This window comes from Pseudomonas sp. LBUM1648, assembly GCF_059716145.1.
Genome location: NZ_CP166808.1, coordinates 6,389,598 through 6,447,268, shown reverse-complemented (window position 1 = coordinate 6,447,268; position 57,671 = coordinate 6,389,598). Strand labels below are relative to the sequence as shown.

General features: G+C 60.4%; 45 protein-coding genes and 2 pseudogenes (2 of these 47 cut by a window edge). 26 read left to right on the top strand and 21 right to left on the bottom strand.

What is annotated here, in order from left to right:
- On the top strand, positions 1-355 hold the 3' end of the coding sequence (locus ACA043_RS29355) for a CobW family GTP-binding protein (RefSeq protein ID WP_497658358.1). 617 nt of this gene lie to the left of the window's left edge; only the last 355 of its 972 coding nucleotides appear in the window; its start codon lies off the left edge, out of view; it ends in the stop codon at positions 353-355.
- 1 nt (position 356) lies between these two features.
- Here ACA043_RS29355 and ACA043_RS29350 read toward each other — a convergent pair whose 3' ends face one another.
- The gene (locus ACA043_RS29350) at positions 357-770 is read right to left on the bottom strand and encodes a DUF3301 domain-containing protein (protein ID WP_497658357.1); all 414 of its coding nucleotides are present in this window, start codon (positions 768-770) and stop codon (positions 357-359) included.
- A gap of 116 nt (positions 771-886) precedes the next feature.
- Here ACA043_RS29350 and pdxY point away from each other — a divergent pair, with 116 nt between their 5' ends.
- Positions 887-1,759, top strand: a complete 873-nt coding sequence (gene pdxY, locus ACA043_RS29345) for a pyridoxal kinase PdxY (protein ID WP_401266685.1) — start codon at positions 887-889, stop codon at positions 1,757-1,759.
- Positions 1,760-1,860: 101 nt separating this feature from the next.
- Here pdxY and ACA043_RS29340 read toward each other — a convergent pair whose 3' ends face one another.
- Positions 1,861-2,343, bottom strand: coding sequence for an acyl-CoA thioesterase (locus ACA043_RS29340; protein ID WP_083349923.1), 483 nt, complete (start codon positions 2,341-2,343; stop codon positions 1,861-1,863).
- Positions 2,344-2,623: 280 nt separating this feature from the next.
- Here ACA043_RS29340 and ACA043_RS29335 point away from each other — a divergent pair, with 280 nt between their 5' ends.
- On the top strand, positions 2,624-4,387 hold the full coding sequence (locus ACA043_RS29335) for a cation:proton antiporter (protein WP_497658356.1): 1,764 nt from the start codon (positions 2,624-2,626) through the stop codon (positions 4,385-4,387).
- A 21-nt stretch (positions 4,388-4,408) separates the two neighbouring features.
- On the opposite strand, the gene ACA043_RS29330 is transcribed toward ACA043_RS29335, so the two are convergent.
- From ACA043_RS29330 to uvrD, 3 genes are all read right to left on the bottom strand, one after another.
- The gene (locus tag ACA043_RS29330) at positions 4,409-4,816 is read right to left on the bottom strand and encodes an SMI1/KNR4 family protein (protein ID WP_003187120.1); all 408 of its coding nucleotides are present in this window, start codon (positions 4,814-4,816) and stop codon (positions 4,409-4,411) included.
- Positions 4,817-4,954: 138 nt separating this feature from the next.
- Positions 4,955-5,830 carry a Tim44 domain-containing protein gene (locus tag ACA043_RS29325; RefSeq protein WP_187677184.1) on the bottom strand — a complete coding sequence of 292 codons (876 nt, stop codon included), beginning with the start codon at positions 5,828-5,830 and terminating at the stop codon, positions 4,955-4,957.
- Positions 5,831-6,056: 226 nt separating this feature from the next.
- On the bottom strand, positions 6,057-8,240 hold the full coding sequence (uvrD, locus tag ACA043_RS29320; protein WP_187677183.1) for a DNA helicase II: 2,184 nt from the start codon (positions 8,238-8,240) through the stop codon (positions 6,057-6,059).
- Between the two features lie 256 nt (positions 8,241-8,496).
- On the opposite strand from uvrD, the gene ACA043_RS29315 reads away from it, so the two are divergent.
- From ACA043_RS29315 to ACA043_RS29305, 3 genes are all read left to right on the top strand, one after another.
- Positions 8,497-11,370, top strand: a complete 2,874-nt coding sequence (locus tag ACA043_RS29315; protein ID WP_497658355.1) for a putative bifunctional diguanylate cyclase/phosphodiesterase — start codon at positions 8,497-8,499, stop codon at positions 11,368-11,370.
- 127 nt (positions 11,371-11,497) lie between these two features.
- On the top strand, positions 11,498-12,364 hold the full coding sequence (gene hexR, locus ACA043_RS29310) for a transcriptional regulator HexR (protein WP_007962240.1): 867 nt from the start codon (positions 11,498-11,500) through the stop codon (positions 12,362-12,364).
- 175 nt (positions 12,365-12,539) lie between these two features.
- Complete coding sequence (locus tag ACA043_RS29305; RefSeq protein WP_187677181.1) at positions 12,540-12,743, top strand: PA3496 family putative envelope integrity protein; 204 nt, start codon at positions 12,540-12,542, stop codon at positions 12,741-12,743.
- Here the strand turns inward: ACA043_RS29305 and ACA043_RS29300 are convergent.
- Entirely contained in the window at positions 12,685-13,647 is a 963-nt protein-coding gene (locus ACA043_RS29300; protein WP_187677180.1) for a LysR family transcriptional regulator, read from the bottom strand. The two genes, ACA043_RS29305 and ACA043_RS29300, sit on opposite strands and share 59 nt — an antisense overlap.
- 190 nt (positions 13,648-13,837) lie before the next feature.
- On the opposite strand from ACA043_RS29300, the gene ACA043_RS29295 reads away from it, so the two are divergent.
- Positions 13,838-15,253 (top strand): acetyl-CoA carboxylase biotin carboxylase subunit, encoded by a 1,416-nt coding sequence (locus ACA043_RS29295; RefSeq protein WP_187677179.1) that lies wholly within the window; start codon positions 13,838-13,840, stop codon positions 15,251-15,253.
- An 11-nt stretch (positions 15,254-15,264) separates the two neighbouring features.
- A complete protein-coding gene (gene oadA / locus ACA043_RS29290) occupies positions 15,265-17,073 on the top strand; it encodes a sodium-extruding oxaloacetate decarboxylase subunit alpha (protein ID WP_187677178.1) in 1,809 nt (602 codons plus the stop codon).
- Positions 17,074-17,270: 197 nt separating this feature from the next.
- Here the strand turns inward: oadA and ACA043_RS29285 are convergent.
- The 4 genes and pseudogenes from ACA043_RS29285 to ACA043_RS29270 all read right to left on the bottom strand — a co-directional run.
- Positions 17,271-18,446: pseudogene (locus ACA043_RS29285) on the bottom strand (autotransporter outer membrane beta-barrel domain-containing protein); the annotation flags it as partial.
- A gap of 524 nt (positions 18,447-18,970) precedes the next feature.
- Positions 18,971-21,928, bottom strand: a complete 2,958-nt coding sequence (locus ACA043_RS29280; RefSeq protein WP_497658354.1) for an autotransporter outer membrane beta-barrel domain-containing protein — start codon at positions 21,926-21,928, stop codon at positions 18,971-18,973.
- Between the two features lie 85 nt (positions 21,929-22,013).
- Positions 22,014-22,850 (bottom strand): amino acid ABC transporter permease, encoded by an 837-nt coding sequence (locus ACA043_RS29275; protein ID WP_497658353.1) that lies wholly within the window; start codon positions 22,848-22,850, stop codon positions 22,014-22,016.
- A complete protein-coding gene (locus tag ACA043_RS29270; protein ID WP_497615667.1) occupies positions 22,847-23,668 on the bottom strand; it encodes an ABC transporter substrate-binding protein in 822 nt (273 codons plus the stop codon). The genes ACA043_RS29275 and ACA043_RS29270 overlap by 4 nt, the downstream gene beginning before the upstream one ends.
- A gap of 113 nt (positions 23,669-23,781) precedes the next feature.
- Between ACA043_RS29270 and ACA043_RS29265 the strand changes: the two genes are divergently transcribed.
- The 4 genes and pseudogenes from ACA043_RS29265 (at position 23,782) to ACA043_RS29250 (ending at position 26,319) form a co-directional block, all read left to right on the top strand.
- Positions 23,782-24,681: a homocysteine S-methyltransferase family protein gene (locus ACA043_RS29265; protein ID WP_497658352.1), complete on the top strand. Its 900-nt coding sequence runs from the start codon at positions 23,782-23,784 to the stop codon at positions 24,679-24,681.
- A 403-nt stretch (positions 24,682-25,084) separates the two neighbouring features.
- On the top strand, positions 25,085-25,450 hold the full coding sequence (locus tag ACA043_RS29260) for a DUF6124 family protein (protein WP_497658351.1): 366 nt from the start codon (positions 25,085-25,087) through the stop codon (positions 25,448-25,450).
- A 199-nt stretch (positions 25,451-25,649) separates the two neighbouring features.
- Positions 25,650-25,861 (top strand): annotated as a pseudogene (locus ACA043_RS29255) (type II toxin-antitoxin system HipA family toxin); the annotation flags it as partial.
- A 179-nt stretch (positions 25,862-26,040) separates the two neighbouring features.
- On the top strand, positions 26,041-26,319 hold the full coding sequence (locus ACA043_RS29250; RefSeq protein WP_489880199.1) for a helix-turn-helix domain-containing protein: 279 nt from the start codon (positions 26,041-26,043) through the stop codon (positions 26,317-26,319).
- A gap of 100 nt (positions 26,320-26,419) precedes the next feature.
- Here ACA043_RS29250 and ACA043_RS29245 read toward each other — a convergent pair whose 3' ends face one another.
- The 3 genes from ACA043_RS29245 to ACA043_RS29235 are packed head-to-tail and all read right to left on the bottom strand — an operon-like array spanning position 26,420 to position 28,183.
- Positions 26,420-27,091, bottom strand: a complete 672-nt coding sequence (locus ACA043_RS29245; protein WP_187677169.1) for a GNAT family N-acetyltransferase — start codon at positions 27,089-27,091, stop codon at positions 26,420-26,422.
- Positions 27,092-27,103: 12 nt separating this feature from the next.
- On the bottom strand, positions 27,104-27,550 hold the full coding sequence (locus ACA043_RS29240) for a GNAT family N-acetyltransferase (RefSeq protein WP_401266659.1): 447 nt from the start codon (positions 27,548-27,550) through the stop codon (positions 27,104-27,106).
- A gap of 9 nt (positions 27,551-27,559) precedes the next feature.
- Positions 27,560-28,183, bottom strand: a complete 624-nt coding sequence (locus ACA043_RS29235; RefSeq protein WP_187677167.1) for an FMN-binding negative transcriptional regulator — start codon at positions 28,181-28,183, stop codon at positions 27,560-27,562.
- Between the two features lie 92 nt (positions 28,184-28,275).
- Between ACA043_RS29235 and pdxR the strand changes: the two genes are divergently transcribed.
- Positions 28,276-29,829, top strand: coding sequence for a MocR-like pyridoxine biosynthesis transcription factor PdxR (gene pdxR, locus ACA043_RS29230; RefSeq protein ID WP_497658350.1), 1,554 nt, complete (start codon positions 28,276-28,278; stop codon positions 29,827-29,829).
- Here pdxR and ACA043_RS29225 read toward each other — a convergent pair.
- From ACA043_RS29225 to aspA, 6 genes are all read right to left on the bottom strand, one after another.
- Positions 29,786-34,378 carry a dermonecrotic toxin domain-containing protein gene (locus ACA043_RS29225; protein ID WP_497658349.1) on the bottom strand — a complete coding sequence of 1,531 codons (4,593 nt, stop codon included), beginning with the start codon at positions 34,376-34,378 and terminating at the stop codon, positions 29,786-29,788. The two genes, pdxR and ACA043_RS29225, sit on opposite strands and share 44 nt — an antisense overlap.
- A 148-nt stretch (positions 34,379-34,526) precedes the next feature.
- Positions 34,527-35,555, bottom strand: a complete 1,029-nt coding sequence (locus tag ACA043_RS29220; protein ID WP_489880202.1) for a histone deacetylase family protein — start codon at positions 35,553-35,555, stop codon at positions 34,527-34,529.
- Positions 35,556-35,710: 155 nt separating this feature from the next.
- Positions 35,711-36,706 (bottom strand): AraC family transcriptional regulator, encoded by a 996-nt coding sequence (locus tag ACA043_RS29215; RefSeq protein ID WP_187677164.1) that lies wholly within the window; start codon positions 36,704-36,706, stop codon positions 35,711-35,713.
- A gap of 153 nt (positions 36,707-36,859) precedes the next feature.
- Entirely contained in the window at positions 36,860-37,864 is a 1,005-nt protein-coding gene (locus ACA043_RS29210) for an asparaginase (protein WP_497658348.1), read from the bottom strand.
- 106 nt (positions 37,865-37,970) lie between these two features.
- A complete protein-coding gene (locus tag ACA043_RS29205) occupies positions 37,971-39,422 on the bottom strand; it encodes an alanine/glycine:cation symporter family protein (protein WP_187677161.1) in 1,452 nt (483 codons plus the stop codon).
- A gap of 608 nt (positions 39,423-40,030) precedes the next feature.
- The gene (gene aspA, locus ACA043_RS29200; protein ID WP_187677160.1) at positions 40,031-41,455 is read right to left on the bottom strand and encodes an aspartate ammonia-lyase; all 1,425 of its coding nucleotides are present in this window, start codon (positions 41,453-41,455) and stop codon (positions 40,031-40,033) included.
- 180 nt (positions 41,456-41,635) lie between these two features.
- Between aspA and ACA043_RS29195 the strand changes: the two genes are divergently transcribed.
- From ACA043_RS29195 to ACA043_RS29175, 5 genes are all read left to right on the top strand, one after another.
- Positions 41,636-42,544, top strand: coding sequence for a LysR substrate-binding domain-containing protein (locus ACA043_RS29195; protein WP_007912103.1), 909 nt, complete (start codon positions 41,636-41,638; stop codon positions 42,542-42,544).
- A gap of 307 nt (positions 42,545-42,851) precedes the next feature.
- Positions 42,852-43,343, top strand: a complete 492-nt coding sequence (gene purE / locus ACA043_RS29190) for a 5-(carboxyamino)imidazole ribonucleotide mutase (protein ID WP_095081226.1) — start codon at positions 42,852-42,854, stop codon at positions 43,341-43,343.
- A 10-nt stretch (positions 43,344-43,353) separates the two neighbouring features.
- Complete coding sequence (locus ACA043_RS29185; protein WP_489880205.1) at positions 43,354-44,436, top strand: 5-(carboxyamino)imidazole ribonucleotide synthase; 1,083 nt, start codon at positions 43,354-43,356, stop codon at positions 44,434-44,436.
- A 112-nt stretch (positions 44,437-44,548) separates the two neighbouring features.
- On the top strand, positions 44,549-44,794 hold the full coding sequence (locus ACA043_RS29180) for a GlsB/YeaQ/YmgE family stress response membrane protein (RefSeq protein WP_187677158.1): 246 nt from the start codon (positions 44,549-44,551) through the stop codon (positions 44,792-44,794).
- Positions 44,795-44,884: 90 nt separating this feature from the next.
- Entirely contained in the window at positions 44,885-45,421 is a 537-nt protein-coding gene (locus ACA043_RS29175; RefSeq protein WP_187677157.1) for a DUF3299 domain-containing protein, read from the top strand.
- Positions 45,422-45,593: 172 nt separating this feature from the next.
- On the opposite strand, the gene ACA043_RS29170 is transcribed toward ACA043_RS29175, so the two are convergent.
- Both ACA043_RS29170 and ACA043_RS29165 read right to left on the bottom strand, forming a co-directional pair.
- Complete coding sequence (locus ACA043_RS29170) at positions 45,594-46,493, bottom strand: D-hexose-6-phosphate mutarotase (RefSeq protein WP_497658347.1); 900 nt, start codon at positions 46,491-46,493, stop codon at positions 45,594-45,596.
- A gap of 58 nt (positions 46,494-46,551) precedes the next feature.
- The gene (locus ACA043_RS29165) at positions 46,552-46,956 is read right to left on the bottom strand and encodes an acyl-CoA thioesterase (protein WP_003229628.1); all 405 of its coding nucleotides are present in this window, start codon (positions 46,954-46,956) and stop codon (positions 46,552-46,554) included.
- Positions 46,957-47,331: 375 nt separating this feature from the next.
- On the opposite strand from ACA043_RS29165, the gene ACA043_RS29160 reads away from it, so the two are divergent.
- The 8 genes from ACA043_RS29160 to ACA043_RS29125 all read left to right on the top strand — a co-directional run.
- Positions 47,332-48,630: an MFS transporter gene (locus tag ACA043_RS29160; RefSeq protein ID WP_187677155.1), complete on the top strand. Its 1,299-nt coding sequence runs from the start codon at positions 47,332-47,334 to the stop codon at positions 48,628-48,630.
- A 233-nt stretch (positions 48,631-48,863) separates the two neighbouring features.
- Complete coding sequence (locus tag ACA043_RS29155) at positions 48,864-49,862, top strand: phosphate ABC transporter substrate-binding protein PstS (protein WP_095137738.1); 999 nt, start codon at positions 48,864-48,866, stop codon at positions 49,860-49,862.
- Between the two features lie 422 nt (positions 49,863-50,284).
- A complete protein-coding gene (locus ACA043_RS29150) occupies positions 50,285-52,318 on the top strand; it encodes an ABC transporter permease subunit (protein WP_401271903.1) in 2,034 nt (677 codons plus the stop codon).
- 16 nt (positions 52,319-52,334) lie between these two features.
- Positions 52,335-54,005 carry a phosphate ABC transporter permease PstA gene (gene pstA, locus ACA043_RS29145; protein ID WP_497658346.1) on the top strand — a complete coding sequence of 557 codons (1,671 nt, stop codon included), beginning with the start codon at positions 52,335-52,337 and terminating at the stop codon, positions 54,003-54,005.
- 132 nt (positions 54,006-54,137) lie between these two features.
- A complete protein-coding gene (pstB, locus tag ACA043_RS29140; RefSeq protein WP_187677153.1) occupies positions 54,138-54,971 on the top strand; it encodes a phosphate ABC transporter ATP-binding protein PstB in 834 nt (277 codons plus the stop codon).
- Positions 54,972-55,043: 72 nt separating this feature from the next.
- A complete protein-coding gene (gene phoU, locus ACA043_RS29135; protein ID WP_007954334.1) occupies positions 55,044-55,805 on the top strand; it encodes a phosphate signaling complex protein PhoU in 762 nt (253 codons plus the stop codon).
- Positions 55,806-55,971: 166 nt separating this feature from the next.
- Positions 55,972-56,928, top strand: coding sequence for a response regulator (locus tag ACA043_RS29130; protein WP_187677152.1), 957 nt, complete (start codon positions 55,972-55,974; stop codon positions 56,926-56,928).
- Positions 56,929-57,055: 127 nt separating this feature from the next.
- Positions 57,056-57,671 carry the 5' portion of a peptidoglycan DD-metalloendopeptidase family protein gene (locus ACA043_RS29125; RefSeq protein WP_187677151.1) on the top strand. 281 nt of this gene lie beyond the right edge of the window, so only the first 616 of its 897 coding nucleotides appear in the window; it begins with the start codon at positions 57,056-57,058; the stop codon falls past the right edge of the window.

Genomic DNA, 57,671 nt, shown 5'->3' with positions numbered 1-57,671 from the left:
CGTGCCCAAAGGATTGGCGCAGATGCCGACGGTCTGGAGCGATCCGACGCAACCCATTTGCCTGAGTCAGGCGCAGGAGGGCGGTTGGAGTATCGGATGGCGCTGGCATCCGAGCCAGCAGTTAGACATGCATCGAATGGCCGTTTGGCTTGAAAGCCTTGTGTGGGCAAGGGCCAAACTGGTTATCCACAGCGCGGAGGGCTGGGTTTCGGCGAATGCGCTGGATAGCTCAACGCTGAACTGGACAGCCAGCGAATGGCGTAAGGACTCGCGGATCGAGCTGATCTTCGCCGATCCGCAAAATATCGACCAATTACAGGCAGGACTGGCGCAGTGCCGGATTCAGGCAGGCTGACTCACGGCTTCCACTTGGTATGTTCCTGCCGCCACTGATTGAGCTCGATCACTTCAGCCCGAGGCTTATGCACCTCAACCACTGGCGGCGTGTCGTCGAATGGGGCCGGGTAGGGCGCCAGTTCGATCTGCGCGCTATGGGCGCCGAATTGGGTGATGGTGCCGTTGTGTCGGGTTTCGCCGGTCACGGTGAATTCGAAGTTATAGACCCGCTCCAGGCGTCGCCGACCATTGGCATCCTTGATCAAACCAATTTTCTTCAACGCGACGTTACCGTCCAGCAGCTCGACGCCGACGTTGGTGCAATGCTGTTTGACCCGCTCCAGCGCCCGCTCGCGCAAGCCGTGGTTGTGCCAAAGCCAAGCGCCGGCAGCGGCGAACAGCATCAACACGAAGATGTTTTCGAGGGTCAGCATCAACAAGGGACTCCAAAAGATAGCGTCAGCTTAACTGCGTCGCCGGTCTGTCGTACAGGCTGCGTTTCGTCGCATACTGCGCGGCTTGAATTTCAATCGTTTTACGGAAAACCCGAATGAAACGTACGCCTCATCTGCTCGCCATTCAGTCCCATGTGGTGTTCGGCCACGCCGGTAACAGCGCCGCTGTATTTCCGATGCAGCGGGTCGGGGTGAATGTCTGGCCGCTCAACACCGTGCAGTTTTCCAACCACACCCAGTACGGCCAATGGACCGGCGAAGTGCTGGCGCCGCAACAGATTCCCGAGCTGGTCGAAGGCATTGCGGCCATTGGTGAGCTGGGCAACTGTGACGCGGTGCTATCCGGTTATCTGGGTAACGCAGCGCAGGGTCGGGCGATTCTCAGCGGCGTTGCACGCATCAAGTCGGTCAACCCGAAGGCTCTCTATCTGTGCGACCCGGTGATGGGCCACCCGGAGAAGGGTTGCAGCGTGCCGGCCGAGGTCAGTGATTTCTTGCTGGAAGAAGCAGCGGCTGTGGCCGACTTCATGTGCCCGAACCAACTGGAGCTGGACAGCTTTTCCGGGCGCAAGCCGCAATCGCTGTTCGATTGCCTGGCGATGGCGCGGGCGCTGCTGGCGCGCGGACCGAAAGCGGTGCTGGTCAAGCATCTGGACTACCCGGGCAAACCGGCGGAGGCTTTCGAGATGCTGTTGGTGACTGCCGAGGGCAGTTGGCATCTGCGCCGTCCGTTGCTGGCGTTTCCGCGTCAACCGGTGGGTGTGGGCGATCTGACGTCCGGCCTGTTTCTGGCGCGGGTGCTGCTGGGCGACAGTCTGGTAGCCGCGTTCGAGTTCACGGCGGCAGCGGTGCATGAGGTGCTGCTGGAGACCCAGGCTTGCGCCAGTTATGAGCTGCAACTGGTGCGGGCGCAAGATCGTATTGCGCATCCGCGGGTGAAGTTCGAGGCTACGCCGATCAGTCTTTAATCGTTTAAAAGCGAAAAGATCGCAGCCTGCGGCATCTCCTACAGGGTGGACGTCAATCCTCTGTAGGAGCTGCCGCAGGCTGCGATCTTTTGCTTTTGATCTTAGGCGTCGCCTTTTATTTCCTGATAACGCTTTTCCAGCTCCTGACGAATCTGCCGGCGCTGCTGGGCCTGTATGTAGCGGCGTTTGTCTTCGCTGTTCTGCGGCTGCAGCGGCGGCACTGGAGCCGGTTTACGCTGATCGTCGACCGCGACCATGGTGAAAAAGCAGCTGTTGGTATGGCGCACCGAGCGCTCGCGGATGTTCTCGGTCACCACTTTGATACCGACTTCCATCGAGGTGTTGCCGGTGTAGTTGACCGACGCCAGAAAGGTTACCAGTTCGCCGACGTGAATCGGCTCGCGGAAAATCACCTGATCCACCGACAGCGTCACCACGTAGCGGCCGGCATAACGGCTCGCGCAGGCGTAGGCCACTTCGTCGAGGTATTTGAGCAGGGTGCCGCCGTGGACATTGCCAGAGAAGTTGGCCATGTCGGGGGTCATCAGTACCGTCATCGACAGCTGGGCGTTTCCGGGTTCCATAACGTTCTCACGGATCAAGGCGGGTTTGCTGGAAGCACCTCTGCGGGTGCCTGGTCGCTTTTCAAAAGTACCGTTATCGGGACGCCGGGCGACGGGCCGCCGTCACGCCGGGATCGATCTGTTTCCTTATATTGCACCGCCTTCCTGCCGGAAGTCGCGGTGTTACCCTGCAAAAGCCCGCCTCAAGGGCAATTCCCACACGAAAAGCGGATTTTTACCCAGCTCGCTCAGACTTTTCTGATGTCTGACTGCGAGCCTCGTCATTCAAGGAGCCCACGCCATGCATGCCATCAGTTTTATTCAGGACCTGGCAGTGATCATGTTGGTCGCGGGTGTGGTGACCGTCCTGTTTCATCGCTTCAAGCAACCAGTGGTGCTTGGCTACATCGTCGCCGGGTTTATCATCGGCCCGCACACCCCGCCGTTCGGCCTCATCCACGACGAAGAAACCATCAAGACCCTCGCCGAGCTGGGGGTGATCTTCCTGATGTTCTGCCTTGGCCTGGAGTTCAGCTTGCGCAAGCTGTTCAAGGTCGGTGCCACGGCATTTATCGCGGCGTTCCTCGAAATCGTGCTGATGATCTGGATCGGCTACGAAATCGGCCGCTGGTTCGACTGGAACACCATGGATTCGCTGTTCCTCGGCGCGATCCTGGCGATTTCCTCGACCACCATCATCGTCAAGGCGCTCAACGATCTGAAGATGAAGAACGAGCGCTTCGCGCAGTTGATCTTCGGTGTATTGATCGTCGAGGACATCCTCGGCATCGGCATCATCGCCTTGCTGTCGAGTATCGCGGTCAGCGGCACTGTTAGCTCCGGCGAAGTATTTTCCACGGTCGGCAAGCTGTCGCTGTTCATGATTGTCGCGCTGGTGATTGGCATTCTGCTGGTGCCGCGTCTGTTGGCTTACGTGGCGAAATTCGAAAGCAACGAGATGCTGCTGATCACCGTATTGGGCCTGTGTTTCGGTTTCTGCCTGTTGGTGGTCAAGCTCGAATACAGCATGGTGCTGGGGGCGTTCCTGATTGGCGCGATCATGGCCGAGTCGCGGCAACTGCTGAAGATCGAGCGGCTGATCGAGCCGGTTCGAGACCTGTTCAGTGCAATCTTCTTCGTCGCCATTGGCCTGATGCTCGACCCGATGATTCTCCTGCACTACGCGTGGCCGATCGCGGTGATCACCGTCGCCGTGGTGCTCGGCAAGATTCTGTCCTGCGGCCTTGGTGCCTTTATCGCCGGCAATGACGGACGGACCTCACTGCGGGTAGGGATGGGGCTTTCACAGATTGGCGAATTTTCCTTCATCATCGCCGCGCTGGGCATGACCTTGCAGGTCACCAGCAACTTCCTCTATCCGGTGGCCGTGGCAGTGTCGGTGATCACCACACTGCTGACGCCGTACCTGATTCGCGCGGCGGATCCGCTGTCGATCAAGCTGTCTGCCGCCATGCCCAAGCCTCTCGCACGGGTATTCGGAATGTACGGCGAATGGCTGCGCAGCATCCAGCCGCAAGGCGAGGGCGCCATGCTGGCGTCGATGATCCGGCGGATTCTGTTGCAGGTCGGGGTCAATCTGGCGCTGGTGATTGCGATCTTCTTTGCCGGCGCGTATTTCGCCGAGCGCATCTCGCTGTCGCTGCAAGACTGGATCAGTGATTCGAGCTGGCAGAAGGCGTTGATCTGGGGCGGGGCATTGCTGGTGTCGCTGCCGTTCCTCATCGCCGCCTATCGCAAGCTCAAGGCGCTGTCGATGCTGCTGGCGGAAATGGGCGTGAAGCCGGAGATGGCCGGGCGGCACACGCAGCGAGTGCGTCGGGTGATCTCAGAAGTGATCCCGATTCTCTCGCTGCTGGTGATTTTCCTGCTGCTGGCAGCCTTGTCGGCCAGTATCTTGCCGACCAACAAGTTGCTGGTGCTGATCGCCGTGGTCGCGGCCGCCGTGGCGGCGCTGCTCTGGCGATGGTTCATCCGCGTGCATACGCGGATGCAGGTGGCCTTGCTGGAAACCCTCGACAACCACAAGGAGTCGTCGGGCCACTGACCAACCGGGGCGTTTGGCCGATCAGCTTTCCAGCCAGACGTCCCGCGCCCAGTGCCACACCGACTCCCAGGTTTCTTCGGCAATCAGTTCTTCTTCGGCCTGCCACAGCACCACGGTGCCGTCTTCTTCGACGCAGTAGTAGTCGTCGCCGTCCTGGCAAATTGGGATCAGGCTGCGATCCACGCCGGCATCCCAAGCGTTGGCGGCGACATCCGGCAAGTAGGTGTGCGATTGCGGGTCGGTGACAGTTACCGGTTCCAGGCTGCCGTAAACCACATCGCTGACCGTCAGCAAAAACTCTCTGAAGACAAACGGAATGTCGATGAACAGCTGTTCTTCGATTTCGACCAGCAAGTCTTCGTCAGGCAACTCCAATGGAACCGGTACGGGTTCGTTGGCTTCGCGCAGTTGTTCGATGATTTCTTCCACGTCCGGGATCCTCTTGCTTGAATGGCGCGGTTTATATGGGCCGGTTTATACAGTAGCTCGCTATAGATGCAACCGCGAAATAGAAAAACCCCGGACAAGTCCGGGGTTTTCGTTACCGCATGCTTAAGGCAGAGGGTATCAGCCGTTCTGGCGGATACCAGCCACCAGCCAAGGCTGGTTGTCGCCTTGCGGACGTTCCATGTTCCAGCTTTCGCTGAACACTTCGCCCTGGTCGAAACGCGAAGTCTTCGACACGCCGCTGAAGGTCAGGGTGGCGATGGTCTTGTCCGCACGGTCATCCACGCCATCCAGTTGCACCTGGAGATTGTCGATGTAGGTCGACTGGAAAGCATCGCCCAGATCCGCACGCTCACGCTTGAGGAACTCAAGCATTTGCGGGGTCACGAACTCGGCGATCTTGTCCATTTCGTTGGCGTCCCAGTGCTGCTGCAGCGACTGGAAGTGGCTACGGGCTGCTTCAAGGAAGTTCTGTTCGTTGAACCAGGCCGGAGCGTTGATTACCGGACGGGCGGCGGCAGGTGCAGCCGAACCACCGAAGATCGAACCCATGCCGGCAGGCTTTTGTTCGAACACTTCACGCTGCATTGGCGCGCCGGCCGGAGCCAGTTGCTCCTGCTGCTTGCGACGACGAGCGGCGATGAAGCGGAAGATCACGAACGCGATCACGGCCATGATCAGGATGTCGAATATCTGCATACCCTGGAAGCCGCCGCCCATGAACATGGAAGCGAGCAGACCACCGGCGGCGATGCCGGCCAGAGGGCCGAGCCATTTCGAAGCGCCGCCAGCCTTGGCAGCAGCGCCAGCGGCACCGGCAGCACCAGCGGTCGCTGCAGCGCCGCCCACGCCTGGGGAAGAAGGAGCCATCTGGCTGGTCTGGTGCGTCGGCGCAGCGCCGGCGCTTTTGCCACCACCAAAGCGCTTGGCGTTGGCGTCGAGGCTCATCGTCAGGCCGATGCACAACGCCATGGCGATGCTAAGAAAACGTTTCATAAAGGGAATTCCCGTTTGTGGAGACACGCGCGCCATGTTGCACAGCTGAACTGTTGCTGGCTAGCGAGAGAGTGTTTCGGGCTTTTGCCTGACAGGTTACGTTCAGCTCGGTCGCGGCAATAAGGCCATGTACTTTTGGCTGTAGGAAAAGTCGATAGGTTCAGAAAGAAATCGATCCCTGTGGGAGCGAGTAGGCTCGCTCCCACATTTGTGCTACGCGTGAACGTCAGATCGCTTCCAGCTTCGCGTAACCCAGCATCAGCCACTTGCTGCCTTCGCTGAAGTTCACCTGCACCCGAGCCTGGGCTCCGGCGCCTTCGAAGTTGAGGATCACGCCCTCGCCAAAGATCGAGTGACGCACCGCCTGACCCAGGCTGAAGCCGGTTTCCGGAATCTCGCTGCCACTGAACAGGTTGCTGCCGCTCATCGACTGGTTGCCGCCGAATGGTCGGCTGACGCTGTTCGACAGGCGCACTTCCTGAATCAGGCCTTTCGGCACTTCACGTACGAAACGCGAGACCTTGTTGTAGGTCTCGCTGCCGTACAGGCGTCGGGTTTCTGCATAGGTCATCACCAGATTCTGCATCGCCCGGGTGATGCCGACGTAGGCCAGGCGCCGTTCTTCTTCAAGACGCCCCGGCTCTTCCAGGCTCATCTTGTGCGGGAACAGGCCTTCTTCCATGCCCACCAGGAACACGTAAGGGAATTCCAGGCCTTTGGCGCTGTGCAGGGTCATCAGCTGAATGCTGTCTTCGTGTTCGTCGGCCTGAGTGTCGCCGGCCTCCAGCGAAGCGTGGCCGAGGAATGCCGCCAGTGGCGTCAGTTCTTCGTCTTCTTCGGTGTTCTCGAAGTTGCGTGCGGCGCTGACCAGTTCCTCAAGGTTTTCTACCCGAGCCTGGCCCTTCTCGCCTTTTTCCGCTTCGTGGTAGGCGATCAGGCCGGACTGCTCGATGACGGTTTGCGTCATCAAATGCAGCGGCATCTCCATGCACTTGGCAGCGAGGTTTTCGATCAGCTCGATAAACGCGCCGAGTGCACCGGCCGCGCGACCGGTCAGGCCTTTATTGGCGACGAGTTGGCGCATGGCTTCCCACATCGATACATCGCTGTGGCGTGCATGCTCGCGAATGGCTTCGACGGTTTTCTCACCGATGCCGCGCGCCGGGACGTTGATCACCCGCTCCAGTGCCGCATCGTTGCCGCGACCTTCGAGCAAGCGCAGGTACGCCATGGCGTTCTTGATTTCCGCCCGCTCGAAGAAGCGCTGGCCGCCATAGATGCGGTACGGAATGCGCTCGCGCAGCAAGGCTTCTTCCAAAACGCGGGATTGGGCGTTGGAGCGGTACAGAATCGCGATATCGCTGCGAGCCAAGCCGGTTTTCAGCGCGCTTTCGATGGTTTCGACAACGTAGCGTGCTTCGTCGTGTTCGTTGAACGCGGCGTACAGGTTGATCGCCTCGCCGTCGCCGCCGTCGGTCCACAGCTCCTTGCCGAGACGGCCGGTGTTGTTGGCGATCAGGGCGTTGGCCGCTTTGAGGATGCCTGCGGTGGAGCGGTAGTTCTGCTCCAGACGGATGGTCTCGGCGTCCGGGAAGTCGGACGAGTACTGATGAATGTTCTCGATTTTCGCGCCGCGCCAGCCGTAGATCGACTGGTCGTCGTCGCCGACCACCATCAGGCTGTCGCCGCCCTTGCCGAGCAAGCGCAACCAGGCGTACTGCACGGCGTTGGTGTCCTGGAACTCGTCTACCAGAATGTGCCGGAAGCGTTTCTGATAGTGCGCCAGCAGGCCCGGGTGATCACGCCACAAATCGAGGGCGCGCAGCAGCAGTTCGGAGAAGTCGATAACGCCCGCGCGCAGGCAAGCAGCCTCGTAAGCTTCATAAATGCCGCGCATGGTGGCCAGGTACAAGTCGCCGCTGGCCTGAATGTGTTGCGGACGCAGACCTTCGTCTTTCTGTCCGTTGATGAACCACTGGGCCTGACGGGCCGGCCAGCGTTGCTCGTCCAGGCCCAGCTCGCGGATCACCCGCTTGACCAGGCGTTGCTGGTCATCGCTGTCGAGAATCTGGAAAGTCTGGCTCAAGCCCGCTTCCTGCCAGTGCGCCCGCAACAAGCGGTGCGCCAGGCCGTGGAAGGTGCCGACCCACATGCCGGCCGGGTTGAGGCCCAGCAACTGCTCGATGCGGTGACGCATCTCGGCAGCAGCCTTGTTGGTGAAGGTCACCGACAAAATGGAGTGGGGCGAGGCGTTTTCGACCTGGATCAACCAGGCGATACGGTGCACCAGCACTCGGGTTTTACCGGAGCCAGCACCGGCCAGGACCAACTGACGGCCAACGGGGGCTGCTACGGCCTGGCGTTGGGCATCGTTGAGGGAGTTCAGCAGAAGGGAGAGATCATCGCGCATCGGGGCATTCTAGGGTGCGCCGCAGGCCCGGGCAAACCGAGCTTTGCATTAGCCGATGAAACTGCTGCCGATGACGACCGGTCGGTCACTGGCTACAAGCGTCAGCCCGTCTCGCTTTGCGGGTTTTGTCGGTGCCACGGGGGCGAAAAGTTTCGCTGAAATTATGATCCGGGGCAGTTTGGCAAAGGGGTTGGCTTGTGTATGCTCCGTTCACGTTTCGGGCGCACGCCCCCTTATAAGAACAAGAACGTTGCCCATGACCCTCAGCGCCGAACTGTCGGGCCCCTCTGTGGAACCCCGGGTTATCCGCAAGCACTATGCCGTCGAAATGGCAGTCGAGCGCACGCGCCTGCTGTATCAGGGCTCCTTGTTGCCCACCCTTTTCATGTTGATCAATGGTCTGGTCTGCGCCGGTTTGCTCTGGAGCCCGCAGCGCTACTTCGTGGTCAGCGTCTGGCTGGTGTGGCTGTTGTCGCTGGTGGCGCTGCGGGTGATTCAGGTCGCGGCGTTCGACTCGGCGATCCCTGATCGTCAGGCCCAGCCGATCTGGTTTCGCATGTTTCTGATCGGTTCCACCATGACCGGGTTGACCCTGGCCGGAGCCGGCATCGCCCTCGTGCCCGCCGACAACTTTATGCAGCAGGCCTGGGTGTTCGGCCTGATCGGCGCGGCGACCCTGTCGGCCAGCGTCGCCTATGCGGTGAGCCTGCCGGCGTTTCTGTCCTTTACCTTACCGTGCCTGCTGCCGGCGATTGGCTTTCTGTTCTGGGGCGGTGATGACATGGCGCGGGGCTGGGGCTGGCTCGGGTTGATCCTGTTGGGCTCGCTGAGTGTGGTGGCGTGGCAGGTCAATCGGCTGATTGATCGTGGCTTGTTACGGCGCTTTCAGAATCAGCACCTGATCGAACACCTGCAACAGACGCAAGCTCGCAGCGAGCAGCTCAATCAGGACCTGGCCAAGGAAATCGAACACCGTCGCTGTGCCGAGGGCAAATTGCGCGAAGCCCAGGTTGAGCTGGAAGACCGCGTTGCCCTGCGCAGCCGCGAACTGGACGCGGCCAATCAGGCCTTGAGCAAAAGCGAGGCGCGTCTGGCGCTGGCGTTGAAGGCCAGTGAGTTGGGCCTGTGGGACTGGAACCTGCAAACCGACGAAGTCCATCACACGCAGATTCAGGAGTTGGTCGGCCTTGCCCCGGGATACGTCACGGCGATCCTGCGCGACCTCAAGCCGCGGCTGCACCCGGAAGACCTGCCGTCGCTCAAGCACGCGCTGATAGAGCATTTGAAGGGCCGCACCGAGGACTATCAGATCGAATACCGCGTGCGCCACGGCGATGGCCATTGGGTGTGGATCGAAGACCGTGGCCGCGCCGTGGAGCGCAGCGACAGCGGGCGGGTGATCCGCATGCTCGGCACGCGGCGCGACATCAGCGCGAGCAAGCATCTGGAAGAGCAGCAGCGATTGGCGGCAACGGTGTTTGAAGCTGCCAGCGAAGGCATCGTGATTCTCGACCCGAACTACGCATTGATCGCGATCAACCAGGCCTTCAGCCGCGTGACGGGTTATGACATCGACGACATGCTCGGGCGCAACGTCGTCGAACTGCCGTGCAGTCGCGATGCCCGCCGCCATTACGTCGCGATCCGCCATGCGCTGGAGCAGCACGGCAGTTGGCAGGGCGAACTGGTGGAAACCCGCAAGAACGGTGAGCTGTATCCGCAGTGGCTGCAACTCAACGCGGTGCGCGATAGTCGGGGAAATGTTAGCCATATCGTCGGCTTCTTCGCCGATCTGTCGGCGCGACGCGAATCCGAAGAGCGCATGCGCTATCTGACCCATTACGACGAACTGACCGGGCTGGCGAACCGCTCACTGTTCCGCGAACGCCTGCACGAGGCGCATCAACGGGTGCGGCAGGGCGGGCGGCGCAGTCTGGCATTGCTGCACATCAATCTCGACCGCTTCAAACTGCTTAACGACAGCCTCGGCCATGAAGTCGCAGACCAGTTGTTGCAGAAAATGGCCCGACGGCTGGTCAACGCCTTACCGGAAGCCGACACCATCGCCCGGCTGTCCGGTGATGAATTTGCGGTGTTGTTCGATGCTTACGGCAACCTGTCGAGTCTGGCGCGCGTCGCCACACGACTGTCGACCAAGCTGCGTCTGCCGCTGACGGTCGAAGGGCATGAGTTAGTGGTCAGCGCCTCGATGGGCATCAGCATGTTGCCGGACAACGCCCGGGAGATTTCCGCGCTGGTCAGTCAATCGAACATGGCCATGCAACATGCCAAACACTTGGGCGGCAACAACTTCCAGTTCTACACCGAGAGCTTGCAGGCCAGCACGCTTGAGCGTTTGCAGCTGGAAAACCAGTTGCGCAAAGCCATCGATGACAAGCAGTTGAAGGTGTTTTATCAGCCGAAGCTGTGCCTGGAAACCGGGCGCCTGAATGCGGCGGAGGCGTTGGTGCGCTGGGATCATCCAACGATGGGCCGAGTGCCGCCGGGAGATTTCATCGGGCTGGCCGAGGAAACCGGTCTGATCGGCCCGATCGGCGAATTCGTACTGCGTCAGGCCTGCTGGCAGGCATGCGAATGGCAGCGTCAGGGGCTGGCGCCGATCCGTGTTTCGGTGAACCTGTCGGTGCATCAGTTGCGCCAAGGCAAACTGGTCAGTCTGGTGCGCCAGGTGCTGGAGGAAACCGGCCTGGCGCCGCACTACCTTGAGCTGGAACTGACTGAAAGTCAGTTGCTCGACAGCGTTGAGCACATCATCGCGACCTTCCAGCAACTGCGCGATCTGGGCGTGAAGCTTGCCATCGACGATTTTGGCACCGGCTATTCGTCACTGAGTTATCTCAAGCGGATTCCGGTGGATTACGTGAAGATCGATCAGGCGTTCATTCGCGGTTTGGGCGAGGGCAGTGAAGATGCGGCGATCACCCGCGCGATCATTGCCATGGCCCATGGACTGTCGCTGAAAGTGGTGGCCGAAGGCGTCGAACGGCAAGAGCAGCTGGAATTTTTGCGCGCAGAGCGATGCGATGAAGTGCAGGGCTATCTGATCAGTCGACCGGTGGAGGCCGCCGGTCTGGCCGGGCTTTTGCGCGAACAGGGAAATCCGCTTTAAGGGCTACATGCACCCCATCGCGCCTGATATGGGGACATGGAGTTACGCATTGAGCAGGCAAAAAGCCAATTCATGTAGTATAACTACAAGCTTGCTACATCCCCGACCATAACAAGAGTCCAGCCCCTTGAATCTGCTGCAACACATCGCCCAGTCACGTCACCTGTTACGCAAGTCGGAGCTCAAGGTCGCCGACCACGTGCTGCTTGACCCTGCGGCAGTGATGCACAGTTCCATGGCTGACCTGGCGCACAGCGTCGGCATCAGTGAGCCGACCATCGTGCGCTTCTGTCGCGCCATCGGTTGTTCCGGTTTTCAGGATCTGAAACTGAAACTCGCGCAGAGCCTGGCCGCCGGTGCCAGTTTTGGCCAGTTCGCGATCCATGAAGACGACTCGGTCGCCGATTACAGCCTGAAAATTTTCGACACTACGTTGCACACCCTGATGGAGGTTCGCGAGAAGCTCGATCCGGTGGAGTTGCAGCGCGCGGTGACGCTGATGTCCCAGGCGCAGCGTGTCGAGTTCTACGGCTTCGGCGCGTCGGGCGCGGTGGCGGCGGATGCCCAGCACAAGTTCTTCCGTTTGCTGCTGACCGCAGCGGCGTATTCCGATCCGCACATGCAGGCGATGTCGGCAGTGACGCTGAAACCGACCGACGTGGCGATCTGCATTTCCCAGTCCGGGCGTTCGAAAGATCTGCTGATCACCGCCAATCTGGTGCGTGAGAGCGGTGCATCGCTGATCACCCTGTGCCCGAGCCAGACGCCGTTGGCGGAACTGTCGACGGTCAACCTCGCCATCGATGTACACGAAGACACGGAAATCTATACGCCGCTGACGTCGCGCATTGCGCATCTGGTGGTGATTGACGTGCTGGCGATGGGCGTGGCGATGGCGCGCGGGCCGAGTCTGGTCAACCATCTCAAGAGCGTGAAGCGCAGTTTGCGCAGCTTGCGGTTGTCGCCCAAAGCCGTAAAAGCCCTCGACGACTAAGATCAAAAGATCGCAGCCTTCGGCAGCTCCTACAGAGATCGGTGTAGGAGCTGCCGAAGGCTGCGATCTTTTGCTTTTCGATGGAAATTTTCATCGGACTGTCATCCCCTCGCCGCCAAATCGTCATTTCCCACGCCTATCGTGAAACTCCCGTAAACGCCTTGGGAGACTCGAAATGGCTCAGCCTTACGAAGAACGCAACAGCGCCGCGAAAACCCGTCGTCAGCAGGAAGACCAGCGCCGCATGGAGTTTCGCCGCGCGATCGAAGATCGCTTCGAACTCCGTCAGCTTCAGGCCGAAATCGGCGATTTTCCCGAGATCAATCACTGGCAGGCAGCACCGGCAGCTTCCCGTCGAAGCGCTCAACCAGCGCACTGATCTGCACGCGCTCGCTGCGGATAAACGCCAGGAAGGCGTGCGCCACCGGTGACAGTCGTTTCGCTTTGGCTTGCACCAGGCACCAGCTACGGAACAGCGGCAACTCTTCGACCGGTAACTCGACCAGGCCGCCGGTCGCCAGCTCCAGGTTCAGGGCGTGGCGCGTCAACAGCGCCAGGCCCAGACCCGCCACCACGCATTCGCGCTGAGCTTCGGCCGAGGCCACTTCCTGGGTCTGGGTGAAGTGCACGCGTTTCTCTTTGAAGTATTCCTCGCAGGCCAGTCGCGTGCCTGAACCGGGTTCGCGGATCAGCAACGTATACGGTTCAAGATCCTGCAAGCGCAGCGGCCCCATATGCGCCAACGGATGATCCGGGCGCGCCGTGGCCACAATGGGGTTGTTCAAGAACGGCAGAAATTCCAGGCCCATGTCCTGCGGCACCATCGACATGATCACCAGATCGTCACGGTTGTCCGACAGGCGTCGGATCACCTGGCCACGGTTGACCACCGTCAGTTGCAGATTCACTTCCGGATGTTGGCGCTTGAACGCGGCGAACAGGTGCGGCACGAAATACTTGGCGCTCGATTCCACCGCCAATTTTAGCTGACCCTGCAACGAACCCTGCATGTCCGACAGCTGCATATCGAGGTTTTCCAAGCGCCCGAAAATGTCGCGGCTGGCACGTTGAAGGGCTTCGGCAGCTTCGGTCATGTAGAGTTTTTTGCCGACGTAATCGAACAATGGCTGCCCGATCAGCTCTTCCAACTGACGAATCTGTAGGCTGACGGCCGGTTGTGTGAGAGACATTTCATCGGCTGCGCGGCTATAGGAACGTAAATCGCAAACCTCGTTGAAGATCTGCAACTGACGCAATGTCATACGCATCAAGGACTTACGCATTTTCTACAAGCTCTGAACGCTAGATGATGCGCTGACTATAAGTCTTTACTTATGGCTAACCCAATTTTTATTCATTTTTGTTAATCCCTTGTGGGCGCTAGTGTGGGGTCGCGACTAAATTGAAACATTTGGTCACGCGTCGACCTGGGTCTAGCAGGTCGTGGTGCCACCGGCTCAAGGGAACCTCCAAGTGATAACAAAGATCCTGATCGCCAACCGTGGTGAGATTGCCGTACGAATCGTGCGAGCCTGCGCCGAAATGGGCATTCGCTCGGTTGCGATTTTTTCCGACGCCGACCGGCATGCGTTGCATGTGAAGCGTGCGGACGAGGCCCACAGCATCGGTGCCGAGCCACTGGCCGGTTACCTCAACCCGCGCAAGCTGGTGAACCTGGCCGTGGAAACCGGCTGTGATGCACTGCACCCCGGTTACGGTTTCCTCTCGGAAAACGCCGAACTGGCCGATATCTGCGCCGAACGCGGAATCAAATTCATTGGCCCGTCGGCAGAAGTCATTCGCCGCATGGGCGACAAGACCGAAGCGCGCCGCAGCATGATCAAGGCCGGCGTGCCGGTCACGCCGGGCACTGAAGGCAACGTCGCAGGCATCGAAGAAGCGCTGATCGAGGGTGACCGCATCGGTTACCCGGTGATGCTCAAGGCCACTTCCGGTGGTGGTGGTCGCGGTATCCGTCGCTGCAACAGCCGCGAAGAGCTCGAACAGAATTTCCCTCGCGTTATCTCTGAGGCCACCAAGGCCTTTGGCTCCGCGGAAGTGTTCCTCGAAAAATGCATCGTCAATCCCAAGCACATCGAAGCGCAGATCCTCGGCGACAGCTTTGGCAACGTCGTGCACCTGTTTGAGCGTGACTGCTCGATCCAGCGTCGCAACCAGAAGCTGATCGAAATCGCGCCGAGCCCGCAACTGACCCCGGAACAGCGCGCCTACATCGGCGACCTGTCGGTGCGTGCGGCCAAGGCTGTCGGTTACGAGAACGCCGGCACCGTGGAGTTCCTGCTCGCCGAGGGCGAGGTGTACTTCATGGAGATGAACACCCGGGTGCAGGTGGAACACACCATCACTGAAGAAATCACCGGGATCGACATCGTCCGCGAACAGATTCGCATCGCCTCCGGCCTGCCGCTGTCGGTGAAGCAGGAAGACATCCAGCACCGTGGTTTCGCGTTGCAGTTCCGCATCAACGCCGAAGACCCGAAAAACAACTTCCTGCCGAGCTTCGGCAAGATCACCCGTTACTACGCCCCCGGTGGCCCGGGCGTGCGGACTGACACGGCGATCTACACGGGTTACACCATCCCGCCGTTCTACGACTCGATGTGCCTGAAACTGGTGGTCTGGGCGCTGACTTGGGAAGAGGCCATGGATCGTGGCCTGCGCGCCCTCGACGACATGCGTCTGCAAGGTGTGAAAACCACCGCCGCCTACTACCAGGAAATCCTGCGCAACCCGGAATTCCGTAGCGGCCAGTTCAATACCAGCTTCGTTGAAAGCCACCCTGAACTGACCAACTACTCGATCAAGCGCAAACCCGAAGAGCTGGCCTTGGCCATCGCCGCCGCCATCGCCGCCCACGCAGGCCTGTGAGGAATAGAACAATGACTAAAAAGATTTTTGTAACCGACACCATCCTGCGCGACGCCCACCAATCGCTGCTCGCCACCCGTATGCGCACCGAAGACATGCTGCCGATTTGCGACAAGCTCGACAAAGTCGGCTACTGGTCGCTGGAATGCTGGGGCGGCGCGACGTTCGACGCCTGCGTACGTTTCCTGAAAGAAGACCCGTGGGAACGTCTGCGCCAACTGCGCGCCGCGTTGCCTAACACGCGTCTGCAAATGCTCCTGCGTGGCCAGAACCTGCTGGGCTACCGCCACTACAGCGACGATGTGGTCAGAGCCTTCGTCGCTAAAGCCGCTGTTAATGGCATCGACGTGTTCCGCATCTTCGACGCCATGAACGACGTGCGTAACCTGCGCGTGGCTATCGAAGCGGTGAAAGCGGCGGGCAAACACGCCCAAGGCACCATCGCCTACACCACCAGCCCGGTGCACACCATCGACGCCTTCGTGGCGCAAGCCAAACAAATGGAAGCCATGGGTTGCGACTCGGTGGCGATCAAGGACATGGCCGGCCTGCTGACCCCGTACGCCACTGGCGAACTGGTCCGGGCGCTGAAAGCCGAGCAGTCGCTGCCGGTGTTCATCCACTCCCACGACACCGCCGGTCTGGCGACCATGTGTCAGCTCAAGGCCATCGAAAACGGCGCCGACCACATCGACACCGCGATCTCCAGCTTCGCCTCGGGCACTAGCCACCCAGGCACCGAATCGATGGTCGCCGCCCTTAAAGGCACCGAGTACGACACCGGTCTGAACCTGGAGCTGCTGCAAGAAATTGGCCTGTACTTCTACGCCGTGCGTAAGAAGTACCACCAGTTTGAAAGCGAATTCACCGCCGTCGATACCCGTGTGCAAGTCAACCAGGTGCCGGGCGGGATGATCTCCAACCTCGCCAACCAGTTGAAAGAGCAGGGCGCGCTGAATCGCATGGCCGAAGTGCTGGCGGAAATCCCGCGTGTGCGTGAAGACCTCGGTTTCCCGCCGCTGGTGACCCCGACCTCGCAGATCGTCGGCACCCAGGCGTTCTTCAACGTCCTGGCCGGCGAGCGCTACAAGACCATCACCAACGAAGTGAAGCTCTATCTGCAGGGTGGTTACGGCAAGGCACCGGGCGTGGTCGACGAGAAGCTGCGTCGTCAGGCCATCGGCAGCGAAGAAGTCATCGACGTGCGCCCGGCCGATCTGCTCAAGCCGGAAATGACCAAGTTGCGTGCCGACATCGGCGCACTGGCCAAGTCCGAAGAAGACGTGCTGACCTTCGCCATGTTCCCGGACATCGGCCGCAAGTTCCTTGAAGAGCGTGCCGCCGGCACCCTCACGCCGGAAGTGCTGCTGCCGATTCCAGAGCCAGGCAGTGTCGCGTCGGCGGGCGGTGCGGGTGTGCCAACCGAGTTCGTCATCGACGTCCACGGCGAAACCTACCGCGTTGATATCACCGGTGTTGGCGTGAAGGCTGAAGGGAAGCGTCACTTCTACCTGTCCATCGACGGCATGCCGGAAGAAGTGGTGTTCGAACCGCTCAACGAATTCGTCAGCGGTGGCAGCAGCAAGCGCAAGCAGGCCTCTGCACCGGGCCACGTCAGCACCACCATGCCGGGCAACATCGTCGATGTGCTGGTCAAGGAAGGCGACACCGTCAAGGCTGGCCAGGCTGTGCTGATCACTGAAGCCATGAAGATGGAAACCGAAGTGCAGGCGGCCATCGCCGGTAAGGTCACCGCCATTCATGTCGCCAAGGGCGACCGGGTGAATCCGGGCGAAATCCTGATCGAGATCGAAGGCTGAGATAACGGCCGCGATCCAACGCTTTAAACCTCGGGGAGGCATGTGCTCCCCTTTTTTTCGCCTGAAATTACTGATTCACACAAATCTCCTGTGGGAGCGAGTCTGCTCGCGAATGCGGTGCATCAGTCACAGAACATGTCGACTGACACTCCCTCTTCGCGAGCAGGCTCGCTCCCACAGGGACAGTGTTCAGACCATCAGAACGCCATTCGCCACTGGCCCATCACACCATGATTGCGGCTCTCGGTACCGTACTCACCGGTGACACCCACGCCCAATGTGTGGTTGGCCGACAGTCCGAAATCGAGACCGGCGTCGATGCCCAGGCTGTTGCGATCCAGCGCGGCACCGGCCACTTCGAAGCGCTTGCCACCCTTGACCAGTTGCTGGCGAGTATCGCTGTCGAGTTCGCCGAAGGTGTGTTTCCAGCCGGCACTGAATCGAGGGGTCAGGCTCATGCCGTTATCCAGGCGATTGAGTTTTGCCGTGCGCAGGCCAAAGGTACTGCTGAGGTTATCGCGGGTTTGCCCAGAAACTTTCAGCGCTGCATCGCCGCCTTTTTCGCTGTAGCTGTCACGTTGATAACGTTGATAGCCAAGGCTGGCGAATGGCTCAAGCGTGACGTTGTTACGACCGAGGTTGAAGCCCAGTTCGGCAAAGGCTTGCTGGGTGTTGGCGTCGTAATTGCCTTTGAGGCGATCGCTGAATCCATTGAACGCCACCCGACGTTTGCTGCTGCCGTCATGGCTGGCATAGGTGGCACCGAGGCGCAGCGCCAGCGGCCCGTCCTGACGCACGGCGTAGGCGCCGAGGTGCCAGCTGTCGAGGTCGCCATCGTACTGGCGAGCGTCGAGTCTGGTCTGGGATTTGCCAACCAGCAGACCGACATGCCATTGCTCATCGAGCCGCCAGTCAGCGCCCATGACCAGACCCTGGGTGGCGTGTTTGAGGGTGCTGTCAGCTTCACGATCAACCTTGCCGCCATGACCCAGCGCCTGAACCCAGACGCGCCCGGATTCTGCGCTCCCGGCAGCCTGTCGAGGTGAACTGCCAGAGCCAGACGCAGCGCCCGAGCGGCTATCCAATTGGCGCATGGCGGAAAGCATGCTCGCGCTTACAGGCGTGATGCTGCTCAGTGTGGCTTTGGCGAGGTTGGCGTTGCTGCCGGCGGCGAGTTGTTCGAGGGCCATACCAGCCTTCTGTTCATCGGTGTTGAGCAGGGCCGAGACAGCGCTATTCGACGGTGCGGCAGGGCTGATAGCGTTCGCCGGTTGCTCGGATGCCTCAGGTTGTTGGGGTTTTTCAAGTGGAGAGGGGGTTTCTTCAATGCTGAGTTCGAGCGCCCGAGCATTCGGGCTGGATGCCAAAGGCTCGACCGTCGCGTCCCTGTCGGGCGCCATCCCACCTCTGGTGTCGGGAAAGGTATCACTCAGCAACTCCGTGGGCGGCACATGACCCGGCGGTTGAGTGGATTGCCGCCCAGGGCTCTGATCAATCCCTTTATCAAGGGTGGAGAGACTGCCTGAATCAACTGGCGCTTTGGGCGTTCGTTTCCTTGGTTTTTTGAGTTTTCCTTCAGTAGCATTTTCGATGGCCTGGATGTCCGGCTCCTGTGCGAAGGAAGCCCCCGTCCATCCCATTGCCAGCGCAATCGCTAATGCCAGGTGGTGGGGGCGGAACGTGTAGTGAATGGTCATTGAGTTGAGCCTCGTTGAACTGGAGACCCAACTCTATGGAGGCACCGAAAATTCCGATGTCGGCTGCTTCCCGCAGCATTGCAGGCGACATCGCATCGTGGTGTCGAAATCTTCCACCAGATCCGGAACCGGTGTTTTTAACCCGCGGCACCGGCTCTTTTTCCTACGCGCAATCAAGCCCTCCGCCGGCTATTCAATAATCAAAAACTCATCTGCCACTGCCCAATCAAGCCGTGGTTACGACTGTTGCTACCTATTTCACCGCTGTAACCCACACCCAGCGTATGCCGAGCAGAAATCCCAACGTCCAGGCCCGCCTCCAGCACCAGACTGTCGCGATCCAGCGCACTGCCATCGACACTGAACGCCGTGCCGCCGACCACGAAGGCCTGACGCGTCGAGCTGCTGACGTCGCCATAGATGTGCTTCCAGCCGACGGCCATGCGCGGGGTCAGGCTCATGCCGTTGTCCAGGCTGCTCAGGTGCGCCAGGCGCAGACCGAAGGTGCTGCTGAAGTTGTCTTGGGTCTGGCTGTCGACTTGCAGCGCCGCGGCGCCGCCCTTTTCCCGGTAGCTGTCGCGGTGGTAGCGCTGGTAGCCGAGGCTGGCGAACGGTTCGGCGCTGAGACGGCCGCTGCCCATGGCGTAGCCGAGTTCGGCGAAGGCTTGCTGGCTGTCGGCGTCGTAGTCGCCTTTCGGGCGATCGCTGAAACCGTTGAAGGCGATGGTGCGTTTGCTTTCGCCTTGATGGCCGCTGTACGCCGCGCCTAGGCGCAGAGAGATCGGGCCGTTCTGATGCAATGCGTATACGCCGGCATGCCAGCTCTCGACGTTGCCATCGACGCCGGTAGCGTCCAGATCGGTTTTCGAATAACCACCGAGCACGCCTAGACGCCATTGCGGATTCAGAGACCAGTCGGCACCGAGTACGCTGCCCTTGGTGCGCTGTTCCAGACCGCTGTTGCCGTGTTCGCCGTCGAGCTTGCCGTAGCCACCGATGCCTTGCAGCCAGAGGCGGCCGCGCGCGTTCGGATCGTTCAGGTTGCGCGCTGCGGATGGCACGCCGTTGGCCGCCAACACGGGTGTATCGCGCTGATCGAGGCCGACCATCAGTCCCGGGCTGCCGCCGATCTGCTGCATCGCCGAGAGCATGCTGCTGCCGACCTGACTGCTGGCGCCGAGGGTCGCGTTGGTGAGGTTGGCGTTGCTGGCGCCGGCCAGTTGCTCGATCGCCGCGCCGGCCGTGCTTTGGGTGGTGTTAAGCAACGCGTTGTACAGCGCGTTGTTCTTGCCCATCGAGGCCAGGCTGTTGGCGGCGTTGCTACCGTTGCCGGTGGCGGCGAAATCATTGAAGGCTACGTCGTTGCGGGTGTACGTCAGATCGACTTGAGTCGGCGTATAGGCCAGCGTCGGCGTGAGAAACGCGTAGTCGCTGCTGACTTTGCCGAAGGTGCCGTTGACCTGCGCTGCTTGCAGCACGGTGTAATGGCTCTGCCATGGATAAGTGCCGCTGCCGGGGTTTACCGCCAGGTTCGCGCCGTTGAGATTCGCGGTGCCGCCGACCTGCACTGACGCGCTGCTGCCGTCGGCGTTGACGCCGTAGGCGAGGGTGGCGGCGCTGCCCATGTTCAGGTCATGAACAATGGTCGCGCGGCCGAGGCTGGTGTCGGTTCGCAGCGTGCCGTTGACGTTGAGGCTGCCCACCGAACCACCGCCGGCATATACACCGCCGGCATCCACGGTCAGGTTGCCTGCGATACTGCCTTGGTTGATCAGCGTCGCGTTGTCACGCACCGCACCGCCATCACTGAAATCGCCAGTACCGGTCAGCGTCCACGCGCCTTGCTTGACCTCCAGCCATTCAAAGTTGCGACTCTCGCCGAAGCTGCCGCCCGCCGCGTCGTCCATCACCACCCGGTCATAGCCGCTGCCACCGTCGACGGCACCGACGAAGCGGCTGCCGTTGCGCAAGGTCAGGCTGTCGTTGCCGCCGCCCAGATCCAGCGCCAGGCCATTGCTGCCGCTGATCGTGCCGCCGTTGATGACGTTGTCGGCGAACTCTCCGACAAGCTTCACGCCGAAACCGTCGAGGCCCTGGATGGTGCCGAAGTTCTCCAGCGTGGTCGCCGCCAGCCCCGAGCCACCGCTGCCGTCATCCACCAGAATGGCACTGGTGGCGCCGCTGATCATCGCGCCGCTGGCGTTGAGAATGTAGCCGCCGCCGAGGGCGATGCCCTCACTGCCATTGGCAAAACCACCCTTGTCGACACCGCCCGCGCCGACGCCTTGGATGGTGCCGTAGTTTTCGATGTGGGCGATCTTGTCGATGTCCACGCCGTCGCCGTCACCGTTGGGTTGCAGCCCGGAATAGGCGCCGGTGATGGTGCCGTGGTTGATCACCGTGCCGTCGCCATCGGAACCGAAGCCGGAGCCATTGCGCCCGGTGATCTGCCCGTAGTTGATCAGTGTTGCGCCGAGGTCGGTGGTGATGCCGTGGCGGCCGCCGGAAATGACGCCGTAGTTGGTCACGCTGACACCGGTTGCGGTGTCGATATCGATGCCGTCGAATTTCTGATCGGCGTTGTGCGAGTCACCCGTGGAAATCTCGCCGTAGTTGGTAATCGTCGCATTGGCGCCGGTCTTCATGCCGTCGCTGGCGTCGCCGCGAATCAGTCCGCCCGTGCGGTTGATGATCGTGGTTTTTACGCCGTCGCTACGCAGTGCATCCAGATCCAGCCCTTGGCCAGTGGTCGAACGGATGATGCCGCTGTTATCAATCAACAGACTGCCGCTGACGAAGTTGCTGTCGATGCGCAAGGCATCGTTGGCGCCGAGAATCTGCCCGCCGCTGCGGTTGTAGAGGGCGTAGTTGCGCGCCTGGGTCAGGTCGCCGCTGCTGTCGATGGCCCGGCCACCGGTTGAAACGATTTTGCCGGCGTTATCGATCACCACCCCGGCGCCGCTGGTGCTGTCCTTCAGGCTGACGGCCTTGCCACTGTTGGTGATGCTGCCCGGCGCCGAAATTGTCAGCGTGTCGCTGCCGCCCAGGGTTTGCGAGGCAGTGGTGGCAGTGTCGATCTGCACGGTTTTACCGTGAGCGGCCGTGGTGGCGATCAACAGGGCGATGGCGAGGGACAGGCGCTGAGGCGGGAAGGGCATGGACGGACGGCCTTTTGTTATAAGCGGGCCGTCCTGTATAGCGGTGGGTTTTTACAGAATGATGTCTGTGGTGTTGCAGAACACCTTAACTTCGGCGCTCGTACGCCTTGCCGTAATGCCGTTCCATGCGCGCCTGGATCAGCTCCAGCCCGATCGACATCACCCAGTAAATGATCGCGGCGGTCGTGAGCATCTCGATGTAGCGATAACTCGAGCGCCCGTAGGATTGCGCCAGAAACATCACTTCCCAAACGCCCATTACCGAGATCAGCGACGAGTCTTTGAGCATCGAGATGAATTGGTTGGTGGTCGGCGGGATGATGGTGCGCATGGCTTGGGGCAGGGTGATGCGCCAGAAAATCACGCTCTCGCGCATGCCCAGCGCCAGCGACGCTTCGCGTTGGCCGTAGGGAACGCCGAGGATGCCGGCGCGGAAAATCTCGCTGAGATAGGCGCCGTAGTTCAGCGACAGCGCGATGATCCCGGCAGCGATGGCGCCGGGCACGATGCCCAGTTGCGGCAGGCCGAGGTAGATCAGCAGGATCTGGATCAGCAGTGGCGTGCCGCGAAAGAACGAGGCGTAGAAACTGGCGATGCCAAAGGCCACAGCGCTTTTCGACAGTCGCGCCAAAGCCGTCACGAAGCCCAGCAATGACGACGTGACGATCGAGCATACGCACAGAAACAACGTCAGCGCCGCACCTTGCAAGAAGCCGTTGGGTGCCAGCTTGAGGCCGACCAGGTTGGGCAGCTTGTCGAGGATGATCGAGAACTTCAGGTCGAAGCTCAGGAAGAACCCGGCGAACAGGCAGAACATCACTGCCCAGGTCAGGTACAGCCGCGTACGAAAACCGAAGAGCCGGCGCAGACGTGATTCAGCCACCGGTTGCGGTGGCTGGGGTGGAGTGGGGAAAGAAGTCATTGACTGATATCGGCGCCGATCCATTTTTGCGAGAGCTTGCTCAGGGTGCCGTCCTGCTTGAGCTGCGCAAACACCTCGCGCACTTTCGCATCCCACTGGGCATCACCCTTTTCGATGGCCACCGAGTTCGGCTCCGAGTACAGCGGCGCACCGGCCAGTTTGAAGCGCTTGTCTTCATTCAGGCGTGGCTGCGCAGTGACGAGGTTGGTGAGGATCGCATCCAGTCGCACGCCAGCGCCCAGGCCCAAGTCCTGGAAGGCAACGTTGTCAGTGTCATAAGGGGCGATCTGCACCTCTTCGAACGGGTACTGCAACTGCGTGTCTTCGGCGCCTTCGATGACCAGATTCTTGTTCAGATAACTTTCATAGCTGGAGGCGCTGGTGAGGCCGACTTTCTTGCCGCTCAGATCCTTGGCGCTGTGGATGCGATCGTCTTTGGCGTTGACCACGATCACGGCTGGCGAAGCGTAGTACTCGACCGGGAAGTCGAACACCTCGGCGCGGGCCTTGCTCGGGGTCATCGAGCAGATGCAGATGTCGTAGCGCCCGCTCCAGCGGCCGGCGGCGATGACATCCCAGGACGGTGTTTCCAGGCGCAGTTTCACGCCCAGTTTGTCCGCCACGGCTTTGGCCACATCAACGTCGAAGCCATCGAGCTGGTTCTGCTCGTTGAGGAACGAGAAGGGTGGATAGCTCTCCATCAACACGCCAACCAGTTCTTTTTTCTGCTCGACGCGATCCAGCGTGGCGCCGCCGAAGGCTTGAGTGGAGGCGGCCAGAATCGTCAGGCCCAGGGCCAGTAGCGGTTGAAATTTCACAGTCGATCCCTGGTTAAAAAAGAGGTTGTTATTAACGGAATGGTGCGTATTAAATAGTTATAAGAACGACTCTGATAGTGAGTTATTTTCATAAGCTTATGAGTGAAAGGCATATGGGCGCAGCAAACACGATTATTCTCGATGGCGGCATGGGCCGTGAGTTGCAACGCGCCGGTGCGCCATTCCGGCAGCCAGAGTGGTCAGCCCTGGCGCTGAGCGAAGCGCCGCAAGCAGTGGAAGCGGTACACGCCGCCTACATCGCCAGCGGTGCCAATGTGATCACCAGCAACAGTTACGCGGTGGTGCCGTTCCACATCGGCGAAGAGCGCTTCGCCGCTGAAGGGCAGGCGCTGGCGGCGTTGGCCGGTGAACTGGCGCGGCGTGCGGTAGAGGCTTCGGGCAAAGCTGTGCGGGTGGCTGGTTCCTTGCCGCCGTTGTTCGGTTCTTATCGCCCGGATCTGTTCGAGGCGTCCCGCGTGACCGAGTTGCTCAACCCGTTGGTCAAGGGCCTGGCCCCGCACGTTGACCTGTGGCTGGCGGAAACTCAGAGTTCGATCGTCGAGGCGCGGGCCATCCACGCCGGGCTGCCGCAGGACGGCAAGCCGTTCTGGTTGTCGTTTACCTTGAAGGACGAAGACACCGACGAAGTGCCGCGTTTGCGTTCCGGCGAGCCAGTGGCCGACGCGGCTGCAGTGGCCGCCGAGTTGGGCGTCGAGACGCTGCTGTTCAATTGCAGCCAGCCGGAAGTGATCGGCGCGGCGATTGATGCGGCGCGCGACACCTTTGAACGTCTGGGGGTGAAGATTCACATCGGCGCGTATGCCAATGCGTTTCCGCCGCAGCCCAAAGAAGCCACGGCCAATGACGGACTCGACCCGTTGCGCGAAGATCTCGACCCGCCGGGTTATCTGCATTGGGCGCTTGATTGGCAGCAGCGTGGTGCCAGCCATTTGGGCGGTTGCTGCGGGATCGGCCCGGAGCACATCGCGGTGCTGGCGCAGAAACTCGGTTAAGAGAAGAGGCCTGATACGACAGATAAATCGCCAATTATTCTTGTGCAGTAAACCTCTGCCGTCGCTCTTGTTTAAAGCCTGTTGGCTTTACGTCTTGCGACCTACAAAACCTTGCGCCGCTGCCTACGGATGCACCAGAATCCGCCGGCTTGTGCGCCTTTGGCTGGCTGCGTAACTTGGTTTGCATCACTGATTTCCAGTGATCGGGCTTAGCGGCCCGGCTAGTCACTACGGTTGCACATATCTGTCCAGTCAGGCATTCGCCTGCACTTGATGGTGGCTGTGCGCATGGCACCTTCGGGTGCACCGGGTTTTTGGTGACTACCGGTCCGCTAACTTGCGCACAGCCGCCACCCTTTCGCTTAGCGGCGAAAAGATGGCGGCCTCACAGAGGTTAGTCACCATGTTCAAACCAACGCCAAACCCGCCGGTCACAGACCCGGCATCCCCCTACGAATCGCCCGATTCAAAGAAATTCCACGAAGCCGCCGAGCGCGCCCTCGACCACTATCTCGGCCCATCGGCGGCCGACATCATGGCCGCGCCTTACAAACCCAACACGCTCTACATGGCAAGCCCCGAGGCCGACAACGAGTCCTTGCTGGTAGATGCCAGTGAAACCCTTGGCTCGGCCACCGTCATGATCAACAACCATATCGCTCAGGTTGAAGGTACCTACCGCAAAACCCTGCAAGGCATCGCTCAGGTGGTGATGCTGGCAGAGCTGGCGGTCAATCGGGTGCTGGACAGGTTAGTGCCAACGGAGTGATCAACGTGCTGGCGGCGCATGCGTATGTGCTGCCAGCACATTGGCTGGGAAAGACGTTGTTGATGCTTTTCTGCATTTTGTTGCAGATGTATGCGTGGCTCTCGATGAAATATGCACTATATTGCAGTTATTACTGAAAACTCTTCGCTAAAGTGCATTTAAATGCAGGTGAAAAGCGTATGTACGACCTGACGATGAGCGAGAGCCCATTGGATTTCAGCGTCAGGACGTGATCCTGCGTGACAACCGGTTTCTCGAGTACGCCTATGAACTGGGTGCAGCCATTGGCGGTGCAACGGGGGCGGGGGGGAAGCACCGAAGCTTTTGTTGGCAGAGAACAAGGCGGGTCTCCTGTCCCCCGATGCAGTCCTTGAGGATTCAGAGGTCAGTCAACACTGGTTTGTGAAGTTTGACCCCTTGGCTGCTTTGGCTGGCGCGCCGGATTCATTCGAGCGCCTGCGTCAGGACGCACAACGCCTCGCGGCCCTTCCCGATATTTTGACCGAGAGCGGTCTGCCGGACCGAACCATGAATCACCCAGGCATTGCATTGAAAAATCTGGAGCAGCGATTGAAAGGGTGGGATCTGAAATGAGCCTGACCGTTGCCGAACGCACTGTGCTTATTGAAAACATAAAAGAGGGGCTGGCGCAGGAAACGCTTGAGATCGGTGAGGCCGTTCGCCGCTTGCGTGTGGAAGTGACGGGTTTGCATCAGACCCAATTTGCGAAAATGTGCAAAATTTCGGTTCGTACCTTGGTGCACATCGAACACGGTGAAGGTAATCAGACGCTGAAGTCGCTGAACGCCGTGTTTCGTCCGTTTGGGATGAAGATGGGCGTTGTGCGGATTCGGCGAGATATCAGTTAAAGATCAAAAGATCGCAGCCTGCGGCAGCACCTACATTTACCTTGTGTAGGAGCTGCCGAAGGCTCGGGCCGCGTTCGGACGATCTTTTGCTTTTAAAAGGTTAAGAACGGCACTCGACCAACCCTTTCACCTGCCCATCAGGCGTCTGGTTTTCATCCGACAGCCACCGCTCAAACCCCGCCGCAATCGCCGGCCACTCACCATCCAGAATCGAGTACCACGCAGTGTCGCGGTTCTGACCCTTGACCACCATGTGCTGGCGGAACACGCCTTCGAAGCTGAAGCCCAAGCGCTCGGCCGCGTATTTGGAGCGGGCGTTACCGTTGTTGCACTTCCATTCGAGGCGGCGGTAGCCCAGCGCAAAGGAATACTTGGCCAGCAGGTACACCGCCTCGGTGCTTTTCGGCGAGCGCTGCATCGGTGCGCCGAAGGTGACGTGACCGATTTCGATGCGGCCCTGAGCCGGGACGATCGACATCAGGCTGAGGATGCCTTGCACCTGATTTGTCGCGCGGTCGATGACGCTGAAGAAATACGGATCGCTGCTGGCCGCGTGATTGTTCAGCCAGGCATTGAACACGCTGCGCTCAGGGAACGGGCCGTAGGGCAAGTAATCCCAGAGTTTCGGGTCGGCACCGGCGCCTTGCAGGGCGTTGAACAGCTCGTCGGCGTGGCGCGCCGGGTCGAGTCTTTCCAGGCGGATGAAGCGACCTTCGAGCAGTTTGGTGGTCGGGGCGGGGACGCCTTTCCAGTCGGCAAGTGAAGCAGTCATGAGCGTCTCTCCTTAAAGGGCTTTGCGAAACTGGATGAACCCCGGGCGCTCGGCGATGCGCTCGTAGAGCTGGATCGCGGTGGCATTGGTTTCGTGGGTCAGCCAATGGACTTTGCAGCAACCGTCGGCCTTGGCCGTGGCGTAGACGTGTTCGATCAGCAGGCGACCGACGCCGCTGCCGCGAGTGTGTTCCTCGACCAGCAAGTCTTGCAGGTAGCAGGAGTTTTCGATGCTCCAGTTCGAGCGATGGTAGATGTAATGCACCATGCCCACCGCTTTGCCGTCAGCCCAGGCGAGCGCGGCGTGGGTCGGCTCGCTCGGATCGAGAAAGCGCTGCCAGGTGCTGTGCGTGACGGCGTCCGGCAGTTCGCCTTTGTAGAAGGCCAGGTAAGCCTGCCACAGCGGCAGCCAGGCGGCGTGGTCGCCAGCGGTAACTGGGCGGATATCGATCTGACTCATGTGTTTTCCTTAACGCATCAATTGGGCGAGGGTTTGGTCGTTGACCTCGGGGCTGGCCGCGAGCCCTTCGCGCACACCGGCAATGTCCTCGGGGCTGCGGTTCTGGCTGAGCTTGCGTTTGCCTTCGAGACGGTCGATGGGAATGGCGAAACCGACGATGGCCTTGAGCATGCCGTCGATGTAATCAGCGGGGGCGTCGTCGACCTTCCACGGTTGCGCGCGGCCGGCTTCATGGCGGTCGGTGAGGGTGCTGACGATGTCGAGCAGGCGTCCGCCATCACTGAAGGTTTCGGCGTGGCCATAGGCGTGCACGGCGACGTAGTTCCAGGTCGGCACCACTTTGCCGTGTTCGGCTTTGCTTGGGTAAAAGCCCGGGCTGACGTAGGCGTCCGGGCCGGCAAAGATCAGCATCGCTTCGGCGCCGTCGCGCAGGTCTTTCCACTGCGGATTGGCCTTGGCCAGGTGCCCGTAGAGCGTGCCGTTCTCGCCTTGCTCGCAATGCAGCAGCACCGGCACATGGCTGGCTTGCAGACCGTTTTCGCCGTGGGTCACCAGAATGGCGAGGCGGGTGGCGAGGATCAGTTCGTGGAGCTGCGACAACTCGTCGATGGCAAAGGCGCGTGGCGTGTACATGGAGATATTTTCCTTGGCGAATGCCAGCATCGTAGGCAGGCTATTGGTCTGTTGTAAGAGCCATTGATGACCAATTTCATAGGTCCATTGCCATGCCCGATTCGAGCACGCTGTCGCTTTCCTTCAACCCGGCCGGTATTGAACTCGACCGTCGCCAGGGCTTGAGCCGCCAGCTCTATCAAGCGTTGCGCCTGCGCGTGCTCGACGGTCGATTGAGCAGTGGCACGCGGCTGCCGGCCAGCCGTGATCTGGCAGCAGCGCTGGCGATCTCGCGCAACAGCGTGGTGCGCGCCTACGATCAGCTCTACGCCGAAGGCTTTATTGAGGGACGGGTGGGCGATGGTACTTATGTGGCGCAATTGCCCGGTGAACAACTCTCGGCAAAAAAACTATCCACAAAAGTATCCACAGGGTTTTCAACAGGCTTACCCACAGCCTTATCCACAAATTGGCTGGATTTGCCTGTTGATCCATCCAGTAAAGTTATCCACAACGATCCGCTGAGTCGGGTGAAAAACAACCATTTATCCAAACCTCCCAGTGGCCCGCCACGGGCATTTCGCGTCGGCGTGCCGGCCTTCGATCTGTTCCCGTTTGACGTCTGGGCCAAGCTCAACGCGGCTTTCTGGCGAAAACCGGATCTTCAGCAGTTGTGCTACGGCGATCCGGCAGGCGATGCGCGGTTACGCGGGCTGATCGCCGCTTATTTGCGCAGTTCGCGCGGTATGCAGTGCTCGGCTGAGCAAATTGTGATCACCAGTGGCGCACAGCAGGGCATTAGCCTTTGTGCACAGTTGCTGGTGGAGCCGGGCGATGGTGTCGGCATCGAAAATCCGGGGTACCGCGCGGCCGGTCATGCGTTCGCTGTGGCGGGTGGCCGCTTGCGCGGGATTGCTGTGGATGAAGAGGGTATGGATTGCTCGGCATTGTCGGCGGCCACTGATTGCCGCGTGGCTTATGTCACGCCGTCCCATCAATACCCGACGGGCGTGGTGATGAGTCTGGCGCGACGTCTTGAGTTGCTGGCCTGGGCTGAACGCACCCAAGGCTGGATCATTGAGGATGACTACGACGGCGAGTACCGCTACACCGGCGCGCCATTGGCTCCGTTGGCGGCGCTCGATCGCCAGGGGCGCGTGCTGTATGTCGGCACCTTCGGCAAGGTCGCGTTCCCGGCGTTGCGCCTGGGTTATCTGGTGCTGCCACCGGGGCTGGTGGAAGCGTTTTCGCAACGCCGGGCGGTGGACGTCCGGCATTCCGAGGTGAGCACGCAAGCGGTGATGGCCGAGTTCATGGCCGCCGGGCATTTCCAGCGGCATATCCGCCGGATGCGCCGGGCCGCGCTGAGTCGTCGCAATACCCTGCTCGACGCTTGGCCGACAGCCATCACCGGGGTGGGCAAGCTGCCGGCGGTGTCTGCCGGGTTGCACCTGACGGTGGCTGTGGACAGCATCGAGCGCGAGCAGCAACTGGTTGAGCAGGCTGCTCGCGTGGATGTGGAGATCAACGGTTTGAGCAATTACTGGTTGCCTGACTCATTGACCTCGCCCGACCAGCGCGCCGGTCTGGTTCTGGGCTTTGCCGCCGTGCCTGAGGCTGCGATCAAAGCGGCGCTGACCCGGTTGCAACAGGCTTGGCGAGAGTGAAGAACACGTTCTCGGCGAGCTGCGTTGAAATCTCGCTGCGGTAAATATCAATGACTTGCTGATTATTGAGGCCGCGCAGTTCATAGGCGCCACCGAGGTGACGCTGTGCGACGGTTTTCATGTGGCCGGCTTCGAACGCAATGTCCGGGGCGCTCACGCTGGTGTAGTGAAAGTGCGCATAACACAGGACCTTTCGGGTCTTGACCTCGCGTACTTCGTACTCGTCCAGAAAGTCATTGGGACGGCTTTGGAGTTTGCGTCGCGTAACGGTTTTGTAGATGTAGACCTCATCTTTGCTTTTAAGCCACTCGACCCCGGCAGCCGATGGCGGTTGTTGTTTGATCATGCGGATGCGGGTGCTGGTGCCTTTTTCATACAGGCGGGTCGCGGCGTCGCTGAGCGCGTGACCGAGGGCTTCAGTTCCGGCGGAGGAGCCGGCGGTGAGATTGCTGGCGGTCAACGCCTCATCTATTGCTGCATTGGCTCTGGTTAAACGGTCGGCATGGCGGTGGTATTCCTCCTCAATCTCGACGGGAACTCGTCGATCTCGTTTGATGCGCGCTTCGATCAGTCGATGAAACGCCGCCAGCCCGTCGATCAAGGCCTGACCCTGCGCGAGGCTTCTTTTGAGATTCGGTCTGGCCTTGGCAGGCTGCGAGTGTGTACTGCCCTGTTCGACCCATTCCCCCGGCGACTTCTCATGAAACGTAGCGATCACCCCTGTGAGCTCGCTACGCACTTCAACCAGGTCAGTGTCTTGACCATCAACACTTTTTTTCCGCTCGCCGACCAAGGTGCCCTTGAACTTGGTCTTGATGATTTTTCGCCCGGAGGCTGAACCGGAGGAGGGTCTCGACGGCCCGGGCAAGGGGTCGAGTAAATGTTTGTTGCGCAGCAGATCCGCCAGGCGCACATCTGTTCCCGCCTTGAACTCGCTCACCCGCGTGCGTATGTGTCTGAGTCGATCAGTCTGAATCTGGTTGGCAAACTCTGCGGTGAAGTCGGCAAAGCGTTGATCCACCGAGCTGAACTGCTCGGAAACATTGCTCAGGGCTTCGATCCGTTCACGCAGGTTGCTCAGGCCATCGTCGGCGGTCAGATTCAGTGAACTCTGAATATTCAGCGCAGCATCTTCGATCAGGGTTTCCAAAGCCTGTTGTGCCTCGACCCGGAAGGCGTTCTCGCCGGGCTTGAGGCCGATTTCCTGCCCGAGGCTGATCTGTAAAAGCTTGAGGTCATTCAGGTCGTAGGTCGGCAACGCCTTTCGATAAAGGGCCAGGGTTTCCACGGCGTCCTTGCCCAGCAGTTCCAGTTCCTGGAATCGGCTATGAGCCGACTCGACCTTTTCGATGATGCTCTGGGTCTGATCGGTCATTCGTTCGCAGGCCTGGACAAAGGCCTGCCGTTCGACATTGGCGTCGTCAGCAATCATCGCCATCGTCGCGGTCACGTTGGTTTGATAGTCGGTGGCGTTTTCAGTGAGCCACTGCTGGCCGAGAAACAACTGCATTTCCAGCCGCTGGATCATGGTGGTGCGGTAGTTGGGAATGTTCTGCACCAGGTTCAATGCCTTGATCTGCTCGATGTTCGCGCCGTACGCCTTGCTCTGTGAGTCGAGGGTGTCCAGATACTGTTGGCGTGCCACGTCAACGGCTTGTGGCTGAGCAGCGGTCATTGCACTGTGGGCCTGGTCGAGGCGGGCTTGCTTATCCTCCATGGTCAGGTCGAAAGCCTTGAGGTCGGCGGTTAGTTTTTCGGCTTGTTTGTCGCGTTTGCTTTTGGCTTCCTTGCGGCGATTGCGCAGCCCGCCTCCGCGCAGGCGCAAGCGAAGATCGAGGACCCATTGACCGCCGGCGGTGCGGGTCAGCAAGGGGCCTTTTAATGGCGGTTGCTGACGTGAGTCGATGATCTGCACGTCTTCGTTGTCATTGATCTCCACTTCAAACCAGCGTTTGCCGACGGGGGCATACCATTTGTTCTCGTGTGCATAGAGGTGCTGATGCCGACCTGTACTGGCCGCCTCCCCGAGCCCTTCGGGTTTGGAGATATTGAAGCTGTCGAGCAGGGCGGTCAGCGCAAGGGGCGAGCGCAGTAGCGCGGCGATGGCGTTGACGGAGGTCTCGTGGGCGGCGGGCAACTCGGTACTGGTAATGTCAGGCAAACGGAGCGGTTTGATCACCTCGGAGGGTGGGGTTATTGCCTGCGGTTCTTCCTCCTGCACCAGGGGGAGCGATTCGCTGGCTGGCCTGTCACCGACCGCTGCGCGATGAGCAAGCACCATACCCAGCGCGAGGAAAATATCGGCCAGCGCCGTCCAGGCCACCTTGCCGGACTCTTGATTGGCGACGTCGCTGATCTCCTGCAAGTCGTCCATGATTTGCCATATCCATGCCGCCGTACCAACACTGCGGCCCAGAAACGGTAATGCCGCATTGAATAGCATCCAGCCGCCGCGCTTGAGGCTGGCCCAGCGTGCTTCAGCATTGGAGACGGACTGGCGATCGGCCTGGTTGATGACAGCCTGAACGTTGGTGGTGTGCAGTGTCGCCAGGATATCGCCTTCGATCACTGCAGCACCGAGTGTCACAGGGCCGGACATGTCGAGGGCGGTGAGCGGGTTGACCAACAGTTGCGGAATCGTCCACACCGACGGCAGTTTGGCGGTGAACACGAACTGGCTGTAGTTGAATCGCACATCGTCCGGCAACCAGGCCAGAACCGATTCACGCAGTTGCCGGGAATGCTGGATCGCATACAGCAGGTTGGCGTGGCTGGGGTACTGAATCAGTGCCATTTGGAACAGCGGTCGATAAAGCACGCAGGGGCCTTTGTCCGCGTCGCGCGGGCCGATGACGAACATGTTGGTCACGGTGTCGGTCTGTGAACCGCTGCGGTGGGCAGCGAACGCGAGCGGCCGGATGACGATCTCATGCCCATCGACCTGACGCGCCTGGGCACTGCTGTTCAGGGCGGCAACCACATACCGGTAACCGAGTTCGTTGATACCGGCATTGCCACGGATCTTGTGTTGCAGCGCCAGAAGCGGCAGCTCGAGGGATAACTGGCAGGTGTACAACCTCTGCAAGGCCGCCGCGTGCACCGCATCGTCCACCAGCAGCTTTTTCAAGTGTGCGGGGTAGGTTTTGCCAATATCGACGCGGCTGACCAGTTGTTCGAGGTACGTCACGGTCATCCAGTCCGGCAGGGCGCTACCGTCCTTGTAATGCACGGTTTTATTGCCCAGCGGCAGGCCCGCCAGGTTTTGCAGGGCAAGCTCGGTCAGCGACAGGCTTTTGATCTGAATATTGCCCGGCAGGACGAACGTGCCCCACACCTCCAGGCTGGCAATGCTGATTTCGATCTTGTCGATCTTCAGATCTTTTGCTGTCGGGTGATCCTCGAGCATTTGTCGGCTCAGGGCATCGCGAGTAAAGGTCTGCAGGCTGGCAACCTGCTCCTGAAACGACTTGCCCTTGTTCGAATGCTGCAACACCGTCAGGTCCAACAGATATCGACTGTAGGCGGCCTGGTCCGCGGGCGCGGCCTCGTCCAGCCAGACTGGCAGTATCGGACGCATGCGATCGATATGCGGTTTAAGGTTGGGTGGTGGTTGCCGAGGTTTACCGGTGTGCGAGTAGAGCTGATCGGTTGTCGAGCTCCCAAAGAAATTGATCTCCCCGAGGGCGTCGCCTTCCAGGGCGATCAGTGTGCAGGCCTGGTGGTCGAAAAAGTTGCCTTCCGGTTCCAGTAACCGCCACTTGAGCGGGATGCTGGAGGTTCTTTGCCAGGATTTGCGCGGCAATGCGTCGCCGAGTTCATCCAGGGAGTCGAAACTCTGGAAACCATGGATCACTGAATAGGTGAGGATTATCGTGCGCTCGTCGACGCTACCAATCAGCACTGCGCTGTCCAGCAGGGTCAGATGCTCGTTGCTGTCGCCCTGGTCGAGGTCAATCAGGCAGGCGCGGGTCTTGTATTTGTCATTGGGCAAGCGCTGTTGTTTGTCCGGGACCTTGAAAACGGCATGGGCCATGGCCCGTTGTTCGGCATCCCAGCCTGAGCGGGCGTCGACGTTCCACAGGTTGCGCAGGGCGTCCGACATTTGCTGCCAGCGCGGCCGCTCCGGGGCGATGAAGGTGCCCCAGTAAGCGATATGTTGTTCTTTGAAGGCGACGAACATCAAAGGCGCAAATTCATTGAGCAGGCGGCCGACCGCGTCGATCTTCACGGGCAGCTGGATTGCCGACCGGCCGGGCTGCAAGGTCAGAAAGTGCTCTCCGTCGAGGTAGTTCACCGTGGTGCCGCTCAGCGTGAGTCGTACCAGAACATCGGTCAGAGACTCGATCTGCTCGCGGCCGGGCACGACTTGCTCGCCTTCGATGACCCACGTTGGTGTCACCACCATGGCCTGTTGCGGATCGATGTGCAGGGTCGGGTACAGCGTCTTGAGCGCCGGTTGCAGCGTTTTCGAGGCGACTTCGCGCAACGAAGGGCCGGTCACCAGTTGTGTCACGACATCAACGGCGCTGGGTATGGAAGATTCGGGCATTGGCAATTCCTGATCTGACGAAAGAGGCGCGCCGCAAGGGCGTCATATCAGGGCAAGGTAGAGGTCACGTTGTGGCGCTGTGCGGTACATAAATGTTGCGGGCAAAAAAAGACCCGCGAGTGCGGGTCGTTTACGGCTGCGTTGCTCTCTACGGGTTTTCAAATCCTTCGAGGACGTTCACCGCGTTGATGCCGATTTCTTCCACGGCGTAGCCGCCCTCCATGACGAACAGGGTCGGTTTGCCAAGGGCGGCAATGCGCTTGCCCATCGCCAGATAATCCGGGCTGTCGAGTTTGAATTGCGAGATCGGATCATCCTTGAAGGTGTCGACACCCAGCGACACGACGATGATGTCGGCGCCGTAGCTGTCGATCTCGTTGCAGGCCTGATCCAGCGCTGCGCTCCATGCATCCCAGCCAGAGCCGGCCGGCAGCGGATAGTTGAAGTTGAAACCCTCACCGTCGCCTTCGCCGTATTCATCGTCATAGCCGAGGAAGAACGGGAATTCCGCCTCCGGGTGGCCATGAATCGAGGTAAACAACACGTCGCTGCGCTCATAGAAAATCGACTGCGTGCCGTTGCCGTGGTGATAGTCGACGTCGAGGATCGCGACTTTTTTATGGCCCTGATCGAGGAACGCCTGCGCGGCAATGGCAGCGTTGTTGAGGTAGCAATAACCACCCATCAAGTCGCCGGCGGCGTGGTGCCCCGGTGGACGGCAGAGGGCGAAAGCAGCGCGTGCGCCACGCTGGATGGCCGCCTGCGCAGTCAGGGCAACTTGCGCTGCGCTGTACGCTGCTTGCCAAGTGCCGGCGGTTATCGGCGCGCCGCCGTCGAAGCTGTAATAGCCGAGTTGACCGTGCAGGCTGGTCGGTTTGATCGCACGCAAGGTGCGCGCCGGCCAGGTGTAGGGCAACAAATCGCCGTCGGTGTTGAATTCGGTCCAGCGCGCCCACGCGCCTTTGAAGAAATCCAGGTAGTCGCGGCTGTGGATGCGGGCGATCGGTTCGAGGCCGAAATCCTTCGGCGCTTCCACAGGCCCCAGGTGTTGGTGTTGCACCCGTTGCAGCACATGGTCGGCGCGCGACGGCATCTCGAAGCACGGCTTGAGCTGGCCATCGATCAATTCGCAGCGGCCATGGTGCAGGTGGTGATCGTCCGAGTAGATCGTCAGCATTTGTTGTTCTCCGCAGGGCTGAATCGGGTTGCACCCAGTGTTGCGGCGCGAGGCGATTCGGAGAACGGCAGGAAAGGCCAAAAGGGGATTGATCTGGCCAAAAATGCTGACCGCTATTCGCCCCTCGCTGGAGCAGCCTGCCCCCACAGGGTTTATCAGTGCGGCCGGAACTGACTCGGCGCCACGCCGCTCCAGCGCACGAATGCATGGCGGAAACTCGCGGTCTCGCTAAAGCCCAATGTCTCGGCGATACGGTAGATCGGCAACTGATCTTCGCAAAGCATCTGCTTGGCCCGTTCGAAGCGCAGTTCGTCGAGCAGCTCCTGATAACTGCTGCCCATGTCCTTGAGGTGTCGGCGCAAGGTACGAGGCGAGCACTTCATCTGCTGCGCCAAGCCTTCCAGCCCCGGCGCCGCGTTCAACTGGGCGCTGAGCAACTGACGGATGCGCCCGAGCCACGCCTGACGCCCGGTGAACTCGAGGTTCTGCTTGCGGCAGCGTTCGGCCATGGCTTGATGGGTGATGGCATCGGCCAGCGGCAGCGGCTGATCGAGCCAGTGCCGGTCGAAGGCGAAGGCATTGTCCTTGGCGGCGAAGTGCAATGGGCTGGCGAAGTGCTCGGCGTAGCTGTCGCGGTAATCCGGCGCGGCGTGTTCGAACCGCGTGGCGAGTAGCGGCAGCGGATGGCCAAGCAAGTCATCGCAAATGACTTTCAGCGAAACCAGGCAGAACTCGGCATTGAACACCGCCATCGCCGGGCTCTCGCGATAGTCGGCTGCGACGAACCAGACGCGTTCGCCGTCCTCTTCCAGGCTCAGCTCGAAAAGTGTTCCCAACAGCGCCGGATAACGGATCGCCAGACGCAAAGCGTCACCGAAGGTGGCACAGGTGAGCAGCGCGTAACCGAGCATGCCGTAGCAGGAAACGTGCATGCGCCGGCCCAGTTCCAGGCCGATGTCGTGCTTGAGCGCGACAGCATTGGCGCAGACCTGCATTTCCTGATTGGTGGTAATGCGCGTGTCGGCACGGTTCAGATCCGCCGCACTGATGCCGCTGCCGGCCAGCAGTGCTTCGCTCGGCAAGCCTTCTTCGTTGAAGGTTTTGAGAATCAGGGAGACGGCATTGAGGGTGGTGAGGTGGGAGTGGAGCATAGTGGGTTCCAGCCTTAGGAGGCTGGGAACAGAGCAAGTTGCATGCCTATCGCCCTCCTGTAGGAGCTGCCGAAGGCTGCGATCTTTTGATCCTGAAAAACCAAATCAAAAGATCGCAGCCTTCGGCAGCTCCTACAGGGGTTTTGTGTGGAGTCAGATCAGTTCGCCACACAGGTCGAGTTCGACCAGTCGGCGGACTTCAGCGGTTTCCAGGCCTGCCCCCAGCAACCCATGCAACTTGCCGAACGCCGCTTCGCGCGTCATGCCGCCACCGGACAGGACACCGACGCCGCGCAAACGGCTACCCGCCTCGTACACATCCAACTCGACCCCGCCTTCATGGCACTGCGTGACCGCGACCACCACCACACCGTTATCCCGCGCACGGCCGAGGCTGGCGAGGAATTCCGGGTTGTCGCTCGGCCCGGTGCCGCTGCCGTAGCATTCCAGCACCAGCCCCTGAATGCCGCTGTCGAGCAGGCCGTCGAGGATCTCGGCGCCGATGCCGGGGAACAGCGGTAGCACGGCAACTTTCGCCAATTGCTTTGGCTGGTTGTAGTTCAACGCGGCTGGAATCGAAGTGGCTTTCACGCCGCCGCCCTGACGCTCCAGACGTTTGAACGGGTGACGGCCGAAGCTGCGCACTTTCGCGCAACGGGTTGGCGCCAGCAGTTCGCCGTGAAAGTACAGATGCACGCCCGGCGCCAGGCCTTGGCCGAGGGCGACCAGCGCACCACCGAGGTTTTCCCAGGCATCGCTGTCGGTCACGCCCGCCGGCAACATGGAGCCGGTGAAGCACACGCGGGCGTGCAGGCCGAGCAACTGGAAGCTCATGGCTGCGGCGCTGTAAGCCAGGGTGTCGGTGCCGTGCAGGATCAGCACGCTGTCGCAGCCCTGCACGTCCACGGCATCGACCACCGCTTCACGCAGTTGCTGCCAATAGGCCGGGGTCATGTTGGCGCTGTCGATCAGCGGCGACATCTCGCGAAAGCGCCACTGCGGCACGACCAGTTCAGGCTGGCTGTGCAGGTACTCGCGCATCCGCGCTTCAAAACCGGACGCCGGGGCCAGGCCATTGGCGCTGGCCTGCATGCCGATGGTGCCACCGGTGTACAAAACCATGACGTGCTGGGCGGCAGGATAAGTCGACGAATTCATGAGGATTCTCCGAGAGGAAGAGTTCCTGTGGGAGCGAGCAAGTCGGCTCCCACAGTTTTTCGAACTGTAACTGACGGGCGCAGAGGATGCGCCCGTCATTTACCCATCAGCGTTGCGCTGCGGGTACGCCTTGCGGCTCGGCGCAAGTATTGCCGGCAGCGGCAGGCGGGTTGGCCGGCCAGGCTTTGCGGTCGAGGTCCAGATCCGGGAATTTGCTCGAATCGAACACCGGGGTCTTGATGCCGGCAGCACGCTGGTCATCGTAGTCACGCAGGATGCGCATGCCGACCTTGAACAGCAGGAACAGCGCGATCAGGTTGACGAAGGCCAGCATGGTCATGGTGATGTCGGCGAAGGCGAACACGGTGCCGAGGTTTTCGATGGCACCCCAGAAGATCAATACCAGTACCAGTGCGCGGTAGCCGATCAGCGCCTTGCGGTTTTCACCGATCAGGAAGCGCAGGTTGCTCTCGCCCAGGTAGTAGTTGTAGAGGATCGAGGTGAACACGAACAACGCCAGCGCCACCGAGATGAACATCCGGCCCCATTCACCGACCACGGCGGCCAGCGAGTTCTGGGTCAGGGCAATGCCGTCGCCTTCGAAGCCCGGGGTGTAGAAACCGGAGAGCAGGATCAACAACGCGGTGCAGGTGCAGATCACGAAAGTGTCGAGGAACACGCTGAACGCCTGAACCACACCTTGTGCCACCGGGTGCTCGACCGAAGCCACCGCCGCCACGTTCGGCGCACTGCCCAAACCGGCTTCGTTGGCGAACACGCCACGCTTCACGCCCATGACAATCGCGCTGCCGATCAGGCCGCCGAACGCCTGGTCGAGACCGAAGGCGCTCTTGACGATGGTCATCAGCATGGCTGGAACGTGGTCGAATTGCAGCACGATCACGTAGAGGGTCACGCCGATGTAGACCAGGGTTTTCACCGGCACCAGCAGGTCAGCGACCTTGGCGATGCGCTTGATCCCGCCGATGAACACCAGACCCAGCAGTACCGCCAGCGCGAGGCCGGTGTAAGTGGTGTCGAGGCCGAAGGCGTTGTTCAGCGAGTGAGTCACGGCGTGGGCTTGCAGGCCGTTGAAGGCGAAACCGAAGGTCACCAGCAACAGGAACGCCATGACCATACCCAACCAGCGCTTCTGCAAGCCGTGCTGAATGTAGTAGGACGGGCCGCCACGGAAGGTGCCGTCTGAATCAGTGCGTTTGTACAGCTGACCGAGGGAGCACTCGAAGAAGCTGCTGGACATGCCGACCAGTGCGGTTACCCACATCCAGAACACCGCACCTGGCCCACCAAGGGTCACGGCGATGCCGACACCGGCGATGTTGCCTGCACCAACGCGGCCGGCGAGGCTGAGCATCAGGGCCTGGAACGAGCTGAGCTGCCCGGCGCTGCTTTTCAGGCTGTCGCGGAACACCGCGAACATGTGGAAAAAGTGACGCAATTGAACGAAACGCGAGCGAATCGTGAAGTAGCTACCGAGCCCGACAATGAGCACGATCAGTACTTTCCCTGAGAGGAAGTCGTTAATGACTTCGAGCATGGATTTTTCCTCGCTGTTTTTTGTGTAAGCAAATGCTGGATGTTCGGAAACATCGCGTTACACCGGTTTGCGCGCGGCACAACAGGTGGGGCGAAGGTTTCGTCCCGGTTCCATTTCGCGGGTTTGTTATTAGTTCGGGTTTCGCATGGGTTATGGCCTCGTTACCGACGACCGCTCACGCGAAGAGGGGCGGCACTATACCGATCAGTGGCGCGCCCGTCTGCACGGTAGTGGTGCAAGCGACGAAACGAAGCTTTGAAACACCCGGCGTTACCGGCGCCGGGCTTGTGCAGGAACTGCTTTTTTGTTGACGCAAACCCTGTGGCGAGGGGATTCATCCCCGATCGGCTGCGAAGCAGTCGCAAAACCATTCGGCGCGGTGCACCGGATACATTGCGATTACAGTTTTTGGGGCCGCTTCGCGACCCATCGGGGATGAATCCCCTCGCCACAAGGGCTCACCTCCACATGAAGCAATCCCCAGACATACGGGTCTCAGGATCAGAAAGTTAAAAAAAAGGGCCTGGGGACTGATCCCCAGGCCCTCAAAAGGTGAGAGGTGTCTAGTCCCTCGACCTGGTGAGCGGTGCTACAAACAACACGTCGGTTCAGCCTTTGAGCGGAACCAGACGCGGAGCAATCATGTTTTCCGGGCGCAGGATGTCGGCGAGACTGGCTTCGTCGAGCAGACCTTCTTCGCGCACCAGTTCCAGCACGCCTCGGCCGCTTTCAAGAGCGATACGGGCGATGCGGGTGGCGTTTTTGTAGCCGATGTACGGGTTCAGCGCGGTGACCAGACCGATCGAGTGTTCGACCAGTTCGCGGCAGCGGGCTTCGTTGGCAGTGATACCGACAATGCAGTGCTCGCGCAGCATGTCCATGGCGCGTTGCAGCAGGCGGATCGAGTCGAAGATCTTGAACGCGATCAGCGGCTCCATCACGTTCAGTTGCAACTGGCCGCCTTCAGCCGCCATGGTCAGCGCCAAGTCGTTACCGATGACCTGGAAAGCCACCTGGTTAACGGCTTCCGGGATGACCGGGTTGACCTTGCCGGGCATGATCGAGCTGCCTGGCTGACGCGCCGGCAGGTTGATTTCGTTGATGCCGGTGCGTGGGCCGCTGGACAGCAGGCGCAAGTCGTTGCAGATCTTCGACAGCTTGACCGCGGTGCGCTTGAGCATGCCGGAGAACAGGACGAAGGCACCCATGTCGGAGGTGGCTTCGATCAGGTCGGCTGCCGGTACCACCGGTTGACCGCTGATCAGCGCCAGACGCTGCACAGCCAAGGCCTGATAACGCGGGTCGGCGTTAATGCCGGTACCGATCGCGGTGCCACCCAGGTTCACTTCAGTCAGCAGTTCCGGGGCCAGCGTCTTCAGACGGGCCAGGTCTTCGCCCATGGTGGTGGCGAAAGCACGGAATTCCTGGCCGAGGGTCATCGGCACAGCGTCTTGCAGCTGGGTACGGCCCATTTTCAGGACGTGATCGAATTCTTTGCCCTTGGCCGCGAATGCCTGAATCAAGCTGTCGAGGCTGGCCAGCAGGGTGTCGTGACCCAACAGCAGACCCAGGCGGATGGCCGTCGGGTAGGCGTCGTTGGTCGACTGCGCCATGTTCACGTCGTCGTTCGGGTGCAGGTACTGGTACTCGCCTTTCTGATGACCCATTGCTTCGAGCGCAATGTTGGCGATCACTTCGTTGGCGTTCATGTTGGTGGAAGTACCGGCGCCACCTTGAATCATGTCGACCACGAACTCTTCGTGGAAATCACCGCGGATCAATCGGGCACAGGCTTCGCTGATGGCAGCGTGCTTGGCTTCGCTCAGGTGACCCAACTCGCGGTTGGCGTCAGCGGCGGCCTGTTTGACCATCGCCAGACCGACAACCAGTTTCGGGTAATGCGAAATCGGAACGCCCGAGAGGCGGAAGTTATTCACCGCTCGCAGGGTCTGGATGCCGTAATACGCTTGAGCCGGTACTTCGAGGGCGCCAAGCAGGTCGTTTTCTGTGCGGAAAGATGCAGCGGAGGACATGATAGAAATCATCTCGATATGGACCCGGTCGATGCCGGAACGCTGCGAATGCTAGGCTTGTGGGAAATTTTGGGCCAATGCTGTTCAGCACTGACCTATGCACATTCGGCATAATGCCCGTGTGACGCCGCGTGCGCGGCAGACGTGTGACCTGTTTTGGTGCGTGTCCGGGAGGACGTGATGAATCTGGAAAGCAAATGGCTCGAGGACTTCAGTGCTCTGGCCGCCACCCGCAGCTTCTCGCAGGCCGCCGAACGGCGCTTCGTGACCCAGCCGGCCTTCAGTCGGCGGATACGCAGCCTGGAAGCCGCGCTGGGGCTGACATTGGTCAACCGCTCGCGCACGCCAGTCGAGCTGACGGCGGCGGGGCAATTGTTTCTGGTGACCGCGCGCACCGTGGTCGAACAGCTCGGTGAAGTGCTGCGCCATCTGCATCATCTGGAGGGCGGGCAGGGCGAGGTGATGCAGGTTGCCGCCGCTCACTCCCTGGCACTGGGTTTTTTCCCGCGTTGGATCGCGCAGTTGCGCAATGAAGGCCTGAACATCGCCACGCGACTGGTGGCGACCAACGTCGGTGACGCCGTGCACGCACTGCGCGAAGGTGGCTGCGACTTGATGCTGGCGTTCTACGACCCGGACGCGGCGATGCAGATGGACCCGGAAATTTTCCCGTCACTGCATTTGGGCCAGACCGAGATGCTCCCGGTGTGCGCGGCGGATGCCGATGGCAAGCCGCTGTTCGATCTGGAAGGTGACGCCAGCGTGCCGTTGCTGGCGTACAGCGCCGGGGCGTTTCTCGGACGTTCGGTGAATGGTTTGCTGCGTCAGCGACAGCTGCGCTTCACCACGATCTATGAAACCGCGATGGCCGACAGCCTGAAGAGCATGGCGCTGGAAGGCCTCGGGATTGCCTGGGTGCCGCAGTTGAGCGTGCGTGCCGAACTGGCCCGGGGCGAACTCGTCGTATGCGGCGGCCCGCAATGGCATGTGCCGCTGGAGATTCGTCTGTACCGCTGCGCGCTGGTGCGCAAGGCCAACGTGCGGTTGTTGTGGCGCAAGCTCGAAGGTGGCGCCGCCCAAGCTTCCTGATGGATGGTGTCTGGGGGAAAAGATCGCAGCCTTCGGCAGCTCCTACATGTTGAAGTGCGTTTCCCTGTAGGAGCTGCCGAAGGCTGCGATCTTTTGATCTTTTTGGCTGACCTTCAAGTCAATAAAACCGGGCTTTTGCGGCAGATGACAGATGGTCGTGACGGGGGCTGTTTATTGCTTTCTTTGCGGTATACTGCGCGGCCTTCGGCCGGTACGTCCGGCCATTTTTCCTACAACAAGCCACGCATTCTGCGTGGCTTGTTGTTTTTGACGCGCCTGCGGGCGCCCAGAGAGAAGAGGCGCGACGATGAGTGCACTGGTTGGCGTGATCATGGGCTCCAAGTCCGATTGGTCCACCCTTAGCCACACCGCCGATATGCTGGAAAAGCTCGGCATCCCGTACGAGGTCAAGGTGGTCTCTGCCCACCGCACCCCGGATTTGCTGTTCCAGTACGCCGAAGAGGCTGAAAGCCGCGGCATCGAGGTGATTATCGCCGGTGCCGGCGGCGCAGCCCACTTGCCAGGCATGTGTGCGGCCAAGACCCACCTGCCGGTGCTGGGTGTTCCGGTGCAATCGTCGATGCTCTCGGGCGTCGATTCGCTGCTGTCGATCGTGCAGATGCCGGCCGGTATTCCGGTCGCTACCCTGGCTATCGGCAAAGCGGGCGCGATCAACGCCGCCCTGCTCTCGGCGAGCATCCTCGGCGCCAAGCATCCACAGTTCCACGCGGTACTGAAAACCTTCCGTGCCGAGCAGACAGACAGCGTCCTGGACAATCCAGACCCACGTATTGCCTGAGGTTGTTGAGATGAAGATCGGTGTAATCGGTGGCGGCCAGTTGGGTCGCATGTTGGCCTTGGCGGGCACCCCGCTGGGCATGAACTTCGCTTTCCTCGACCCTGCGCCGGACGCTTGCGCCGCTGCGCTGGGCGAACACCTGCGGGCCGATTACGGCGATCAGGATCATCTGCGTCAACTGGCTGATGAAGTCGATCTGGTGACCTTCGAGTTCGAAAGCGTCCCGGCTGAAACCGTGGCGTTCCTTTCGCAATTCGTGCCGGTTTATCCGAGCGCCGAAGCCCTGCGCATTGCTCGCGACCGCTGGTTCGAAAAGAGCATGTTCAAGGATCTGGGGATTCCGACCCCGGCCTTCGCCGACATCCAGTCGCAAGCCGATCTGGATGCCGCCGTAGCCTCGATCGGTCTGCCGGCCGTGCTGAAAACCCGCACCCTGGGTTACGACGGCAAGGGCCAGAAAGTCCTGCGCAAACCCGAAGACGTGGTCGGCACCTTCGCCGAACTCGGTAGCGTGGCCTGCCTGCTGGAAGGCTTCGTGCCGTTCACTGGTGAAGTCTCACTGATCGCCGTTCGCGCTCGCGATGGCGAAACCAAGTTCTACCCGTTGGTTCACAACACCCACGACAGCGGCATCCTCAAGCTCTCTGTGGCCAGCACCGATCACCCGTTGCAGGCCTTGGCCGAAGACTATTCCAGCCGCGTGCTCAAGCAACTGGATTACGTCGGCGTGATGGCGTTCGAGTTCTTTGAAGTCGACGGCGGCCTCAAGGCCAACGAAATCGCCCCGCGCGTGCACAACTCCGGGCACTGGACCACTGAAGGTGCCGAGTGCAGCCAGTTTGAAAACCATCTGCGTGCCGTTGCCGGTCTGCCGCTGGGTTCGACGGCCAAGGTCGGCGAGAGCGCGATGCTCAACTTTATCGGTGTGGTTCCGCCGGTAGAGAAGGTCATCGCCATCGAAGACTGCCATCTGCACCACTACGGCAAGGCCTTCAAGGCCGGGCGCAAGGTCGGTCACGCCAACCTGCGCTGCGCCGACAAGGCCACGCTCCAGGCGCAGATTCTCAAGGTCCAGGCGCTGATCGCCGAGTAAAACAGTTTCATGTGGCAGCGGCGGAACCATTCAGGGGCCGCCGTTCTCTGATGGCAGGATGCCAAAGTCTGTCTAGGCTTTGGCATAGCCAATTCACACAGAGGGAAATGCCATGGGAATTATCGGAACCATCTTTATCGGCTTGATCGTCGGCCTGCTGGCTCGGTTCCTGAAACCGGGCGATGACAGCATGGGCTGGATCATGACCATCCTGCTCGGTATCGGCGGTTCGCTGGCAGCCACCTACGGCGGCCAGGCCCTGGGCATCTATCGGGCGGGCGAGGGCGCAGGTTTCATCGGCGCACTGGTTGGCGCGATCGTGTTGCTGGTGATCTACGGCCTGATCAAAAAGAAGTGATCCAAAGCGACAAAGCCCTCTCTGCCAATCGGGCAGGGAGGGCTAGAATGCTCGGCGATTTATAGTCCTTTCCTTTGTCCGAGCACCTTCATGCGCCGTCTTCTGTTGACTCTCCTTTTCCTGGGCAGCGGTTTGGCCCACGCCGGCGAACTGCCGGAAACCGACTGGCTCGAACTGATGCCCAAGTCGGATCAAAAGGCCCTGGAGGCCATGCCCGACATCGACCACAACTCCCCGGAAGCCACCGGCACCTTCACCGAGAAGGGCGGGATGAAACAGGCCAAAGGCCTGCCGGCGGTGATGTACTCGACCAAAACCGTGGCGTCGATGAACGACAAGCACATCCGCATCGGTGGTTATCCGGTGCCGCTGGAATCCGATGCCAAGGGTCGCAGCACCCTGTTTTTCCTGGTGCCGTACCCGGGCGCGTGTATCCACGTGCCGCCACCGCCGCCGAATCAACTGGTACTGGTGCGCTATCCGAAGGGGCTGAAGCTGGAAGACATCTACACGCCGCTGTGGGTGACCGGCACGCTGAAGGTCGAAAAGGTCAGCAACGATCTGGCCGATGCGGCGTATGCGCTGGAGGCGGACAAGGTGCGGGTGGTGCAGGAGTCCGATCTCTAGGACCTACACAAATTAACTGTAGGAGTGAGCTTTTGTGGTGAGGGGATTTATCCCCGATGGGTCGCGAAGCGGCCCCGGCTTTTCAAATCAAGAGTCGGGGACTGCTGCGCAGTCCATCGGGGATAAATCCCCTCGCCACAAAGGCTCGCTTCCATGAGTTATCTGGTTTGGGTTAGAGCGGTTTGCTGCCGATGCTGACGCCCATGGTGTGACTGGCGCTCGGCGCCAGACTCACCACGTCATCCATCACATTCGCCGTCTCGATGCACAGCATGCGTTGCCAGCCATCGTTATCCATATCGCTGAGCGCGGCCGCACGGTCGATCCACGGGTTCCAGATCACCGCAGTGCGCGAGCCCGTGCTGGTGAGGACAATGCGCCGCTCCCACGTCGGGTCGACGATGCTCATCTGCGGCGGGGCGTCGAGGTAGATGCGGTCGGTTTCGCCGGCAAAATGCAGGTCGCCTGTCTGGGCGTTGGTCTTCCAGTCGTCCAGGGTCTCGATGTAATTCAAACCGTCCACACCTTCGACATGCACATGGCGCACATCGCTGACGGCGAAGTAGGTGTGCAACGCCTGGCTGAGGCTGACAGTGTCGCCGCCACGGTTATGGCTGGTCAGGCTGAGGTGCAACTGATCGTCCAGACGCAGGGTCAGGGTCAGATCGACCTGATGCGGCCAGCCCGGCAGACCGCCTTCAGGGTAGGGCAGTTTGAACTCGACCTTGAGGCCATCGCCTTCGGCTTCTATGCCGCCCAGCTCCCAATCCATCGCCCGCACAAGACCGTGCGCGGGTGCGGGTTGCTCACCGGTGTACATGGCCTGGACGTTCTGCGGGTTGCGTTCGAATTTGCCGAACCACGGCCAGCACACCGGCACGCCAGCACGGATGCTCTTACCGGTCTTGAACTCGGCCTTGTCGTTGAGCCAGATGATCGGCGGCTGGCCGTCAACCTGATAACTGAGGATGTGCGCGCCTTGCTGGGCTACCAGCACTTCGGCCTGACCGTGGCGGATGCGCCAGCAGTTCAGTTCATCCAGTTTCACGGCTTCAACGTTGGGCGTGTTCATGGGACAGCTCTCGATCAGACACTTGGGACAACTATCGACCGTGAAACGGCCGTGAGGTTTAGCGTGCGCGCGGCGGAACCGACCGGGTGCGACCACTGCCGTCGATGGCGACGAAGACAAACACCGCTTCGGTCACTTTACGCCACTCGCTGGACAACGGATCGTCGCTCCACACTTCGACCATCATCTGGATCGAGCTGCGACCGATTTCCAGGGTCTGGGTATAGAAGGACAACTGCGCGCCAACGGCGACCGGAACCAGGAACGCCATGCGGTCGATAGCGACGGTGGCCACGCGGCCTCCGGCGACACGGCTGGCCATCGCGGTGCCGGCCAAATCCATCTGTGCCACCAGCCAGCCGCCGAAAATATCGCCAAAGCCGTTGGTTTCACGCGGGAGAGCGGTGATTTGCAGGGCCAGGTCGCCTTGCGGGATTGGATCTTCTTGTTCGAGCTCTATCATGCCGGGGGTGCCTCTGACCCGTGACTCTTGTTGGTATTGCTGGTGGTAGCCGTCTTCAGGAAAAACGATTCAGCACCGAACATACTACGTTCGTCACGTCTTCCATAAGGCGCCTAAAGGGAAACTCTGCGAAACCGGCTGCTCCGTTCAAAGGGCGGGCCAACGACGTTTTCGCACAGCAACCCCCTACAAACCGGGGCAAGGTTGCGAGTATATCGGTCGGTAGACTCCGCGACGACCACCCGGTTCTGATTTTGACCGTCAAATACGCGCCTCTATGTGCTTTTTCGAACAATTTGCTATGGTGCCGAACCTGCCAAAGCTCCAGCCAGCGTTGTTGGAGTCGCAGATCCGCCTATAAGAGAAGCCCTTGCCATGACCACAGCGCCTTCGAGCCTCGCGCAGCCCGACCAACCCGCACGACCATTGACCCGCAATGACTACAAGACTCTGTCGCTATCGGCCCTGGGCGGTGCACTGGAGTTTTACGATTTCATCATCTTCGTATTCTTCGCCACCGTGGTCGGCAAGTTGTTCTTTCCGGCCGACATGCCTGAGTGGCTGCGCCTGATGCAGACCTTCGGCATCTTTGCCGCCGGTTACCTTGCGCGGCCGCTGGGCGGCATTGTCATGGCGCACTTCGGCGACCTGCTGGGGCGCAAGAAAATGTTCACCCTGAGCATCTTCATGATGGCCGTGCCGACCCTGATCATGGGTCTGCTGCCGACGTATGCGCAGATCGGCATGTGGGCGCCGATCCTTTTACTGCTGATGCGGGTGATTCAAGGCGCGGCGATTGGCGGTGAAGTACCGGGGGCATGGGTCTTCGTTTCCGAACACGTCCCGCAGAAGCACATGGGCTACGCCTGCGGCACCCTGACCAGCGGCCTGACCGCCGGAATTCTGCTCGGCTCGCTGGTCGCCACGGCGATCAACAGCATCTATACGCCGACCGAGGTTGCGGATTACGCCTGGCGGATTCCGTTCCTGCTCGGTGGCGTGTTCGGTCTGTTCTCGGTTTACCTGCGCCGCTGGCTGCACGAAACCCCGGTGTTCGCCGAGCTGCAACTGCGCAAGGCGCTGGCCGAAGAAGTGCCGCTGCGCGCGGTGCTGCGTGACCATCGCGGGGCGATTGCGATCTCGATGCTGCTGACCTGGCTGCTGTCGGCCGGGATCGTCGTAGTCATTCTGATGACCCCGACTGTGCTGCAAACCGTTTACCACTTCTCGCCGACCACCGCGCTGCAATCCAACAGCCTGGCGATCGTGTTCCTGAGCTTCGGTTGCATCATTTCCGGTGCGCTGGCGGATCGCTTTGGCGCCGGCCGGGTGTTTGTGTTCGGTTGCCTGGGCTTGCTGATCAGCTCCTGGACCTTCTATCACAGCCTCGCCGATCACCCGAACTGGCTGTTCCCGCTGTATGCGTTGACCGGTTTGCTGGTCGGCACCATTGGTGCGGTGCCCTACGTGATGGTCAAGGCGTTCCCGCCGGTGGTGCGTTTCAGTGGGTTGTCGTTCTCTTACAACGTGGCGTACGCAATCTTCGGTGGCCTGACGCCGATGATCGTCAGCCTGCTGCTTAAAGAAAGCGCGATGGGCCCGGCCTACTACGTGGCAGTGCTGTGTGCGATGGGGATTCTGGTGGGGGCGTGGCTCTGGAAGAAGGGTCGCTGATCCGAAATCTCCTCAGTAGTCACGGCCATTTCGCGAGCAGGCTCGCTCCCACATTGGAATGCATTTCAAACGGTGGGAGCGAGCCTGCTCGCGAATGGGGGCACCACGAATCATCCAGTAAAACCTTGGATGCTGGCCTTTCATCCAATTGTCATATTTCAGCCATAGAGTGTTCACACGGCCTGCTGATACTTGGCCCCGACTTAACACACCCTATCTGCTAGGAGTAAGGCATGAAACTGAAGCGTTTGATGGCGGCAATGACTTTTGTCGCTGCTGGCGTTGCGACTGCCAACGCGGTTGCCGCTGTTGACCCTGCTATCCCGAGCTACACCAAGACCACTGGTGTGTCGGGCAACCTGTCCAGCGTCGGCTCCGATACCCTGGCCAACCTCATGACCCTGTGGGCCGAGAACTACAAGAAAGAATACCCGAACGTAAATATCCAGATTCAGGCCGCTGGCTCCGCCACTGCGCCACCTGCGCTGACTGAAGGCACCTCGAACCTGGGCCCGATGAGCCGCAAGATGAAGGACACCGAACTGGCGGCCTTCGAGCAGAAGTACGGCTACAAGCCAACCGCAATCCCGGTTGCCGTGGACGCCTTGGCTGTATTCGTACACAAGGACAACCCGATCCAGCACCTGACCATGGAACAGGTTGACGCGATCTTCTCGTCCACCCGTCTGTGCGGCGCCAAAGCCGACGTGAAAACCTGGGGTGAGCTGGGTGTAACCGGTGACCTGGCCAACAAGCCAGTGCAACTGTTCGGCCGTAACTCGGTATCCGGCACTTACGGCTACTTCAAAGAAGAAGCCCTGTGCAAAGGTGACTACAAGCCAAACGTCAACGAACAACCAGGTTCGGCTTCGGTCGTGCAGTCGATCAGCTCCTCGCTGAACGGCATCGGTTACTCGGGCATCGGCTACAAGACCGCTAGCGTGAAGACCGTGCCTCTGGCCAAGAAGGGCAGCACTGACTTCATCGAAGACACCGAAGAAAACGCCCTGAACGGCAAGTACCCGCTGTCGCGTTTCCTCTACGTTTACGTCAACAAAGCCCCGAACAAGCCTCTGGCCCCGCTGGAAGCCGAGTTCGTGAAGCTGGTTCTGTCCAAACAGGGCCAGGAAGTTGTAGTCAAGGACGGTTACATCCCGTTGCCAGCCAAAGTCGCTGCCAAAGCACTGGCTGACCTGGGCTTGCAAGAAGGCGCTGCAGTCGTAAAGAAGTAACAAATTGAGTCCGGGGTGAACCCCGTCGGACTCAAGTGAAAGGCCGGATCTGCCCGCAGACCGGCCTTTTACACACCTCAAATTTTCGATCCTCTGCCAGCCCCGCTGGCGGTGGATTTGCTGCGTCACTGCACTGTCATCTTTCTGTCATACAGGATCGCTAGGGTGAGCGCATGAATGATCTGGCCAATTCCCAAATGACTACTAATCCTCCCAAGCGCATTGATTTCAATACGCCTGAGCTGCAACGCAAGCGCCGCATTCGCGCGCTCAAGGATCGCTTCACTCGCTGGTACGTCCTCGTTGGCGGTCTGGCGGTGCTGGCAGCCATCACCCTGATCTTCTTCTTCCTCGCCTACGTGGTCGCGCCGTTGTTCCAGGGCGCTGACCTGGAGGCGAAAGACTCGATCACTCCAGCCTGGATGCAGGACGCCGGCAAGCCGCTGATGATTTCGCTCGAAGAGCAGAATCAGGTGGCCATGCGCGTTTCCGATAAGGGCCAGGCATTGTTCTTCGATATCGACAGTGGCGCTGAACTGAAGCGCGTCGATCTGCCGCTGCCCGCCGGTGCAACCGTGACCTCCATTGGTGAAGACCAGCCAGGTCATCCGCTGGTTGCCGTGGGTCTGTCCAACGGTCAGGCGCTGGTGTTCCGTCACACTTATAAGGTCAGCTACCCCGACGGCAAGAAAACCATCACCCCGGCCATCGAATACCCGTACGGCGAGGCGCCAATCGCGCTGAACGAAGCGGGCGGTGCGCTGGAGCACGTCAGCCTCAACGCCACCGATACGACGCTGATGCTGGTGGGTTCGACCGGTTCGCAACTCAATGTGCTGTCGCTGACCAGCGAAGAAAACATGATGACCGGCGAAGTCACCAACGAGCAGAAGCGTATCGATCTGCCGCAAATGACTGAGCCGGTTAAAAACATCTTCGTCGACCCGCGTCAGCAATGGTTGTACGTGGTCAACGGTCGTGCCCAGGCGGACGTATTCAGCCTGCGCGACAAGAGCCTCAACGGTCGCTACAAACTGCTGGAAAACGCCGATACCGAAGTCACTGCGACCACACAGCTGGTGGGCGGTATCTCGCTGATCGTCGGTGACTCCAAGGGCGGCCTGGCCCAATGGTTCATGGCCCGCGACACCGATGGTGAGCTGCGTCTGAAGCAGATCCGCACCTTCCAGATGGGCACCACGCCGATCGTTGAAATCAGCGCCGAAGAGCGTCGCAAAGGCTTCGTTGCCCTGGATGCCAGCGGCAAGCTCGGCGTGTTCCACAGCACCGCGCACCGTACTTTGCTGGTTGACCAAGTGGTCGAGGGCCCGGGCCTGTTCGGTCTGTCGCCGCGCGCCAACCGCGTGATCGTCGAGTCTGGCGGCAAGCTGCAACCGTTGCTGCTCGACAACCCGCACCCGGAAGTTTCCTGGAGCGCGCTGTGGAGCAAGGTCTGGTACGAAAACTACGACGAGCCTAAATACGTCTGGCAATCGACCGCGGCCAACACCGATTTCGAACCAAAGCTGAGCCTGTCGCCACTGACCTTCGGCACCCTGAAAGCTGCGTTTTACGCGATGCTGCTGGCCGCGCCACTGGCCGTTGCCGCTGCGATCTACACCGCGTACTTCATGGCCCCGGGCATGCGCCGCAAGGTCAAGCCGGTGATCGAACTGATGGAAGCGATGCCGACGGTGATCCTCGGTTTCTTCGCCGGTCTGTTCCTCGCGCCGTATGTCGAAGGGCATCTGCCGGGCATCTTCAGCCTGCTGATGCTGCTGCCGATCGGCATTCTGGTCGCCGGTTTCGCCTTCAGCCGTCTGCCTGAGTCGATCCGCCTGAGAGTCCCGGATGGCTGGGAAAGTGCGCTGCTGATTCCAGTGATCCTGTTTGTGGGCTGGCTGTCGCTGTACATGAGCCCGTACATGGAGAACTGGTTCTTCGGCGGCGACATGCGCATGTGGATCTCCCACGACCTGGGCATCACCTACGACCAGCGCAACGCTCTGGTGGTCGGTCTGGCCATGGGTTTTGCGGTGATCCCGAACATCTATTCGATTGCCGAAGACGCCGTGTTCAGCGTGCCGCGTGGCCTGACCCTCGGTTCGCTGGCCCTCGGTGCCACACCGTGGCAGACCATGACGCGTGTGGTGATCCTGACCGCCAGCCCGGGCATCTTCTCGGCGCTGATGATCGGCATGGGCCGTGCGGTCGGTGAAACCATGATCGTGCTGATGGCCACCGGTAACACCCCGGTCATGGAAATGAACCTGTTCGAAGGCCTGCGCACCCTGGCCGCCAACGTCGCGGTGGAAATGCCGGAGTCGGAAGTCGGCGGCAGCCACTACCGCGTGCTGTTCCTCTCGGCGCTGGTGCTGCTGATGTTCACCTTCGTCATGAACACCCTGGCAGAACTGATTCGTCAGCGTCTGCGCAAGAAATACTCGTCGCTTTAAGCAAAGGTAGAAGTCTGTGAAACAGAACTCCCTGAAAGGATGGTTCAAGAGCGGCGCCCCGGGCGTCTGGATCAGCGGTGGCGCGGTGTCCATCGCGGTCATCATGACCATTGGCCTGCTGGCGGTGATTGCCGTGCGCGGTCTGGGTCACTTCTGGCCGGCGGATCTGATCCACGCCAGCTACGACGTACCGGGCCAGGCCCAGCACCTCGTGGTCGGCGAAGTGGTACAGAAGGAAGAAGTGCCCCGTGCCCGCCTCAAAAGCGCTGGTTTGCCAGTGCCGGACGAAGGCCCGGAATTCATGACCCGCGAGCTGATCAAGGTCGGCAACCGTGACCTGAACGGCAACGACTTCACCTGGATCGTCGGCGAGTGGCTGACCAACCAGAAGACGCCGCCAGAGCTGATGGCGCTGGAGCGTCGCGAGTGGGGCAACTTCTACGGCTACCTGGTCAACGTCAAACAGGACGGCAAGGTCATCGCCGAAGGCGAAGCCGCATGGCCAGAGCTGCAAGCGCGGATCAACCGTGTGAACGGCCTCGCCGCGCAGCTCAAGTCGATGGAAAAAGTCGATATCGGCGCGATCAACGCAGGGCTGGAACGCATCCGTCTGCACAGTCGCAAACTGGAACTGGAAGGCAAACTCGACGCCACCGCGCAAGCGGACATGGAATCCGAGCGCGCCGAACTGAACGCCCGTTATCAGGACATCGAAGCGCGTCTGGCCGATCTGCATGCGCAGTTCAACCGCGATGCGCTGACGGCTCGCGATGCCAACGGTAAAGAGATCGAAATCGGTCTGGGCAAAGTGGTTCACGCTTACCAGCCGAACGCCATGAGCACCTTCACCAAGGTCGGTTTCTACTTCAGCAAGATCTGGGAATTCCTCTCCGACGATCCGCGTGAAGCCAACACCGAAGGCGGGATCTTCCCGGCGATTTTCGGCACCGTGATGATGACCCTGATCATGGCGATGATCGTTACCCCGTTCGGCGTACTGGCGGCGGTGTACCTGCGTGAATACGCCAAGCAGAACACCCTGACGCGGATCATCCGTATCGCGGTGAACAACCTGGCGGGCGTTCCGGCGATCGTTTACGGCGTGTTTGGTCTGGGCTTCTTTGTGTACGTGTTGGGTGGTTCGGTTGACCGCTTGTTCTTCCCCGAAGCACTGCCGGCACCGACCTTCGGTACGCCGGGCCTGCTCTGGGCGTCGCTGACCCTGGCGCTGCTGGCGGTGCCGGTGGTGATCGTGGCCACCGAAGAAGGTTTGGCGCGGATTCCTCGCACCGTGCGTGAAGGCTCGTTGGCCCTCGGCGCGACCAAGGCTGAAACCTTGTGGAAGATTGTGATCCCGATGGCCAGCCCGGCCATGATGACCGGCATGATCCTCGCCGTGGCCCGTGCCGCCGGTGAAGTGGCGCCGCTGATGCTGGTAGGTGTGGTGAAACTGGCGCCGTCGCTGCCGGTGGATGGCAACTATCCGTACCTGCACCTGGACCAGAAGATCATGCACTTGGGCTTCCACATTTATGACGTCGGGTTCCAGAGCCCGAACGTCGAAGCCGCACGCCCGCTGGTGTACGCCACGGCGCTGTTGCTGGTGCTGGTGATTGCGACACTGAACCTGTCGGCCGTTTATATCCGTAACCATCTGCGCGAGAAGTATAAAGCGCTGGATAGCTGATTTCTTATGTAGGAGTGAGCCTGCTCGCGATGGCAACACCGCGGTTTCATAGACAAACCGCAGCGCCTGAATCGCGAGCAGGCTCACTCCTACAAAAAACCGAACCGAATTTGTTAGCACAGGGAGCCTCCCATGCAGCACGAAACACATAGCCACGGCATCAACATGTCTGCCTTGGGCCGCGACAAGCAGAGCCTGAATCTTGAACAGGAAACCGTGGCCATTGAAGTCCCGGGCCTGAACCTGTTCTACGGCGATAAACAAGCGCTGTACGACGTCAGCCTGAACATCCCGAAACAGCGCGTGACTGCCTTCATCGGCCCGTCCGGCTGCGGCAAGTCCACACTGCTGCGTACCTTCAACCGTATGAACGATCTGGTTGACGGCTGCCGCGTCGAAGGCGCGATCAACCTGTACGGCAACAACATCTATCGCAAAGGCGAAGACGTTGCTGAACTGCGTCGTCGCGTCGGCATGGTGTTCCAGAAGCCCAACCCGTTCCCGAAAACCATCTACGAAAACGTGGTTTACGGTCTGCGCATTCAGGGCATCAACAAAAAGCGCATCCTCGACGAAGCCGTTGAGTGGGCGTTGAAAGGCGCGGCACTGTGGGACGAAGTCAAAGACCGTCTGCACGAGTCCGCACTCGGTCTGTCCGGTGGTCAGCAGCAGCGTCTGGTGATCGCCCGCACCATCGCGGTTGAGCCGGAAGTGCTGCTGCTCGACGAACCGTGCTCGGCCCTAGACCCGATCTCGACCCTGAAGGTTGAAGAGCTGATCTACGAGCTGAAATCCAAGTTCACCATCGTTATCGTGACCCACAACATGCAGCAGGCGGCGCGGGTGTCCGACTACACGGCGTTCATGTATATGGGCAAACTGGTGGAATTCGGCGATACCGATACCCTGTTCACCAATCCGGCGAAGAAGCAGACCGAAGACTACATCACTGGTCGCTACGGCTAACAGTTGCGGGTTATTCACAGAATTTGATGCTGCGGCCCACCGCACCTTACCGGACGCTCCAAGGACGCCAACATGATTAGTAAAGAAGGCCTTACCCATCACATCTCCGCGCAGTTCAACGCCGAGCTTGAGGAAGTGCGCAGCCACCTCCTGGCCATGGGCGGGCTGGTGGAGAAGCAGGTCAACGACGCGGTGACCGCTCTGATCGAAGCCGACTCCGGTCTGGCTCAGCAGGTGCGCGAGATCGACGACCAGATCAATCAGATGGAACGCAACATCGACGAAGAATGCCTGCGCATTCTGGCCCGTCGTCAGCCGGCGGCGTCTGACCTGCGGCTGATCATCAGCATCTCCAAGTCGGTGATCGACCTTGAGCGCATCGGCGACGAAGCGACCAAAATCGCCCGTCGTGCCATTCAGTTGTGTGAAGAAGGCGAAGCGCCGCGCGGTTACGTCGAGGTTCGCCACATCGGCGACCAGGTGCGCAACATGGTTCGCGATGCGCTGGACGCGTTTGCCCGCTTCGACGCCGATCTGGCCTTGTCGGTGGCGCAGTACGACAAGATCATCGACCGCGAATACAAGACCGCCCTGCGTGAGCTGGCCACCTACATGATGGAAGACCCGCGCTCTATCTCGCGGGTCTTGAGCATTATCTGGGTGCTGCGTTCGCTGGAGCGCATTGGCGACCACGCGCGCAATATCTCGGAACTGGTGATCTATCTGGTGCGCGGCACTGACGTTCGCCACATGGGCCTCAAGCGCATGAAGGAAGAAGTTGAAGGCACAAGCGGCGAAACCGCTAATGTTCCGGGCGATGCTGACGATAAGTAAGATTGCCTGAGAAAAGCGCCCGGCCCTTTGGCCGGGCGTTTTTGTTAGGGGCTTTCGAATTAAAAAGCAGCACCCGCGAACGAAAAGTCCCGGCGTGACTGAAGATTGTTGGCAATGTGCCATCAGCAAAGCGGTATGCTTGCCGGGATTTTTATAGGGGTGTTGGATGAGCAAGATCAGTGTGTTGGTCGTGGACGATGCTTCGTTCATTCGTGACCTGGTGAAAAAGTGCCTGCGTAATTACTTCCCGGGGATCCGCACCGAGGACGCCGTCAACGGTAAAAAGGCTCAGGCCATGCTGGCCAAGGAAGCGTTCGACCTGGTTCTGTGCGACTGGGAAATGCCGGAAATGTCCGGCCTCGAACTGCTGACCTGGTGCCGCGAGCAAGACAATCTCAAGACCATGCCATTCGTGATGGTCACCAGCCGTGGCGACAAGGAAAACGTGGTGCAGGCGATTCAGGCCGGCGTTTCCGGCTACGTCAGCAAGCCGTTCACCAACGAGCAACTGCTGACCAAGGTCAAGCAGGCGCTGAACAAGGTCGGCAAGCTCGACACCTTGATGAACAGCGCGCCGACCAAGATGAACTCGGCATTCGGCAATGACTCCCTGAGCGCGCTGACCGGCGGCAAGCCTGCCGTGGTCGGTGGTGCTCCGGCGGCCGCTGCGGTCAACCCGTTCGCCAAGCCTGCTGTTGTCGCGCCGACACCAGCCGCTGCGCCGTCTCGTGGCTTGCTCAACAGCCCGCCAGTCAAAGCGCCAACTGCCTCGGCAGCGCCTGCAGGTGGTCGTGGTCAAGGCCAGTTGCGCCTGCCAAGCGGCAATCAGCAGTGTGTGATCAAGGCCCTGAGCATCAAGGAAGCGCTGTTGGTGGTGAAACGCACCGACACCCTGCCGCAGATCCTCGACAGCGCCGTGCTCGACCTGGAGCAGGGCGACAACGCCGAAATCGCCCGCCTCAACGGTTATCTGCACGCCATCGTCGCCTTTGAGCAGAAAGCCGACAGCGACTGGCTGCAACTGACCTTCCGTTTCGTCGACCAGGACGCACAGAAGCTCGACTACATCTCCCGCCTGATCGCCCGCGGCACGGCGCAGAAGCACTTCGTTCCGGGCGCTTGATCACAGCTTTACGCTGATCGTTCCCACGCAGAGCGTGGGGACGATCATTTGAAACATCTGTCGACTAGCCTGGTCTGCTTCACCTGCTAGGCTCTTTCCCAGGCCTTACTTCGACAGAACCTTTGCCATGCTCGCGCGCCTGCTGTTTTTCTGTGGTCTTTTCATGGCCTCCACCTCGACTGTGGCCATGACCATTTACAAATCCACCGATGCCAACGGCGTGGTCTCGTACAGCGACCGTCCGAGCAAAGGCTCGCAGGTGTTCGTCTTTCAGGATCGGATGGTCGAACGCCTCGAGCGGCAGGTCTATCTCGACATCAAAAAGCAGAAGGGCGTCGACGTGGTGTTCGTGCGCAACGATCTGTATGCGCCGGTTGAGGTGGCACTGGCGTTTACCGAGATGAGCAATGTACGTGGCGCACCGGCTCAAACCATCCGCCGGGTGTTGCCGGCACGCAGCAATACGCGGTTAGCGTTGCTGAAGGCGATTACCGGCGGCAAACCGCTGGTGTATACGCCGCAGTTTCATTACGCCCTGGGTGACCCTGCCGGAACGGCTCAGGGCTATCGCTATCCACTGCCATGGCGTGGCGGGCCGTTCCGCTTGAGTCAGGGCGCCGAGGGCCAATACAGCCATTACGGGCCGAAGAACAAATATGCGATGGACATCGCCATGCCGGTTGGCACGCCGATCATTGCCGCGCGGGCAGGGGTTGTGGTGAAAACCGAGAATTCGCAGAGCG

Excerpts from the sequence above, each read along its gene's own strand:
- phoU (WP_007954334.1), top strand. The coding sequence starts at position 55,044 with ATGATTAGTAAAGAAGGCCTTACCCATCACATCTCCGCGCAGTTCAAC.
- ACA043_RS29210 (WP_497658348.1), bottom strand. The coding sequence starts at position 37,864 with ATGAATTCGTCGACTTATCCTGCCGCCCAGCACGTCATGGTTTTGTAC.
- ACA043_RS29185 (WP_489880205.1), top strand. The coding sequence starts at position 43,354 with ATGAAGATCGGTGTAATCGGTGGCGGCCAGTTGGGTCGCATGTTGGCC.
- ACA043_RS29265 (WP_497658352.1), top strand. The coding sequence starts at position 23,782 with ATGGGCGCAGCAAACACGATTATTCTCGATGGCGGCATGGGCCGTGAG.
- ACA043_RS29300 (WP_187677180.1), bottom strand. The coding sequence starts at position 13,647 with ATGCGTAAGTCCTTGATGCGTATGACATTGCGTCAGTTGCAGATCTTC.
- ACA043_RS29280 (WP_497658354.1), bottom strand. The coding sequence starts at position 21,928 with ATGCCCTTCCCGCCTCAGCGCCTGTCCCTCGCCATCGCCCTGTTGATC.
- oadA (WP_187677178.1), top strand. The coding sequence starts at position 15,265 with ATGACTAAAAAGATTTTTGTAACCGACACCATCCTGCGCGACGCCCAC.
- ACA043_RS29250 (WP_489880199.1), top strand. The coding sequence starts at position 26,041 with ATGAGCCTGACCGTTGCCGAACGCACTGTGCTTATTGAAAACATAAAA.
- pdxY (WP_401266685.1), top strand. The coding sequence starts at position 887 with ATGAAACGTACGCCTCATCTGCTCGCCATTCAGTCCCATGTGGTGTTC.
- aspA (WP_187677160.1), bottom strand. The coding sequence starts at position 41,455 with ATGTCCTCCGCTGCATCTTTCCGCACAGAAAACGACCTGCTTGGCGCC.
- ACA043_RS29340 (WP_083349923.1), bottom strand. The coding sequence starts at position 2,343 with ATGGAACCCGGAAACGCCCAGCTGTCGATGACGGTACTGATGACCCCC.
- ACA043_RS29260 (WP_497658351.1), top strand. The coding sequence starts at position 25,085 with ATGTTCAAACCAACGCCAAACCCGCCGGTCACAGACCCGGCATCCCCC.
- pstB (WP_187677153.1), top strand. The coding sequence starts at position 54,138 with ATGCAGCACGAAACACATAGCCACGGCATCAACATGTCTGCCTTGGGC.
- ACA043_RS29130 (WP_187677152.1), top strand. The coding sequence starts at position 55,972 with ATGAGCAAGATCAGTGTGTTGGTCGTGGACGATGCTTCGTTCATTCGT.
- pdxR (WP_497658350.1), top strand. The coding sequence starts at position 28,276 with ATGCCCGATTCGAGCACGCTGTCGCTTTCCTTCAACCCGGCCGGTATT.
- ACA043_RS29275 (WP_497658353.1), bottom strand. The coding sequence starts at position 22,850 with ATGACTTCTTTCCCCACTCCACCCCAGCCACCGCAACCGGTGGCTGAA.
- ACA043_RS29225 (WP_497658349.1), bottom strand. The coding sequence starts at position 34,378 with ATGCCCGAATCTTCCATACCCAGCGCCGTTGATGTCGTGACACAACTG.
- ACA043_RS29235 (WP_187677167.1), bottom strand. The coding sequence starts at position 28,183 with ATGTACACGCCACGCGCCTTTGCCATCGACGAGTTGTCGCAGCTCCAC.
- ACA043_RS29215 (WP_187677164.1), bottom strand. The coding sequence starts at position 36,706 with ATGCTCCACTCCCACCTCACCACCCTCAATGCCGTCTCCCTGATTCTC.
- ACA043_RS29150 (WP_401271903.1), top strand. The coding sequence starts at position 50,285 with ATGCAGGACGCCGGCAAGCCGCTGATGATTTCGCTCGAAGAGCAGAAT.
- ACA043_RS29180 (WP_187677158.1), top strand. The coding sequence starts at position 44,549 with ATGGGAATTATCGGAACCATCTTTATCGGCTTGATCGTCGGCCTGCTG.
- uvrD (WP_187677183.1), bottom strand. The coding sequence starts at position 8,240 with ATGCGCGATGATCTCTCCCTTCTGCTGAACTCCCTCAACGATGCCCAA.
- ACA043_RS29305 (WP_187677181.1), top strand. The coding sequence starts at position 12,540 with ATGGCTCAGCCTTACGAAGAACGCAACAGCGCCGCGAAAACCCGTCGT.
- ACA043_RS29220 (WP_489880202.1), bottom strand. The coding sequence starts at position 35,555 with ATGCTGACGATCTACTCGGACGATCACCACCTGCACCATGGCCGCTGC.
- purE (WP_095081226.1), top strand. The coding sequence starts at position 42,852 with ATGAGTGCACTGGTTGGCGTGATCATGGGCTCCAAGTCCGATTGGTCC.
- ACA043_RS29205 (WP_187677161.1), bottom strand. The coding sequence starts at position 39,422 with ATGCTCGAAGTCATTAACGACTTCCTCTCAGGGAAAGTACTGATCGTG.
- ACA043_RS29165 (WP_003229628.1), bottom strand. The coding sequence starts at position 46,956 with ATGATAGAGCTCGAACAAGAAGATCCAATCCCGCAAGGCGACCTGGCC.
- ACA043_RS29335 (WP_497658356.1), top strand. The coding sequence starts at position 2,624 with ATGCATGCCATCAGTTTTATTCAGGACCTGGCAGTGATCATGTTGGTC.
- ACA043_RS29195 (WP_007912103.1), top strand. The coding sequence starts at position 41,636 with ATGAATCTGGAAAGCAAATGGCTCGAGGACTTCAGTGCTCTGGCCGCC.
- ACA043_RS29155 (WP_095137738.1), top strand. The coding sequence starts at position 48,864 with ATGAAACTGAAGCGTTTGATGGCGGCAATGACTTTTGTCGCTGCTGGC.
- ACA043_RS29325 (WP_187677184.1), bottom strand. The coding sequence starts at position 5,830 with ATGAAACGTTTTCTTAGCATCGCCATGGCGTTGTGCATCGGCCTGACG.
- ACA043_RS29175 (WP_187677157.1), top strand. The coding sequence starts at position 44,885 with ATGCGCCGTCTTCTGTTGACTCTCCTTTTCCTGGGCAGCGGTTTGGCC.
- ACA043_RS29160 (WP_187677155.1), top strand. The coding sequence starts at position 47,332 with ATGACCACAGCGCCTTCGAGCCTCGCGCAGCCCGACCAACCCGCACGA.
- ACA043_RS29240 (WP_401266659.1), bottom strand. The coding sequence starts at position 27,550 with ATGAGTCAGATCGATATCCGCCCAGTTACCGCTGGCGACCACGCCGCC.
- ACA043_RS29170 (WP_497658347.1), bottom strand. The coding sequence starts at position 46,493 with ATGAACACGCCCAACGTTGAAGCCGTGAAACTGGATGAACTGAACTGC.
- ACA043_RS29350 (WP_497658357.1), bottom strand. The coding sequence starts at position 770 with ATGCTGACCCTCGAAAACATCTTCGTGTTGATGCTGTTCGCCGCTGCC.
- ACA043_RS29315 (WP_497658355.1), top strand. The coding sequence starts at position 8,497 with ATGACCCTCAGCGCCGAACTGTCGGGCCCCTCTGTGGAACCCCGGGTT.
- ACA043_RS29245 (WP_187677169.1), bottom strand. The coding sequence starts at position 27,091 with ATGACTGCTTCACTTGCCGACTGGAAAGGCGTCCCCGCCCCGACCACC.